This window comes from Frigoribacterium sp. ACAM 257, from assembly GCF_007954365.1.
GTDB lineage: Bacteria > Actinomycetota > Actinomycetes > Actinomycetales > Microbacteriaceae > Frigoribacterium.
Genome location: NZ_VOLO01000008.1, coordinates 1 through 57429, shown reverse-complemented (window position 1 = coordinate 57429; position 57429 = coordinate 1). Strand labels below are relative to the sequence as shown.

Below are 57429 nucleotides of genomic sequence, written 5' to 3'. Positions count from 1 at the left end.
GCCGTGACGTCGACGGCCTCGTCGACGAGCCGCTGTGCCTCTTCGAGCTCGGCGAGCTGCCCCTCACGAGCGGCCACCGCCTGGCCGACACGGCCGCGGGCGCCGCCGACGAGCTTGCCCGCCGCGGCTTTCTGGTCATTCGGCAGGTCGCGCAGACCGGCGTTCATGCGTGCCAGCACCGACGTCTCGCCGGTGTGCTGAGCACGGGCCGCCTTGAGCTCGGCGACGGAGGCGGCGGTCGCGACGGCGGCGAGGGCCGCGTCGACCGCGGCCGAGACGGCCTCTTCGGAGATGGGGACGGAGTCTGACACGAGAACCAAGCTTAGCGATCGTTGGGGACGCGACCCGCGCCTCCTCGTGCCCTGGGGACGAGGAGGCGCCGATCACGGATCCGGGGAGGAGCGGTCGGTGCCGCGCGGTGACCTGTCAGCGACCGCCTCCCCCGCCTCCCCCGGCCGCGCCGGTGGTCGCGGGGATGTTCGGACGGCCGGCGCGGGCGAGCAGACCAGGACCGCCGAGACCGCCGCCGCCCTTGGTGCGGACGACGCCGCGACGGCCTGTGCGTCGGTCGACGACGCGCACGACGTAGGAGAAGAGGAGGTTCGTGATCAGGTAGACCACGAGGACCACGGCGAACAAGGTGAACGTGTACGTGCTGCCGTAGGAGGTGCCGAGCCGGTTGAGCCCCTGCCTCGTGAGCTCGACGTAGCCGACGATGTAGCCGAGCGAGGTGTCCTTCAGCAGGACGACGAGCTGCGCCAGGATGATCGGCAGCATCTGACGGAACGCCTGCGGGAACTCGATCGCGAAGCGCGTCTGCACCGGCGAGAGGCCGATGGCCAGCCCCGCCTCGCGCTGGCCCCTCGGCAAGGAGGCGATGCCCGAGCGCAGGGCCTCGCCGATGAGGGCGCCGTTGTAGACGGCCAGCGCGGCCACGACGGCCCAGAAGGCGCCCGTCGAGAAGACCAGCAGGATGAACAGCATCATGAGCAGCACGGGCATGCCGCGGAAGAACTCGAGCACGATCGTGGTCGGCACGCGGACCCAGGCTGTGCGTGCCGTGCGGAGGAACGAGAACAGCACGCCGATGGCAACGGCGAGCACCGACGCGACCGCGGCGGCCTGCACCGTGGCCAGCCAGCCTCGGCCGATGTTCCGCCACAGGTTGCGGTCGAGCAGGATGTCCCACCGGGAAGGGTCGAGCACGCTGGCGGTGACGGCGCCGTTCGCGCTGACGCGCGGTCGACCGAGCAGGTAGGCGACGTAGGCGACGAGCGCGAGCACCAGGACCACGCCCACCACGGAGATGATGCGCGAGGTGCGGCGGGACTTGGGGCCAGGGGCGTCGTAGAGGACGTTCGTGCTCATCGCAGGACCGCGACCTTCTTCTCGACCAGGGCCGCGACGCGACCCAGGGTGATGGTGACGACCAGGTAGAAGACAGCCACCGACAGCAGCGTCGTGATGACCGCGTCGCCACGGGAGTTGGCGATGAAGCGCCCGGCGGCGAACAGCTCGGCGACGAAGAACCCGCCCGCGACCGACGTGTTCTTCGTCAGGGCGATGATCACGTTGATGAGGGGCGGGATGACCATGCGGATCGCCTGCGGCATGATCACGAGCGTCAGGGTCTGGCCGAAGCCCAGGCCGATGCTGCGCGCTGCCTCGGCCTGCCCGACGGGGACGCCGTTGACGCCTGACCGGACGGCCTCGGCCACGAAGGGCGAGGTGTACAGCGTCAGGCCGATCACCGCCAACGGGAAGTAGCCGATGCCGACGCCGAGGTACGGGAGCACGAAGGCACAGAAGAAGAGCACGAGCGTCAACGGCACGTTTCGGATCGCCTCGGTGTAGACCGTCGCGAAGACCCGGAACGACCCGACGGGCGAGATCCTCATCGCCGCGACGACGAAGCCGATGACGATCGCGCCGACGCCGGAGAGGACCAGGAGCTGCAGCGTCGTGACGAAGCCGCCCCAGAAGCGGGGCCAGTTGTCGATCACGGCGTCGAAGCCGGGGATGACGTCCAGGGGGTTCACAAGGGTGTCCTCAGGTCAGGGCGGCGGCGGCCCGTCGAGGGGCCGGAGGCGGTGGCGGGCACCGAGCGCAGGACGCGACACGGTGCCCGCCGGTGTCGCTAGTAGCGGTCGATCGCCGGGGGCTCGGGGGTCTCGAGCACCGTGCGGGCCGTCGCCTCCCACAGCTCGTCCCAGGTTCCGTCGTCCTCGGCGTCCTGGAGCGTGTCGTTGACGAACATGCGGAAGTCCGTGTCGTCCAGCGCCAGGCCGATGCCGTAGGGCTCCTCGGTGAAGGGCTCTCCGACGACCTCGAACTCGCCCTCGTTCTGGTCGGCGAGGCCGGCCAGGATGACGTTGTCGGTCGTGACGGCCTGGACCGCACCGGTGCGGAGCGGCTCGAGGCAGTTCGAGTAGGTGTCGGTCGCGATGATGTCGGTCGGCGCGCTGACGTACTCGGCGATGTTGGCCTCGCTGGTGGAGCCGCTCACGGTGCAGACCTTCTTGCCCACGAGGTCGTCGACGCTCTCGATGCCGTCGGGGTTGCCCTCGAGCACCAGCAGGTCCTGACCGGCCTGGTAGTACGGGCCGGCGAACGAGACGACCTCCTTGCGGGCGTCGTTGATCGTGTAGGTGGCGATGACGAGGTCGACGTCGCCGTTCTGGATGAACGGCTCGCGGTTGGCGGAGACCGTCTCGACCCACGTGATGCCGCTGGCGGGGATGCCCAGCTTGGCGGCCACGAGCTTGCCGATCTCGGCGTCGAAGCCCTGGGGGGTGCCCGAGCCGTCGTCCAGGCCGAAGAGCGGCTGGTCGAACTTGGTGCCGATGGTGATCTCGCCGGCCTCGGCCAGGCGCGCCATGGTCGTGCCGTCCTGGAAGTCCGCGACCTCCTCGACGTCCACCGAGCTCTCGGGGGCGGCCGAGTCCGTGCAGGCCGAGAGGCCGAGCACCGTCACGGCCGCTGCGGCTACGGCGACGAATCCCTTGCTGAGTCGCATGTCGTTCTCCTTGCTGGGTGACCCGGCCGACGGTCGACGTCCGGGAGTCTGTGGGCGCCTCCTCGTCCGGGCGGGAAGCCGGGACGGGGGCACGAGGAGGCGCGTCGCGAACGAGGCGCCCGGGCTCAGTGCGTGAGGATCTTCGAGAGGAAGTCGCGGGCGCGGTCGGACTTCGGCGCCGTGAAGAACTCCTCCGGCGTCGATTCCTCGACGATCTGGCCGTCGGCCATGAACACGACCCGGTCGGCGGCCTTGCGCGCAAAGCCCATCTCGTGGGTGACGACGACCATCGTCATGCCGTCCTTCGCGAGCTGCACCATGACGTCGAGCACCTCGGTGATCATCTCGGGGTCGAGCGCGCTCGTCGGCTCGTCGAGGAGCATCACCTTCGGATCCATCGCGAGGGCGCGGGCGATGGCCACGCGCTGCTGCTGGCCGCCGGAGAGCTGGGACGGCATCTTCGACGCCTGATCGCCCACCCCGACGCGGTCGAGGAGCTCCATGGCGCGCTTCTCGGCCTCGGTCTTGGAGCGGCCGCGCACCTTGATCTGGCCGAGGGTCACGTTCTCGAGCACCGTCTTGTGGGCGAAGAGGTTGAAGCTCTGGAACACCATGCCGACGTCGGCACGCAGCTTCGCCAGCGCGGCGCCCTCGTCGGGCAGCTGCGTGCCGTCGATCGAGATGACACCGTCGTCGATCGTCTCGAGGCGGTTGATCGCCCGACAGAGAGTCGACTTGCCCGAGCCGCTCGGGCCGATCACCACGACGACCTCGCCCCGCCCGACCGTGGTCGTGACGTCCTTCAGGACGTGCAGCTGACCGAAGTGCTTGTTGACGTGGTCGACCACGACGAGGGGTTCCATGGGTCCACACAAACAGACGCCCGGAAGGGGGTCAAACTCACAGCTGATTCGTAACGCAACCGAAACGAGCTGTCCGGTCGACCTACGAGCGCTGGGCGAACGCACTCTCGTAGAGGCAGACGGAGGCGGCGGTCGCCAGGTTCATCGACTCGGCGTGCCCGTAGATGGGCACCACGACGGCACGGTCTGCCCGGGCGAGGTCGTCATCGGTGAGCCCGCGCGCCTCGTTCCCGAAGAGCCAGGCCGTCGGCGCGTCGAGGACGCCGTCCCGGCGCGCCTGCAGCAGGTCGTCGCCCTTGACGTCGGCGGCGATCACCTGGATGCCGGCCTCGGCGCACCGCGCCACGACGCTCGCGAGGTCGATGCCGACGGCGACGGGCACGTGGAAGAGGGAGCCGGTCGTGGCCCGGACGACCTTCGGGTTGTAGAGGTCGACGCTGCGACCGGTCATCACGACGGCGTCCGCTCCGGCCGCGTCGGCGGCACGGATGATCGTGCCGGCGTTGCCCGGGTCGCGCACCTCCTCGAGGATGGCGATGAGCTTCGGCCCGCCGTCGTCGCCCTCGGCGAAGATGTCCTTGACCGACGTCGGGAACTGGCGGCAGACCGCCACGACGCCCTGCGGGGTCACGGTGTCGGCCATCGCGTCGAGCACGGCCTCCGTGACGAACTCGGCCTCGAGGCCCGCCTCGTCGGCCGCGTCGGCCAGCCTGGGGTGCCGCTCGAGCGCGGTCGGGGTGACGTAGAGCTCGAGCACCAGCTCGGGGCGGAACGCGAGCGCCTCGGACACCGCCTGCGGCCCCTCCAGCAGGAACAGCCCCGTCTCGGTGCGGGCGTCCCGCTTGGAGAGCTTCGCCACCGCCCGGACTCGCGGCGAACGGGGGTTGTCGATCAGAGGGGTGCGCACGCGACCACTATGCCGCACCGGTGCCGCGCCTCCCCGACGGACTCACCCGCCCGGGACGATGCGGACTGCGAGGGGCTCCCTCACGCCCGCACGAACGCCGAAGGGCCCGGACAGCTGACGCTGTCCGGGCCCTCCGGGAGGTGGTGCTGACGCAGTGCGGGCTACGCGGCGGCCTTGGCCTTGGGAGCCGAGGTGTCGGCGGGCAGCGCGGCCTTCGCCGTCGCGACGATCGACGCGAACGTGGCGGGCTCGTGCACGGCCAGCTCGGCGAGGATGCGGCGGTCGACCTCGATGCCGGCCAGGGACAGACCCTGGATCAGGCGGTTGTAGGTCAGGCCGTTCTGGCGCGACGCGGCGTTGATGCGCTGGATCCACAGGCGGCGGAACTCGCCCTTGCGCGCACGGCGGTCACGGTACGAGTAGACGAGCGAGTGGGTGACCTGCTCCTTGGCCTTGCGGTACAGGCGCGAACGCTGACCGCGGTAGCCCTCGGCGCGCTCGAGGATGACGCGACGCTTCTTGGCGGCGTTGACCGCTCTCTTGACTCTTGCCATTTTCTTGTTCCTCTACGTTCGTGTCAGCGGTCAGTGACCGAGAAGCTTCTTGGCGACCTTGGCGTCGGCCGGGGCCAACAGCTGGTCCTGGTTGAGGCGCGCCTTGCGGCTGGCGCTCTTCACCTCGAGGTTGTGGCGCATGCCGGCCTGCTGCTTCATGATCTTGCCGGAACCGGTGACCTTGAAACGCTTCTTGGCACCGGAGTGGGTCTTCTGCTTGGGCATGTGTTACTTGCTCTCTTCTGTCGGCTCGGCCGGTGCATCGGCCGTCGCCTTGTCGGACGTGGGGTGCTTCGGGGGCTTGTTCGCCGCCTTGCGAGCTTCGGCCTCGGCCTTCGCCTCGGACTTGTTCTTGTGGGGCCCGATCACCATGACCATGTTGCGGCCGTCGATGGTGGGGGTGGACTCGACACTGCCCAGCTCGGACACGTCCTCCGCGAAGCGCTGGAGCAGACGCACGCCCTGGTCGGGACGCGACTGCTCACGACCGCGGAACAGGATCATGGCCTTGACCTTGTCGCCGCCCTCGAGGAAGCCCTCGGCGCGCTTGCGCTTGGTCTCGTAGTCGTGCTTGTCGATCTTCAGGCGGAACCGGACCTCTTTGAGGATGGTGTTCGCCTGGTTACGCCGGGCCTCTTTCGCCTTCTGCGCAGCCTCGTACTTGAACTTCCCGTGATCCATGATCTTGGCCACGGGAGGCTTCGAGTTGGGGGCCACCTCGACCAGGTCGAGCTCGGCCTCTGCGGCGAGACGCAGCGCCATGGCGATGGGAACGACGCCGATCTGCTCACCTGCAGGACCCACGAGGCGGACCTCGGGGACGCGGATACGGTCGTTCGTACGGGGATCGCTGATGCGGAACTCCTCTGTCGTTGCTTCGTCACCTGCCGCCCCGGAGGGGCGGAAGGGAAAGAGGAGGTTCGCGCACCGGTCGCTCTCGCGGCCCGTACCGTCTCTCGACGGCCGTGCACTGCACCCTGGCTGCTCAGCCTGCTCCGCCTCGAGGATCGCTCTTCGGGGTGGTGCGGATCGAACGGGGTGCCAACAACCCGGTAACCTCGTGTAACGGTCAAGCGCGGGTGGGAGAATCTCCACTTTCGCACGCAGCAGACGCTGCGAGCCTGAAGAAGCCTAGCAGAGGATCAGCACGTGAGCCACACCCCGCACACCCACCCCGCAGACCGCTCCGACGACGCCTCCGTCGGCATCCCGGTCGAGCACCCGTCCGACGCCGTCCGCGACATCGCCGACGTCAACGCCGTCGAGGTCATCAACACCGTCGCGGTGCACCTCATGAGCGCCGCAGCCGTCAAGGTCGGCCTCGCCGACGATCCCGCGGCGCAGACCGACCTCGACGAGGCACGCAAGCTCATCTCGTCCCTCGCCGGCCTCGTCGTGGCGAGTGCGCCCGAGATCGGCGACCAGCACGCCCGCGCACTGCGCGACGGCCTCCGTTCGCTGCAGCTCGCCTTCCGCGAGGCCAGCTCGATCCCCGACGCGGTCGGCAAGGGCCCCGGCGAGAAGCTCACCGGCCCGGTCACCTGACCCGCGACCAGCTGGGCTGACCCGATCATCAGACCCGTCGATCTGACCCGCGTCAGGCGGGGACGACGCTGACGGACATGCTGTCGACGCGGTCGACGATCAGCGGGTCTGCCTGCCACGACGCCTGGAGGCGCTGCAGCAGCTCGCTCAGCTGCAGCTGGTCGAGGCCGGCCCGCACGGCGAGCCGGACGATGATCTCGGGCGTGCCGAGGCGGGCGCCTCGATAGCCGGGCGAGATCGCCAGCCCGACCAGCGCCTCCTCGTCGGTCGACGCGGCAAGGAACGCCTGCAGGACCGCGTCGTCCGCGTGGGCGGGCACCCAGGGAAGGTCCTGGGCGACGGCCCAGAGCGCCGGCCGCCGGACGCCGAACTCGGTGGGCGAGCCCGGGTCGAGCACGAGGTGCTCGGTCGACTCGGCGACGGCCGCCAACGCGACCCGCCGCGCGTCGACGGGGACCGGACGCGCCACGGCGTCCCAGCGACCCAGGGCCTCGACGCTCGTGAACGCCGGCAGCACCGCGCGGCCGTCGGGGCCGGCCACCGTCACGATGGACAGCTCCTGCGTCTTGTCGACGCGGCGACCGTGGTCGTCGAGCCCCTCCTCGCCCGCGACCGCGACGAGCGGGATCAGCAGACGGGCCGAGCGCAGGGCGTCGACGACCTGGTGCTCGGGCAGCCCGCCCGTGCCGAAGCGCTCGAGAGCCTCGAGGAGGCGCGGGTCGGCCGAGCCGTCGTCGCCCGCGTGGGCCGTGTCGTGGTGCGCGAAGGTGCGGCCGGCGAACGGCTGCCCGGCGCTGTCGGCCGCGTGGGAGGGGTCGCGCTCCAGGCTCACGACACCGATGCGACGTCGAGGGCTGCCGCGAGGGTGAATGCGCCGGAGTAGAGGGCCTTCCCGACGATGGCGCCCTCGAGGCCGAGGGGGACGAGCTCGCGGAGGGCTGCGATGTCGTCGAGGCTCGAGATGCCGCCCGAGGCGATGACCGGACGGTCGGTGCGCTCCATGACCTGGCGGAGGAGATCGGTGTTCGGTCCCGTCAGGGTGCCGTCCTTGGTCACGTCGGTGACGACGTAGCGCGCGCACCCCGCGTCCTCGAGCCGGGCGAGGACGGTCCAGAGGTCGCCGCCGTCCTCCGTCCAGCCGCGCGCGGCCAGGGTCGTGCCGCGCACATCGAGGCCGACCGCGACGGCCTCGCCGTACTCGGCGATGACGTGCGCGGCCCACTCGGGGTTCTCGAGCGCGGCGGTGCCCAGGTTGATGCGCTTGACGCCCGTGCTCAGGGCATCGTCGAGCGAGCGGTCGTCGCGGATGCCGCCGCTGAGCTCGACGTCGATGCCCTTGACCTGCTTGATGACCTTCTTGATGATCGACCGGTTGTCGCCCCGACCGAACGCCGCGTCGAGGTCGACGAGGTGCAGCCACTCGGCGCCCTGCGACTTCCAGTCGTCGGCCGCCGCCACGGGATCGCCGTAGCCGGTCTCGGTGCCGGCCTCGCCCTGCGTCAGGCGGACGGCCTGCCCGCCCGCGACGTCGACGGCAGGGAACAGGGTGAGGCCGGGGGTCGTGCAGAAGTCGCTCATGGTGTCTCTCTCGCGGACGTGCCGCGTGCTGTCGCCGACGGGGGCCGGTGATCGCGGTCGGGTCAGAGGATGCGGGTCACAGGGTGCGGAGCCAGTTCGAGAGCAGGCGGATGCCCGGCTGCCCCGATTTCTCCGGGTGGAACTGCGTCGCCCAGAGCGGCCCGTTCTCGACGGCGGCGACGAAGCGCCCGCCGTGGTCGGCCCACGTGACGTGGGGCTCGGGGAACGGCCGGATCACGTCGAGCGTCCAGGCCTGCGCCGCGAACGAGTGCACGAAGTAGAAGCGCTCGTCGCGCACGCCGTCGAAGAGCACGCTGCCCTCGGGGACGTCGACGAGGTTCCAGCCCATGTGGGGCAGCACGTCCGCCTTCAGCTCGTCGACGACGCCGGGCCACTCGCCGAGGCCGCCGGTCGTCGCGCCGCGCTCGACCCCGCCCTCGAAGAACACCTGCATGCCGACGCAGATGCCCATCACGGGACGGCCGCCCGCGAGTCGGCGGTCGATCATCTCGCCGCCGCGGACGGACTGCAGCTGGCTCATCACGGCGCCGAACGCCCCGACGCCGGGGACGAAGAGGCCGTCCGCCGCCTGGACCCGGCCGCGGTCGCGGGTGAGCTCGACGTCGGCGCCGGCGAGCTCGAGGGCCTTGACGGCCGAGTGGACGTTGCCGCTGCCGTAGTCGAGGACGGCCACCGTGGGACGCGTCGTCACAGGGCGCCCTTCGTTGACGGCACCCCGGTCACCCTGGGGTCGGGCTCGACCGCTCGGCGCAGGGCACGGGCGAACGCCTTGAACTCCGCCTCGGCGATGTGGTGCGGGTCGCGGCCGCCGAGCACCCGGACGTGCACCGTGATGCCGGCGTGGAACGTGATCGCCTCGAAGACGTGGCGCACCATCGAGCCCGTGAAGTGCCCGCCGATCAGGTGGTACTCGAAGCCCTCGGGCTCGCCCGTGTGGACGAGGTACGGACGACCCGACACGTCGACGACGGCCTGGACCAGGGCCTCGTCGAGGGGCACGAGCGCGTCCCCGTAACGGGAGATGCCGACCTTGTCGCCCAGCGCCTCCTTGATCGCGGCCCCGAGCACGATGCCGACGTCTTCCACCGTGTGGTGGACGTCGATGTGGGTGTCGCCCGCCGCCGACACGTCGAGGTCGATGAGCGAGTGCTTCGAGAGGGCCGTCAGGAGGTGGTCGAAGAACGGCACGGACGTGTCGATCGACGAGCGCCCCGTCCCGTCCAAGTCGAGGGACAGCTGGATGCGCGACTCGCTCGTCTCGCGGGACGAGGCGGCGGTGCGGGCGCGAGGCTGATCGGTCACGAGGAGAGCCTAATGTCGCGCAGCGCGTCGAGGAACGCGGTCGTCTCGGCCTCGGTGCCGGCGCTCACCCGGAGGTGCCCCTCGATGCCGAGGTCGCGGACGATCACGCCCCGGGCGAGGAGGCGACGGAAGACGTCGGCCGGGTCGTCGACGCCCCCGAACAGCACGAAGTTCGACCAGGTCGGCCACGGGCTGTAGCCGAGCTCGGTCAGGACACGGACGATGCGATCGCGCTGTGCCTTGATGTCGTCGACCATCGCGAGCATCTCGTCGGCGTGCGCGAGGGCTGCCACGGCCGCCGCCTGCGTGAGGGAGGAGAGGTGGTACGGCAGCCGCACCAGACGGAGCGCGTCGACGACGGCAGGGTGGGCCGCCATGTAGCCGACCCGGGCACCGGCGAACGCGAAGGCCTTGCTCATGGTGCGCGAGACGATGAGGCGTTCCCGGCCCTCGAGCAGGGTGAGTGCCGTGGGCTGGCCGGCCGGCATGAACTCGGCGTAGGCCTCGTCGACGAAGACCATGCCGTCCGTCGCGTCGTAGGCGGCCCGCACGGTCTCGAGGTCGAGCGGGGTGCCCGTGGGGTTGTTCGGACCGCAGAAGAAGACGACGTCGGGACGGAGACGCTCGATCTCGGCGACCGCCGTCTCTGGCGAGATGGTGAACCCGTCGTCGCGCGCGCCCTCGAGCCACGTGCTGCCGGTGCCCGCCGCGATGATCGAGTGCATCGAGTACGTGGGCGGGAACCCGAGGACCGATCGACCGGGGCCGCCGAAGGCCTGCAGGATCTGCTGGATGACCTCGTTCGAGCCGTTCGCCGCCCAGATGTGGTCACGGCTGAGACCGTGGCCGAGGTAGCCCGCGAGGGAGTCGCGGAGGAGCGAGAACTCGCGGTCCGGGTAGCGGTTCACGTCGACGAGGGCCGCGCCGACGGCCTCGAGGATGTCGGCGGCGACGTCGGCGGGGACGGGGTGGGTGTTCTCGTTGACGTTGAGGGCGACGGGCACCCGCTCTTGAGGAGCGCCGTACGGCGTCAGCCCCTTGAGGTCGTCGCGGATGGGCAGGTCGGCGAGGCTGAAGGACACGGCACCATGGTAAGCGGCGGGCGGAGCCGCGACCTCACCATGACCATGACCTGCCAGGCGGGACGGACCGGGCCGGGCAGGGCGACTCAGGTCAGCGGCTGTACTTCTCGGGGACGGCGAGCGTCTGGCCCGCGGCCACCTCGGCGCTCGGCAGGTTGTTCAGGCGCACCAGGTCGCTCACGACGTCGCGCGGGTCTTTGGTCGGGGCGATCTCGCTCGCGACCTGCCAGAGCGACTCGCCGCCCTCGACGGTGACCTGGGCGAACGACACGTCCGCAGCCCGGTCGGACGCCACGGCGCCCGGGCCGAGTAGGAGGCCCGTGGCGACGATGCCCGCTGCGCCGAGCGCGACCGCCGCGCCCACGACCCGCCGGCCTCGACGCGTGATGCGGAGGCGCGTGCGCGGGACGCCGGTGCCGGGGGTCGTGCCGAGGGTGCTGCTGCTGATGCTGCTCATGAGGTGGGTCCTTTCACCGCGAGAGTCGGTCATACGAGTTCGTGCCCGGCACTCGGCCGGGAATGCCGGACACGAAGACGTGTACCGAACATATCTTCGATCAGGCCCGTTGGCAACCGCGTTCTTCGAACATCCACTGCAGGAATGCGCGACACACTCGAACATGTGTTTCGCCACGCAGCTGTGATCCGATAGGTTCCAGTCGGTGGGACGAGTACACCAGCGACCACCGACATCGACGGCAGGAGAGACATGACCGACCGGCACAGCGCCACGGCGACCGCCCCGGCGACGCCCCCGCGCAAGGCGCTCACCGCCAAGCAGGAGTCGATCCTGGCCGCCATCCAGGCGAGCATCGCCCAAAGCGGCTACCCGCCGAGCATGCGCGAGATCGGCGACGCCGTCGGCCTCAAGTCGTTGTCGAGCGTGACCCACCAGCTGAACCAGCTCGAGCTCGCCGGCCGCATCCGTCGCGACCCGAACCGCCCCCGCGCCCTCGAGGTGCTGGGCGATCCGGCCCCCGTCGCCGCGGTGACGAGCATCCTGTCGACGAGCGACGACGGCGACACTGCCCACGTGCCCATGGTCGGCCGCATCGCCGCCGGCATCCCCATCACGGCCGAGCAGCAGGTCGAGGACGTCATGCCGCTCCCCCGCCAGCTGGTGGGCAAGGGCGAGCTCTTCATGCTGCGGGTCGTCGGCGACTCGATGATCGACGCCGCGATCTGCGACGGCGACTGGGTCGTCGTCCGACAGCAGCAGAACGCCGAGAACGGCGACATCGTCGCAGCCATGCTCGACGAGGAGGCGACGGTGAAGGTCTTCCGTCAGCGTGACGGCCACACCTGGCTGCTCCCCCGGAACAGCGCGTTCGAGCCCATCGTTGGCGACCACGCACAGATCCTCGGCAAGGTCGTGGCGGTGCTCCGCTCGGTCTGACGCCGTCCCGACGACGACGAAGCGCCTCCTGCCCTGACCGGGACGGAGGCGCTTCGTCGTGCGGGGAGCGAACGACTCAGGAGGCGGCTGGCTCCGCACTCTCGACTGCGTCGGCAATGTCCGTGCGCACGAACGGCGAGAGCGCCGCGACGTCGCTCGGGTAGACGCGGGCGTGCACCCGGGTGCCCTGCTCGTCGTAGTCGGTCGTCAGGACGCGGCCCGAGTCGTGCAGGTGCGACACCACGTCGCCGCGGTCGTAGGGCACGAGGAGGTCGAGCTCGACCTCGGGCTCGGGCAGCAGCCCGGCGAGCTTGGCGAGCAGCTCGTCGACGCCCTCGCCCGTGCGCGCCGAGACGAAGACGGCCGTCGGCTCGAGCCCCTGGAGCACCAGCCGCTGGTCGGCGTCGACGAGGTCGCTCTTGTTGAAGACGACGACCTCGGGGATGTCCCGGCCGTCGACCTCGCCGATGACCTCGCGCACCGTCGCCAGCTGCGCGGCGGGGTCGGGGTGCGACCCGTCGACGACGTGGACGATGACGTCGGAGCCCGCGACCTCCTCCAGAGTAGAGCGGAAGGCCTCGACGAGCTGGTGCGGCAGGTTGCGGACGAAGCCCACCGTGTCCGCGTAGGTGAAGGGACGGCCGTCGGTCGTCGCGCTCTTGCGGACGGTCGCGTCCAGAGTCGCGAACAGCGCGTTCTCGACCAGGACGCCGGCGCTCGTGAGCCGGTTCAGCAGGCTCGACTTGCCCGCGTTCGTGTAGCCGGCGATGGCCACGGAGGGGACCTCGTTGCGGTCGCGGTTCGCGCGCTTGGCGTCACGCGCCGGCTTCATCTCCTTGATCTGGCGTCGGAGACGGGCCATGCGCGTGTGGATCCGGCGCCGGTCGAGCTCGATCTTCGTCTCGCCGGGGCCCCTGCTGCCCATGCCCGCGCCAGCGCCGCCGACCTGGCCGCCGGCCTGGCGGGACATCGAGTCGCCCCAGCCACGGAGACGGGGCAGAAGGTACTCGAGCTGCGCGAGCTCGACCTGCGCCTTGCCCTCACGGCTCTTGGCGTGCTGGCTGAAGATGTCGAGGATGACGGCCGTGCGGTCGATCACCTTGACCTTGACGACGTCCTCCAGCGCACGCCGCTGGCTCGGTGCGAGCTCGGTGTCGGCGATGACCGTGTCCGCGCCGAGGGCGGCCACGGTCTGGCGCAGCTCTTCGGCCTTGCCCTTGCCGAGGTAGGTGCTCGGGTCGGGGTTCGGCCGGCGCTGCAGCAGGCCGTCGAGCACCGAGGCGCCTGCGGTCTCGGCCAGTGCGGCGAGCTCGCGGAGCGAGTTCTCGGCGTCGGAGAGCGAGCCCTGCGACCAGACACCGATCAGGACGACGTTCTCGAGGCGGAGCTGTCGGTACTCGACCTCGGTGACGTCCTCGAGCTCGGTCGAGAGGCCCGCCACGCGACGGAGCGCGGCCCGGTCTTCGCGGTCGTACTGGTCGCCGTCGCCCGAGCCGTCGAGGGAACGGGTCTGGATCGCCTGGGCAGGCGAGAAGATCGTGTAGGCGGACGCCCGCGACGCCGCACGCTCGAGGACCCGAGCCACGACGTCGTCGCCGGCCTGCCCGTCGCGCTCGTCGTCGAGCGGGGTCGTGGGGGTGTCTGTCATCGAAGTGATACTAGCCCTCCGGAGGGGGTCGAGCCTGGCCCGTCACGGGCCGGGCAGCTGATGTTCGGTAGGTTGTCTCGCGTGACCAACGACCACTACTTCTCCCCGAAGCCGGAGAGCGAGCTGCGTCGGCGGACGATCACGGCGACCCTCGCAGGGCGAGAGCTGACGCTCACGACGGCGTCGGGCGTCTTCAGCCCCGAGCGGGTCGACCCGGGCACGGCCGTCCTGCTGGCCGGTGCACCGCAGCCGCCCGCGACGGGCGACCTGTTGGACGTCGGGTGCGGATGGGGCCCCATCACACTGAGCCTCGCGTTGTCGTCACCCGACGCGACGGTGTGGGCCGTCGACGTGAACGAGAGGGTCCTCGACCTCGTCCGTGAGAACGCACAGGCCGCGGGCCTCGTCAACGTCAACGCCGTGACGCCCGACGGTGTTCCCGACGACGTCGTCTTCGCGTCGATCTGGTCGAATCCGCCCATCCGGGTCGGCAAGGAGGTGCTCCACGGCCTCCTGGAGACCTGGCTGCCCCGCCTGGAGCCGGGCTCCGACGCGTGGCTCGTCGTGCAGAAGAACCTCGGCGCCGACTCGCTGCAGGCGTGGATGAACGCGACGATGGCAGACACCGTCCGTGTCGAGAGGACGTCGACGAGCAAGGGCTACCGCGTCCTGCGGGCCCGACGTCGTCCTCCCGCTCTCGGCTAGAGCGTCAACGCCCCGCTGAAGACGAGCTCGGCAGGCCCGCTGAGCGACACGTGGTCGCCGTCCGCCTCCGCCGTGACGTGGACTCCGAGCACCCCGCCGGGGACCTCGACGGCCCAGTCGTCCGGAGCGCCTGCGCCGGCCCAGTGCCGCACGGCCAGGGCGGCGGCGGCGGCGCCCGTGCCGCAGGAGAGCGTCTCACCGCTGCCGCGCTCGTGCACGCGCATGCGGATGCGACCGGTGCCGTCGACCACGAGCGGGTCGGACGGGACCACGAACTCGACGTTGGCGCCCTCCGCGGGCGCAGGGTCGAGAACGGGCACCCACGAGAGGTCGAGCCCGTCGAGCTCGTCGTCGGAGGCGAGGGCGACGACCACGTGCGGGTTGCCGACCGAGAGGGACAGGCCGGGCCTCGCGGCGTGCAACTCGCGAGCGCGGACCGTCGGCTCGTCGTCGCCCAGCGTCCAGGTGCCGAGGTCGACCCGGAAGCCCGAGCCCTCGCGCCGTACCGTCCGCACCCCGGCGCGGGTGCCGATCGTCAGGGCCTCCCCGACGGGCAGGTCGACGAGGCCGCGCTCGACGAGGTAGCGCGCGAAGACGCGGACGCCGTTGCCGCACATCTCGGCCAGGCTGCCGTCGGCGTTGTGGTAGTCCATGAACCACTCGGCCGCGGGGTCACTCGCCAGGGCCGCGGCGCCGGCAGGGAGGGCCGCGGAGCGGACGGCTCGGATCACGCCGTCGGCCCCCACGCCGAAACGACGGTCGGTCAGGGCGCGGATGGCCACCCCGTCGAGATCGGTCTCGCCGTCGGCGTCGGTGAACAACACGAAGTCGTTCCCGGTGCCCTGTCCCTTGGTGAACTGGAGCGTCGTGGTCACGCGAGGAGTCTAGCGAGGGCCCGCTCGACGGCCGCCGGGTCGCCGGTGGTCGACCAGTCGACGTCCGGGTACCGTCGGAACCAGCTCACCTGGCGCCGGGCGTAGCGACGGGTGAGCGCCTGTGTCTCGTCGATCGCCGCCTCCTCGTCCGCGTCGCCCCGCAGCTGCGCTGCAGCCTGGGCGTAGCCGATGGCCCGGGAGGCGGTGATCCCGTCCGCGAGGCCGAGCGGCAGCAGGCCCCGCACCTCGTCGACCAGGCCCTCGGCCCACATGCCACGGACGCGCGCGTCCAGGCGCTCGACGAGCACCGACCGCTCCTCGGCGATGCCGACGATCGAGGAAGGGCGCCACCGCTCAGCCTCGTCGGGCAGGGCCGCGGAGAACGGCTCGCCCGTGATCTCGCCGACCTCGAGGGCGCGGACCAGGCGCCGGGCGTTGTGCGGCCCGATCCGCTCGGCCGCGACGGGGTCGGTCCGGGCCAGCAGCTCGTGCAGCGCGCCAGGGCCCCCGCTCTCGGCCAGGTGCTCGAAGCGCTGCCGCACGACGGCGTCCGTGCCCGGGAACCGGAAATCGAAGAGGACGCTCGAGACGTACAGCCCCGACCCGCCCACGAGCAGGGGGACAGCCCCGCGAGCCAGGACGTCGTCGACTACGGCCCGGGCGCGCGACTGGTACCACTCGACGCTGGCCTCGGCCGTGACCTCGAGCTCGTCGAAGAGGTGGTGCGGCACGCCACGTCGCTCGGACACCGGCACCTTGGCGGTGCCGATGTCCATGCCGCGGTAGAGCTGCATCGCGTCGGCGTTGACGATCTCGGCCGGTCGACCGGCGTCACGGAGGCGCTCGGCCAGGTCGAGGGCGAAGGCGGACTTGCCCGTCCCGGTCGAGCCCACGACGGCGGTCAGGCCGCCGCGCACCACTTCACCGACCGTCGACATGGTGCCCCAGTGTAGGGCGGGACGTCACTCGAAGCGGACGCCGCCCCGGCTGCTGCCGCCCCGCGGCAGCGCCTTCTCGACGGCACGACGGACCGTGTCGGATCGGTAGCCGCGACGCATCAGGTAACCGTTGAGCCGACGTTCGGCCGTGGCCCTGTCGAGCCCGCGCAGCGAGCCCGCGCGCTTCTCAGCCCACTCATCGGCCCTGGCCTGCTCGTCGGCGTCGTCGGTCTCGGCGAGGACTCCTTCGATCACGGAGGCGTCGATCCCGCGCGAGCGCAGCTCGGACGTCACTGCCCCGCGACCGAGGCCCTTGCGGCCCTGCTTCGTCTGGAGGAGGTTCTCCGCGAGCTCGCGGTCGTTGAGCAGACCGACGCCCTCGAGCCGGGACACCTCGTCAGCCACGACCTCGGGATCGAGGTCGCGCGCCTCGAGCAGGGCGGCCATCTCGGACGACGAGACGCCCCGACGGCTGAGCGCGTGGAGGCTGACGTTCTCGGCCCTGGTCCGTTGAGCGTCGAGGTCCTCACGAGGCTCCTCAGCCTCGTCGCCGTAGGCGGGGACCGCAGCCACCCCGTCCGACCAGTGCTCGCTGACGGCCGCCAGGGCAGCTGCCGCGTCACGCACCGGATCGCGCCGGGGGCCGTCGTCGGGAGCCTCGACCCGCTCGTCGTCGACGACAGGCACGAGGCCCTCGGCGGGTGCGATGCCCCTGGCCGGGTGCCCGGACGGCTCTGGGTCAGCCCTGCCGGACCTGGCCCCGCGGACGCCGAACAGCGGCGTCACGGGAGCCAGGTCGTCAGAGGACTCGTCGTCGTGAGAGGTCATGCGCCCTTCCGGGCGGCGATCTTGGCCTCGATCGACTCGACGGGCGCCTCGACCGGCTTCGCCCCGCCGACGCCGAGCTTCGCGAGGATCTTCTGCTCGATCTCCTGTGCGACGGAGGCGTTCTTGAGGAGGAAGTTGCGCGAGTTCTCCTTGCCCTGGCCGAGCTGGTCGCCCTCGTAGGTGTACCAGGCGCCGGACTTGCGGACGATGCCGTGCTCGACGCCGAAGTCGATCAAGCTGCCCTCGCGTGAGATGCCCACGCCGTAGAGGATGTCGAACTCGGCCTGCTTGAAGGGCGGCGCCATCTTGTTCTTGACGACCTTGACGCGGGTGCGGTTGCCCACTGCGTCCGTTCCGTCTTTCAGGGTCTCGATCCGGCGGATGTCGAGTCGCACCGAGGCGTAGAACTTGAGCGCCTTGCCGCCGGCTGTGGTCTCGGGGCTCCCGAAGAAGACGCCGATCTTCTCGCGCAGCTGGTTGATGAAGATCATCGTCGTGCCGGTCTGGCTGAGACCACCGGTCAGCTTGCGGAGGGCCTGCGACATGAGTCGCGCCTGCAGGCCGACGTGGGAGTCGCCCATCTCGCCCTCGATCTCGGCACGCGGCACGAGCGCCGCGACGGAGTCGATGACGACGAGGTCGATGGAGCCGGAGCGGACGAGCATGTCGGCGATCTCGAGCGCCTGCTCACCCGTGTCGGGCTGCGAGACGAGCAGCGCGTCGATGTCGACGCCCAGCTTCTTCGCGTACTCGGGGTCGAGGGCGTGCTCGGCGTCGATGAAGGCCGCGATGCCGCCGCCGCGCTGGGCGTTGGCGATGGCGTGGAGGGTTAGCGTCGTCTTTCCCGAGGACTCGGGGCCGTAGATCTCGACGATGCGGCCTCGAGGGAGCCCGCCGATGCCGAGCGCGACGTCGAGCGCGATGGAGCCGGTGGGGATGACGGCGACCGGTGCCCGCTCGTCACTGCCCAGGCGCATGACCGCGCCCTTGCCGAACTGACGATCGATCTGCGCGAGCGCCGTCTCGAGCGCCTTCTCGCGGTTCTCTGCTGAGGGCATTGTGACTCCTTCGTGGTTGCTGTCCGTGCGCCTGTAGGCTGTCGCGTCGCGCTCGGCCCGGGGGCGGCGGTCTCGACGACAAGGCAGGTGCCCCCGCGGATGCAGGAGCGGTGGAACGTCGATGTGGGAACGCTACGGCCGACCACCGACATCGCTCACACGACGTCGACGAGAGGTGGAGCACTCGGGCGTCGACGCCCTTGTGGAGGAAGCTACACCGTCCCGAACGCACGTTCGAACCCGGACCCCGGCGTGTCGAACACCTGATCGCCGACGACGCCAGGGCACCGGCCGGTCGCGCGGCTCGGCATCGCAGATCAGCGACGCGGCTCGGGCAGCCCGGCTCCGTGCCTGCGGGCGACGGGCACACCCTCCGCCTCGCAGAGGGCCAGCCACACGTCACGCGGCGGCACGCCTCGGCGGAGCGCCTCGTCGGCGGTCTCGTCGCCGAGCGACGAGAGGACGAGGTCGCGGGTGACGACCCGCCCGTACGCCTCGCCGAACTCGTCGTCGACCGCCCTGCGGAACTCGCTCTTGCGCATCAGTCGAGGGTACCCGCACGCCGAGACGCCCCCGACCCGGGTCGGGGGCGTCTCGGGATGTGCGGCACGACGGGCCGTGAGGTGACGGGCGTCAGCGCACGACCAGGTCGGTGTCGAACTCGGCGACCATGTCGTCGGGGAGCGTGTCGGGGATCGGGTTGAGGCCCTCGATGACGGCCATCCGGTCGCCCACCTCACGCATGATGACGGAGATCGGGGTCTCGAGCGCGTCTGCGACGGACGCGAGGATCTCGGAGCTCGCCTCCTTCTGCCCACGCTCGACCTCGCTGAGGTAACCGAGGGCGACGCTCGCCTTGCTGGCGACCTGTCGCAGCGTGCGGCCCTTCTGGAGGCGGAAGTCGCGGAGGACGTCGCCGATCTCTTGACGGACCAGAACCATGGGACCCCTCCTTGCGACGTAGGACCCACCGTGACGGGATTCAGGGGGTGGGTGATGAACACTGCTGTCGAACTGGGTGCAACTGTAGCCAGCCAGCTCTGTGTGACGCTTGTGAACTCGCCAGATGTAACGAGACCGAAACCCCGGCTATTCCCGGGGCCCCGTGAGCCAGTCGTGCAGCATCGACAGTGATTCGGAGACGGTCGCCGATCGGATGGTCTCGCGGTCGCCCTCGAGGGCGAGCCTCGTGACGCGGGCCTCGCCTCCTGCGCTCAGGGCGACGTAGACCGTGCCCGGCGCGTGGCCGTCCTGAGGGTCGGGACCGGCCACCCCCGTCGTCGCGAGACCGACGTCGGCTGCCTTCCCGTCGACCGCGAGAGCCCGTCGGACGCCGGACGCCATGGCGACGGCGACGTCGGGGTCGACGGCGCCCCTCGTCGCGAGCAGGTCGGCGGGCACGTGGAGCAGCGAGTTCTTCACCGGTGTCTGGTAGGCGACCACTCCCCCGACGACGACCGAGGAGGCGCCAGGGACGGAGACGAGCTCGGCCGCGAGCAGCCCCCCGGTCAGGGACTCGGCGACGGCGATGGTCAGGCCCTGACGGTCGAGCTCGTGCACGACCTGGGCCGCGGTGATCACGGCGTCCGGGAGTGCTTCACGGCGACCCGCACGTAGTCGGCGCCCGACACGAGCGTCGCGACCACGGCAGCCGTCATCACCACGGTGTTGAGGCCGTGCACCCAGTCGCCGAGGGGCACCCACAGCGGGAAGAGCGCCAGCGTCACCGCGACGGCCTGCAGCACGGTCTTGAGCTTGCCGCCGCGAGACGCGGGGATCACCCGGTCGCGGATCACCACGAAGCGGTACACGGTGATGCCGATCTCGCGGACGAGGATCAGCCCGGTCACCCACCAGGGCAGCTCGCCGAGGATCGAGAGCCCGACCAGCGCGCCGCCGACGAGGACCTTGTCGGCGATGGGGTCGACGATCTTGCCGAAGTCGGTGACGAGGTCGAGGCCGCGGGCGAGCATGCCGTCGAGGCTGTCGGTGAGGATGGCCACGACGAAGAGCACGGCGGCGGCGATCCGCAACGGGCCGTCGGCACCGTCGTCGACCAGCAGCCACGCGATGAAGAGGGGCGCCATCAGGATGCGGACGACCGTGATCACGTTGGCGATGTTCGCCGTGCTGGCGGGGCCCGCGCCACGGCTCGCGAAGCGTCCCCGCCAGGGGAAGGTCGCGGCCCGGGGCGCGTCGGGGGTTCTCTCGTCGGTCACGTCAGTCCCTGCCGGTCAGGCCCCAGGCGTCTTCCGACTCCTCGTCGCCGTCGACCTCGTCGTAGCCCCGTGTCATCTCGGCGACGGGGTCGTCGCCGTAGTCGCCCGCGCCGAGCGCTGCCGGCGCCGAGGAGGCGGCCGCGCCGCCCCGGGGCACGTCGTCGCCCTGCCCGCGCAGCTTGGCCAGCACGCCGGGAAGCTGTTCGTTGGTCACGAGCACGTCGCGCGCCTTCGACCCCTCGGAGGGGCCCACGATGTCCCGGGACTCCATCAGGTCCATCAGGCGCCCGGCCTTGGCGAAGCCGACGCGCAGCTTGCGCTGGAGCATCGACGTCGACCCGAACTGGGTGCTGACGACGAGCTCCGCCGCCGCGAGGAGCAGCTCGAGGTCGTCGCCGATGTCGCCGTCGATCTCTTTCTTCTCGACGACGGCGGCCACGTCGGGCCGGTAGTCGGGGCGCGCCTGGCGCGTGACGTGCGCCACGACCTCGGCGATCTCGGCCTCCTGCACCCAGGCGCCCTGGACGCGCATGGCCTTCGAGGCTCCCATGGGGAGGAAGAGCCCGTCGCCCTGGCCGATCAGCTTGTCGGCGCCCGGCTGGTCGAGGATGACCCGCGAGTCGGTGACGCTCGACACGGCGAAGGCGAACCGCGACGGCACGTTGGCCTTGATCAGGCCGGTCACCACGTCGACCGACGGACGCTGCGTCGCGAGCACCAGGTGGATCCCCGAGGCACGCGCCAGCTGGGTGATGCGGACGATGCTGTCCTCGACGTCGCGCGGGGCGACCATCATCAGGTCGGCCAGCTCGTCGACGACGACGAGCAGGTACGGGTAGGGCTTCAGCGAGCGGGCGCTGCCGGCGGGCAGGACGATCTCGTTCGCGACGACGGCGCGGTTGAAGTCGTCGATGTGGCGGAATCCGAAGCTGGCGAGGTCGTCGTACCTCATGTCCATCTCCTTCACCACCCACTGCAGCGCCTCGGCCGCCTTCTTGGGGTTGGTGATGATGGGCGTGATCAGGTGCGGGACGCCGGCGTAGATCGAGAGCTCGACCCGCTTCGGGTCGATCAGCACCATGCGGACGTCCGTGGGCTTGGCCCGCATGAGGAGGGACGTGATCATCGAGTTGACGAAGCTCGACTTGCCCGAGCCGGTGGCACCGGCGACCAGGAGGTGCGGCATCTTGGCGAGGTTGGCCACGACGTAGCCGCCCTCGACGTCTTTCCCGACGCCGATCGTCATGGGGTGGACGCTCTTGGCGGCAGCCCCGGAGCGGAGCACGTCGCCGAGCGACACGATCTCGCGGTCGGTGTTCGGGATCTCGACGCCGATGGCGCTCTTGCCCGGGATGGGCGAGAGGATGCGCACCTCGTTCGAGGCCACGGCGTAGGAGAGGTTCTTGCTGAGGGCCGTCACCTTCTCGACCTTGACGCCCGGGCCCAGCTCGATCTCGTAGCGCGTGACCGTCGGGCCGCGGCTGAAGCCGACGACCCTGGCGTCGACCGAGAACTGGCGGAGCACCTCGGTGATGGAGCGCACGATCTCGTCGTTGGCCTCGCTGCGCGCCTTGGCGGGCGGGCCGACGCTCAGCGTCGAGGCCGCGGGCAGGCGGTAGGGCGCGACGGGCGAGTCGTCCTCGACGTCGAGCGAGGCGGGCGCGGGCTCGTCGTCGTCGACGGCGAGGAAGTCGGCGGCGACGTCGCTCTCGCCGGGAGCGGCGGCGGAGGTGCTGGCCGGGACCGTGGAGGCCGGCACGGACGGCAGGACGCTCGTCGCCGCCGCTGAGGGGACGCCCCCGGCGCCATCGGCTGCTGACGTCGTCGGCGCGGGCTCGCCGTCGTGGAACGGGACGTCGATGCCGAAGGACCGCACCGCGTCCTCCGCCGCGTCGAGGTCGTGCAGCAGGTCGGCCTGGTAGACGTCGGTCTGAGCCTCGGCGGCTGACGCGCCGGCGTTCAGCGAGCCCGCGGCCGGGGCGTCGCCTCCGATCGTCGCACCGTGGTCGACGAAGACCGGGCCGGCAGCGCCGCGACGACGGGAGCCCCGTCCCCGGCGGTCCGCTCCGTCGTCGGCGGCGCTCTGGGTGAGGACTGGCGTGTCGTACGCAGGGTCTTCTTCGCGGCCGCTCTTGTTGCGGCGCCACCACGGCAGGGCGTCGGGCTCGCCGCCGTCGCCCTCGGCGGAGCCGTCGCCGGCCGTGGCCGCCCCGCCGTCGGCCGTCGTCTCGCCGAAGAGCCATCGGTAGAGGTCGCCGAGACGGTGGCCGATGCGGTTCGGCGGGGTCTTGGTCATGATGAGGAGGGAGAGCGCGAGCAGGACGATCACGACCGGCACCGCGACCCACTCGGTCGCCAGCATGACCAGCCACGACGCGACGAGCCAACCGAGGACGCCGCCGCCGGTCGCCAGGGCGCGCATGCCCTCGACGGCCTGCGGCTGGCCGCCGTAGATGTGGCAGAGCGCGCTGATCGACACGATCATCAGGCCGAGCCCGATGCCGATGCGCGTGTTGTCGTGGACGGAGGCCGGGTGCCGGAAGAGCCAGCCCGCGAAGAGGACCATGATGACCGGCAGGGCGTACGCGACCCGCCCGACGAGACCGCCGAACGTGTAGGCGTCGAAGCCGACGGCGATCGGGCTCGTGGGGTTCAACCACTCGACCACGGCCCCCGCGATCGCCAGCAGGACGAGGAGGAACGGGACGCCGTCGCGGCGCTCCGACTTGTCGAGCGACTCGCTGCCGAAGAGCCGGAAGGCGCCTCCGGTGACGTGTGCCAGGCCCATCCAGGCGGACGCGAGGACGCCGGGCCCTTCGTCGACGGGCGCGGGAGCCTTGGCGGCGGGCAGTTTCTTGGTCGCCGCGGTCGCGCCGCGGGCCGTCGAGGTGCCGGCGGACGCGCCGCGCCCCGAGCGCGAGCGCGCGGTCGACTTGGTGGGCGTGGCCATGCCCCGAGGCTACCGCCAGCCGCCGACGCCGACCGGAAGCGGTCGGCGCGGCGGGCCGGGCGCGGGACGAGGGGCTCAGTAGCGGATGGCGTCGATGACCTTGACCCGGACGGCCACCAGGGCGGGCAGGACGCCCGCCACGGCGCCGATCAGCGTCGCGGAGCCCAGGCCGATCAGCGCGGCGGTGATGGGGAACGGCGGCAGGTCGTCGACCGAGCCCTGGGCGATGAAGCCCTGCACTGTCGGGTTCTGCACCACGAGGACGGCGACCATGACGCCGACGGCGCCCGCGACCACGGTGCCGGCGACGCTCTCGAGCATGACGGAGAAGAACACCCGGGGCGCCGTGGCGCCGAACGACCGGCGTACGCCGATCTCGCGGATGCGCTGCCGGACCGTGACCAGCGCGATGTTGACGAGCCCGAGCCCGCCGAGCAGCAGCACGAGCACGCCGACGCCCGTGATGATCAGCTTGATGGGCTTGAACGGGTCGGAGTCGCCCGCGTACGCCGCGTAGTCGGAGCGGCTGACGTCGACCTGCACCTCGTCGCCGAGCGCCGCGGCGAGGTTGCCCTGCACCATCGTGCTCAGCTCGTCGCCCGACGACGGCGGCAGCCACATCTCGTACTGCGGGGTCTCGGCGTACCCGCCCTGCGAGAGGGGCACGAGGTCGAGGTCGGCCGACGGCAGCATGAACAGCCCCGGCGCCTCCTCGGCGTACTGCGCCGTCGTGACGCCCACGACGACTCCCGTCACCGAGTCCGTGCCGCTCAGCAGGAGGGTGGGGTGGGACGTGACCGGTGGGCGGCCGAGCGTGTCCCAGAGGGCCTCGTTCACCACCACGGCCGGTGCCATCCGCTGGTCGTCGCCCTCGACGAACCACGAGCCGTCCGCCATCGACACGCGGTGCATCTCGCCGTACTCGGGGTCGACGACCTGCGCCGAGACGTCGGTGAGGCCGCCGGGCAGCTGGACCGACCGCGTCGTGAAGAGGTTCTCCGACGCCCACGAGATGTCGTAGCGCGCCATCGTCGAGCGGAACTCGTCGTCGAACAGCACCGGGTCGAGCTCGGTCGCCCCCTGGCTGTAGGCCGACACCGTGTAGGTGGCGGGTCGCCCGCCCGACTTCTCGGACGACTCGCGCGTGGACTGCTCGGCGAGGCTGCCGAGCCCGACGACCGCGGTCAGTGCGGCCACCGCGACCGCGACCCCGATCAAGCTGAGCAGGACCCGGAGCTTGTTCACCCTCAGCTCTGACCAGGCCTCGACGAACGCGCCGACCACGCCGGAGAGCAGACCGCTCACGACGCGACCTCGGCGGGGGAAGGTGCCGGTGCCGACGAAGGGGCAGGAGCGTTCGAGGGGACGGGGACGGGCGACTCCGCCGGCACCAGGGCCGACGCTCCTGCGAGCCCGTTGCCCAGGCGAGCGGCGGACAGCACGCCCGAGTCGAGCGAGTAGTGCCGAGCGGCGAGGCCCGCCACGGCCAGGTCGTGCGTGATGGTGACGAGGGCGGCGCCGGTGTCGGACGAGATGTCGTCGAGGAGGCGCATGACCGTCGCCCCCGTCTCGATGTCGAGCGCTCCCGTCGGCTCGTCGGCGAGGATGACGCGAGGGTCGCGCACCAGCGAGCGCGCGATCGCCACCCGCTGCTGCTCACCGCCGGAGAGGCGGTGCGGCATGGAGTCGACGCGGTGCCCGAGCCCGACCTTCTCGAGCATCTCGGCCGCGATCGCCCGTCGGCGCCAGAAGCGACGTCCGCGGGCGTAGAGCAGCGGCGTCATGACGTTCTCGAGAGCCGTGCGCCCCTGCAGCAGGTTGAACTGCTGGAAGATGAAGCCCACCTGCTCGCCGCGGAGGCGGTCACGGGCCCCCGAGCGCATGCTGCTGACGTCGACGTCGTCGAACCAGTGCGTGCCCGTGGTCGGCGCGTCGATGAGACCGAGGATGTTGAGCAGGGTCGACTTGCCCGAGCCGGAGCGTCCGACGATGCTCACGTGCTCGCCCGCCTCGACGACGAGGTCGACCCCGCGCAGGATGTCGAGCGTCGCGTCGTCGGCGAGGGGGACCGTCTTCGTGACGGCCTCGAGCCGGATCAACGACATCAGCAGTAGACCTCTCCGGTCGTCGGGTCCACGCAGCCCTCCTGCGGGGCCACGGCGCCGGGGACGAACTGGAGGACCATGTCGCCCTCGACGAGACCGCCCGTCACCTCGACGGTCGTGCCGTCGTTGATGCCGAGCGTGATCTCCCGCTCCTCCTCGGCGCCGTCCGCGCCGACCACGGTCACGACGCCCTTGCCCGCGGCCCCCTCGACCGCGGTGAGCGGCACCGTGAGCACGTCCGTCGCGACGCCTGCCGGGATGGTCAGCTTCGTGGCCAGGCCCGCGAACACCGTGACGTCGCCCGGGACGGCGCACGTCACCGACTGCCCCGAGCTGCCCCCGGCCGTTCCGTCGCCGCCGTCGCCGGCCGTCGGGGCGCCCGACGCCGCGTCCGCGCCGCCGATCGAGAGGCCGGTGCAGGCGAACGGCGCCGGGCCGCCCTGGATGGACGCCGTGCCCTCGGCCGGGCGGCTGACCAGGCGGTACAGCTGATCAGCCGCCAGCGAGCCGGTGACGTGGAACGTCGGAGGCGCGACCTTCGCCACGGGATCGCCCACGGCGACCTCCTGGTCCTTGATGACGGGGAGCTCGGTGACGGTGCCCGCGACGGGCGACGTCACCTCCGCGGTCTTGACGATCGGGGCGCGCTCGGTGACCGTGCCGTCGGCCGCGACCAGCGCCTCCTGCGGGGTCTCGGAGCGCAGCGTGGCGACCTTGTCGCCCGCGGCGACGACCTGGCCCCTCTCGACGACCACGGTCACGACGGTGCCCGCGAGGGTCGCGGGCACCGTCGACGCGGCGTCGGCCTCGACCGCGGCGTCGACGGTCACGTCGTTCGTCACGGTGCCGACAGCCACGGCCACCTGGGGCTCGACGACCTCGCCGGTCGGGGCCGCGACGGAGCCGGTGGCCGCGTCGGGTGCCGCGAAGAAGGCGAGCTTGACCAGGGCGACGGCGATCGCGAGGAAGATCAGGATGCGGAGGATCGGGAAGATCCAGGTCTTGGCGACGCGCACGGGCGACTCCCCCTTCGGAGCAACGGACGGAACGTGCTCACCCTAGGAGCCCGACGACGACGGGGGCCTCAGCCGCACGGATGACATATCGGACAGGCTGAGGCCTCGCGCCGAACCGGTCAGGCGCCGATGACCACCGGCACGATCATCGGGCGACGACGGTGCTGCGTGTTCACCCACCGCCCCACGGTCCGACGGACGACCTGGCTGAACTGATGGGTGTCCCGGGTGCCGTTCTCGGCAGCCTCGGCCAGCGCCGCGAGGATCTTGGGCATCACGTCGTCGAAGACCCGTTCGTCCTCGGCGAAGCCGCGCGACTGGATCTCGGGCCCGACGACCACACGGCCCGTCGTGGCGTCGATCGCGAGGAAGACGGAGATGAAGCCCTCCTCGCTGAGGATGCGTCTGTCTTTCAGGTCGGCGTCGGTGATCTCGCCGACGGTCGAGCCGTCGACGTAGACGTAGCCGAGGTCGAGCTGGCCGACCACCTCGGCGACGCCGTCGCGCAGGTCGACGACGACGCCGTCCTCGCCGAGGATCGTGTTCTCGCGCGGCACGCCCGTGCGCTCGGCCAGGGCGGCGTTCGCGTAGAGGTGCCGGTGCTCGCCGTGCACCGGCATGACGTTCTTCGGGCGGAGCACGTTGTAGCAGTAGAGGAGCTCGCCGGCCGAGGCGTGGCCCGACACGTGCACCTTCGCGTTGCCCTTGTGCACGACCTTCGCACCGAGCTTGGTGAGACCGTCGATGACCCGGTAGACGGCGTTCTCGTTGCCGGGGATGAGGCTCGAGGCGAGGATGACCGTGTCGTCCTGCCCGATCTCGATCTGGTGCTCGAGGTTCGCCATGCGGGCGAGGACGGCCATCGGCTCGCCCTGCGAGCCCGTGCTCATGTAGACGATGCGGTCGTCAGGGAGGTCCTTCGCCTTCTTCGCGTCGATGAGGACGCCCTCGGGCACCACGAGGTATCCGAGGTCGGCCGCGATGCCCATGTTGCGGATCATCGACCGGCCCATGAAGGCGACCCGGCGGCCGTTCGCGTGCGCGGCGTCGAGCACTTGCTGCACGCGGTGCACGTGGCTGGAGAAGCTCGCCACGACAACCCGGCGAGGAGCACGACGGATGACGTCGTCGAGGACCGGGCCGATGTCGCGCTCGAGGGCCGTGAAGCCCGGCACGTCGGCGTTGGTCGAGTCGGGGAGGAACAGGTCGACCCCCTCCTCGCCCAGGCGGGCGAAGGCGCGCAGGTCGGTGATGCGGTCGTCGAGCGGCAGCTGGTCCATCTTGAAGTCGCCGGTGTGCAGCACGAGGCCCGCGGAGGTGCGGATCGCGACGGCGAGGGCGTCGGGGATGGAGTGGTTGACCGCGACGAACTCGAGGTCGAACGGGCCGAGCGTCTCGCGCCCGCCCTCTCTCACCGTCAGCGTGTACGGCTTGATGCGGTGCTCCTTGAGCTTCGCCTCGATCAGGGCGAGCGTCAGCTGCGAGCCGAGCAGCGGGATGTCCGCGCGGAGGCGGAGGAGGTAGGGCACCGCGCCGATGTGGTCCTCGTGACCGTGCGTCAGCACCACGGCGAGGACGTCGTCGAGCCGGTCGCGGAGGGGCGAGAAGTCGGGGAGGATCAGGTCGACGCCCGGCTGGTGCTCCTCGGGGAACAGGACGCCGCAGTCGACGACGAGCAGCTTGCCGTCGATCTCGTAGACGGTCATGTTGCGCCCGATCTCGCCGAGACCGCCGACCGGGATGACCCGGAGCGTGCCGTCCTCGAGCTTGCGCGGGGTCTTGATGGTCGTGGGCATCGTGTCCTTCGGGTCGAGGTGGGGCTCGTGCCCCGGGTGTCGAGGCCTCTGCCGGCCCGCGCGCGACGCCGTCAGCGCGTCGTGCCGTGCACCTTGGGCAGGGCACCGCCGGCCGCCGCGTTGCGGTCGGGGCGGAAGCGGCTGAGGTCGAGCCCGGGGATGTCGCCGACGTGCGAGAGCTCGTCCTCGATGAGTGCGGCCTCGCTGTCCTCCGGACCGACGAGCGGCAGGCGGACGCGGGGGCTCGAGATGCGGCCGAGGCCGTGCAGGATGTACTTCGCCGCGACCGTCCCCGGCACGTGCGTCATCACGGCGCGCACCAGCGGCTCGAGCATCTTGTGAGCTGCCGTGGCCGTGTGCAGGTCGCCTGCGTTCACGGCGTCGATCATGGTGCGGTACGGCGCGGAGACGATGTTCGCCGTCACGCCGATGAGGCCTGAGGCGCCGATCGACAGGTGCGGCAGCACGTTCGCGTCGTCGCCGGAGAAGTAGAGCAGGTCGGTCTGGTTGATGACGCGGCTGACCTCGGCGAAGTCGCCCTTCGCGTCCTTCACGGCGACGATGTTCGGGTGCTTCGCCGCTCGCAGCAGGGTCTCGTACTTGATCGGGATGCCGGTGCGGCCGGGGATGTCGTAGAGGATGACCGGCAGATCGGTCGCGTCGGCGATCATGCGGAAGTGCGTGAGCACGCCGGCCTGCGTGGGCTTGTTGTAGTACGGCGTGACGATCATGACGCCGTCGGCGCCGGCCTTCTCGCTTGCCTTGTAGAGCTGTATCGCGTGCGCGGTCTCGTTCGAGCCGCCGCCCGTGATGATCTTGGCGCGCCCCGCCGCGACCGACTTGCCGACCTCGACGAGCTTGAGCTTCTCGGGGTCGGTCAGGGTGCTGGTCTCGCCCGTGGTGCCGGTGACGACGATGCCGTCGGCACCCGCCGAGACGCAGTCGTCGATGTGCTTCTCGACCGCCGGCCAGTCGACCTCGCCGTCGGCGGTGAAGGGGGTGACGAGAGCGACGAGGACCTGCCCGAAGGGGTTGCTGATGTTCGACACGTCGACCAGCGTACTGTCTCGCCCCCGCACCGAACGCGTCGCCTCGCGCCGGCCGTCGTCGACGCCCGCCCGGTCAGGGGGCGACGCGGCCGTTCGTTCCGAAGGCGGCGTAGGTCAGCGGCATGAGCTCGGCCCAGAGGTCTTCCATCTTCTCGGCGCACATCTCGATCTCGCGCTGCGGGAAGGACGGGAAGTGCGTGCCCTCGCGCTTCGTGCGGAGGCTGAGGAAGTTCATCAGCGACCGGGCGTTCACGGTGACGTACATCGACGAGTAGATGTTGAGCGGCAGGACGATGCGGGCGACCTCACGGGCGACGCCCGCGTCGAGCATGCGCTTGTAGGCCGCGTAGGCCTCGCGGGAGGTGCGCTCGGTCTCGGCCCGGACGAGCTCGCTCTGCTCGGGCGTGCCGGGCAGGAAGTCGTAGGCGCCGGGCTTTCCCACCTGCTGCAGGTTGCGGGTCGCGGCGGGGACGTAGAAGACGGGGTTCAGCTCGCGGTAGCGACCGCTCTCTTCGTTGTAGCTCGCCATGCGGTGCCGCATGAACTCGCGGAACACAAAGATCGGCGCCTGCACGTAGAACGTCATCGAGTTGTGCTCGAACGGCGAGCCGTGCCGGTCGCTTCTGTCGACGGTTGGGTAGGTATAACTCAGAGCACCGGGCGACTTGGCACACGGACGCCGCTTTCGCGGCCGCTCACGGAGGTTGTCAGACGGGTCAGACGGGCTGAACTCTTCTTACCAACGCCGCTAGCTGAATCACCCGAGTGGGATTGGGCCGACGGAACGCAGCAACTTTGCCGGCTCTCGACTACTTCGTTTCGTCGCGATTCGCCGCATCGATCGGAATCTCGTAGAGCGATTTAGACAGCCTTGGCAAGTCAATGCCCACGGCATTCGCCAAATGGAACCAAGTCTTGATGTTCCCCTCCCGCTCACCATTCTCGAGACGCTGAACCGTACGCCGGGCGATTCCCGACCGTTCCGCGACCACGTCGTAGGTGAGCCCCTCCGACTTCCGCCTCGTTGAGAACGCAAGTCTCATGGCGGTCAGGTTCGGCTCTTGGGGAGTTGGCACTGCATTGACACTGGTGGCGCTACCGCTGTAGCACGACGACCAAATTGACGCTATTTTGCTTTCATGCCTGACGCCCTCGGCCCCTCGGGCCACTTCCACGATCTAGAGCAAGCCATCGTCGACCTCGGCCTTCCTGTCAGAGGCACCATCGCCGATCTGACATTTCTCTATCAGGCACTCGCGCGACCGTCTCGTCTGAATGCGGCTCTTCGCCACCTCGAACTCGAATGGCTCGGGGCGACTGACACACCGCGGGCCGCAGTGCCGTTTTTGTCCCGCGCAGAATTGATGCACGTCCTGGGACGCTCTCTGGGCATCGACGCCGTTGAAGCGTTCGAGACGAACGACGTCACGCTGGGCCTCGGTTTTGATCATGCTCAAGTGCACAAGTTCGTGCGCGACGGGCACCTCTGGGCGTACGGCACCCCTGATCTCCGTTTCCCGAGATGGCAGTTCACCTACGGTCGAGACGGTCTTCCAAGTGCATTCATTAGCGATCGCCTGCAGGTTGTTGTGGCTGCCATCCCGAGCAACGCGAACCCGGGCTTAGTCCGTTCCCTAATGACGCTCAGCTCTCCAGCCTTGCCATCCGTTCGCGGCCGTGAAGTGAGCCCGAGAGAGTTTCTCCTAGGGGGCGGCGCTCCGAGCTCAGTAGCAGCCCTGTTGCTTCGCTACCTCGATGCCCCGGCCGATCAGGTTCGGGAAGTAGCAATTCGGGTCAGTGAATGGGCCTGAACGACCAAGGCTTGGCTCTACCGACGGAAGCTCCGCCCAGTCCGCTGATCGAACCCGCCGAGCAACTCGTAGCTGTCGCTGGCGACTGGCATAGTAGCCGGAGCGCCGCCCGCAAGGCGATGCGACTCGTACGGGAGTATTCGCCAGAGATCAGGACGATGCTGCACGTTGGCGATTTCAACCTCGGGTCAGAGACGCCCTGGGTTGCATACCGCCAAGCTCTGAGAGATGTGATGCGCGAGTCCGGCGTGCGACGCATCCTTGTCACTCCGGGCAACCACGACAACTGGGGCCGTCTAGTCCCCTACTTTGCCACCCACCCGAACACGCCCTACTTGGTCCCTCGCCTAGAAAGCATTTCTTTCTTGCCCCGGGGCTACCGCTTCGAAATTTCGGGACGGACTTTTCTGTCGTTCGGTGGAGCGGCATCTCCCGACCAAGAAAAGAGGACGCCAGGGAAGGACTGGTGGCCCGAGGAAGAACCTACTCAAGGCGACGCTGACCTTGCCGCGCAAGCGGGAACAGTAGACATCATGCTGGCCCATGAGGCCGTTGACAACGGGACGGGGAAGGTTGATCGCCTCCTTCAGATCCCGAATTCCCGATTCTTCACCGAACACGGCCTCGAGGCCTCCCAAAGGTCGCGAGCCATAGTCACGGACGTTTGGACTCGCACTTCGCCCCGCGTCCTCTGCCACGGACACATGCATGTGAAGGATGAACGCCGCCTACCTGACGGTCGCCGGGTCTTCTCGATGGCCGCCGAGGAGATGCCGGGCAATGTTGGCGTGATTGATCTCACCGATTTGTCCTGGACGTGGCTCGCGTAGGGCCAGGCCTGTTAGTAGGCAGCCATAGCCAGGGCGCGGCCTTCTGGCTGCAGCAAGGGGTAATGCCCCGAGCAGACTCGGCCGATAGGCCTTGCGAACAGATCTATAAATCTATAGTTCTCAGGCCTGATCCCGACTTGGCGATCCTCAACCCGTCACTGATTGTGCACGCAGGTCGCGAGTGTCCCTGCGCCGGCAATGGCGTCTCCCTTGACTTCGATCACATGCCGCCTCATCGGGGCAAATTCCTGCCGATTCAGCAATCTAGGCTCGCAAGAACGCTGGGACGCAGCTTTTTCTTTGAGGCGAAGCACCCTAAGGACGTCCGCCACCTCGGAGCAACTCGCCACTTGACGGCTTTCAACAACCTTTCTAGACTTTTCCCCGGCTCGGGAATTAACCAACAGCTCAGTATGGGGCTCGAATCCATCATTGGCCGTTCTGCCCGAAGCCCCGGCCGGTGTCCCGTCGCTGTCTAAAGCCACCGCGAAAGGACATTCATGCTGAGCGCCGAAAATGATACTTCTGGTAATTCCGCCACCGCCACGGCCGACGACGAGAAGCCGCTCTCAGCCAGGGCCAAGTTGATCATCGGCCTCCTGCTCGCCTCGGCATTCGTCGTGATTCTCAACGAGACGATCATGGGCGTGGCATTGCCGAGTCTCATGCGAGATCTTGATATCAGCGCCGCCACGGCCCAGTGGCTTACGACGGCCTATCTGTTGACGATGGCGATCATAATTCCGACAACCGGGCAGGTCCTGCAACGGTTCGGGACAAGATCGGTGTTCATCGCGGCGATGACGCTCTTCACGCTTGGTACCGCCCTGGCCGCCGCCGCCCCAGGGTTCGAGGTTCTGCTTGCCGGTCGTGTTGTCCAAGCCAGCGGTACCGCCCTGATGCTTCCTCTGCTCATGACGACAGTCCTCACCTTCGTCCCCCGCTTCACGTCGGGGTCGAATGATGGGCTTGATCTCGATTGTCATTGCAGTGGCTCCGGCCGTCGGCCCCACAATCTCGGGCTTGATCCTCAACGCCCTGTCCTGGCGCTGGCTGTTCCTCGTCGTTCTGCCGATCGCTCTCGTCGCCCTCGTGATCGGTTCGCGCCTCATCACCGACGTCGCGGAGACCCGTAGAACCCGTTTCGATATCTTGTCCGTGCTTTTCGCCGCCGTCGGTTTCGGCGGTCTGATCTACGGGCTCAGCAGCATGGGCGAAGCGGCTGGCGGAGGTACTCACATTCCGCCCCTCATCCCCATACTGGTCGGCGCCCTCGCGCTCGGGGCATTCGTGTTCCGCTCCGTGTCTTTGCAGAACCAGGATCGCGCCCTGATGGACCTTCGTCCCTTCCGCAACCGTGCGTTCACAATCTCTACTCTTTTGGTCATTGTGAGCATGGCGACACTCTTCGGCTCGCTCATTCTCCTTCCCCTTTACCTGCAGAACGTCCTCGGCATGAACACGTTGGAGACGGGGCTCGCTCTGCTTCCGGGAGGCGTGGCGATGGGAGTCACAGCTCCCATCGTCGGACGCATCTTCGATCGTTTCGGACCGCGGCCGCTGGTCATTCCCGGCTCGATCTTGCTCAGCGCCTCCCTGTGGGGACTGACCACGGTGGACGAGCAGAGCAGTGTCGTCCTGGTCATCGCGATCCATGTGGCGCTGAGCATTGGGCTCGGCTTCATGCTGACTCCCCTGCTCACGTCCGCCCTCGGTTCCCTGCCGAAGAACCTCTACTCGCACGGGTCCGCAATCGTGAACACCCTTCAGCAGGTTGCAGGCGCCGCCGGCACGGCGCTATTCATTACCCTCATGACTACCGGGACTGCCTCGGCACTTGCCGCCGGATCCACCGAGATCGCGGCACGAGCAGGAGGCGTTCACACCGCCTTCGTGTGGGGCGCCTTCATCTCACTGCTACCTATCCTGCTGTCCTTCTTCGTCGGGCGAGCACCCGACTCGTCGAAGGAGTAATTAGCGGCAGAGACGTCAGCTCGGCAGGTCCAACCACGCCCAGACATTGACCCCGATAGTGCGCCAGGCGGCAGTCCCCGCCTGGATTGAATCGCTCTCGAACCAGCGGGGGCATCCTTGCGCGATCGCACTAGGGCACCATGGCCGTTCTGACTTTCCAAACCGCACCCGCGCGGGCCATCGTCGCGCCAAGACTTACTCGCAGTTGGGGCGGCATGCACCGCCAGCACTTCGACAGCGAACCCGCTGCTGAGCGCGAAGCGGCACTAACCAAGGTCCCATGGTCTAGGCACGCGAAAGCGCGAGACCCTGCAGCAGTAATTCCGCTCAGGGACTCGCGCTCGCGACTTCCAGCCGTGTTGTCCTGTCACAAAGGTTGGTGTGCGGGCGGTTGCCATCTAGCCTCTGAGCCAAGCCAATTCGTCCAGTGCCATTCGAGCGACGACGCGCCATGGCGTCCGGCCGAGGACGCTCGGCTAACCACCATTCGACTGCTGCACTCCTTCGGCTAGAGCTTCGAAGGAGTAGATGTAGCCGCCAGCCGGCCCGCTGATGGTCGCGTAGGCCTCATTGGTTCCAGGCCTGATAGCGAGGTTGGTAGCGGAACTGAGTCCTTGCTCGGCCACGGTGATGGTCTGCAGAAGAGATCCGGAGGTGTCGTAGACGAGGATCTCCGGTCGGCTGTGCAGCCCTACGTACAGGTTGCCCGCGGCGTCCACCGCGATCGAGTCCAGCTGCCCAACGCCGGGCGAGGCGTGGACCGCGGGAAAAGCCGAAACGACTTCGGTTCCGGCCTCGTTCAGGGTGAGACGATCGATCCTGTTCCCGGTGTTCAAGCTCACCCAGAGTTCGCCGTAATTGGGCGAGAAGCTAATGCCGTTCGGAGAGGGGAGCCGGCTAGCGAGGACGGTTGCTTCTCCGGTCGCTGGATCCACTCGAATCACGCGACCTGAGGCCTCCCAGTACGGGTCCTGCGCGCCGGACGCGTCGGTCACGTAGAGGGCCCCGTCGGCGCCGAACGCGATGTCGTCGGGCTGCATCGGTACGCCCTCGACAGGTCCGGTGAACACATCACGCACGTCCTCGCCAAGGGCGGTCATGCTCTGGATCGTCCCGGTGAGGAAATCTGTGACGTAAAGCCGACCGTCTTCCGGTCCGAACTGCGCTGAGGTCAATGTGGACGTGCCATTCGTCCAGACCGGCTCAACATTCTTCTTGTCGAGATCGACGCGCAGGACGTTGCCAGCTTCTGGCGCGGCTGTCACGTCGACAACAAAGAGGCTTCCGTCTGGGGCGAAGGTCGGCCCCTCCAGCAAGGTCGAACCAGTCGCGTCGTGCACCTCAGTCACTTGCAGCACTTGTTCGGCAGTGATGACCGGGGAGGTCGTCGTCGACGGAGCGGCCCTACCGTCTGCTTGGATAGTTTCTGCTTGCGTGCAAGCCGTGAGTGCGCCGACGAGCAGAACCGGTACCGCGATAGCAGTTTTCTTCATCGGACAACCTCCGCGTCGGCGCCGACGAGCATGTCGTTCATGCCCTCTTCGCGCCAGGCGCGGAGAAGGCGGTGGAACGATATGGGTCCTGGGCTGTACGAGTTACCCCCGGCTTGGCGGGTACCCTCGCCGTTGTAGTACCCGGGGGTGCATTCCGTTAGGAAGGCCTTCGTATCTGCGGCGGTCTCGCGCACGGTCCGCACCCACGCCTCTTGTGCGTCCTCACTGGGCTCGAGGTAGCGGGCTCCGGCCTCACGGCCGCGGGCGATGACAGCAGCAATGTGTTCTGCTTGCTCCAAGAGAATGTGCGCGAAGTTCACCGAGTTTGCGTTCTGAATGGCGCTGAGGTGGAACAGGTTGGGAAAGCCGTGAGACGAGAACCCGTGGAGCGTTCGCGGACCTTCCGCCCACGCCTCGAGTAACGTCCAACCACCCCTCCCGACGACCGGCAGGGCGCCAGACATCACTCCGGAGATGCCGACCTCGAAGCCGGTTGCGAAGATCACACAGTCGACCTCATACGCCGTGTCGCCGACCCAGACCTCCGTCTCGGTCATGCGTGTGATTCCACCCGCGTCAGCTGTGTCGACCAGGTGCACGTTGGGCCGGTTGAAGGTCGGTAGATAGGTGTCACTGAAGCCTGGGCGTTTGCACATGTACCGGTACCAGGGCTTGAGAGCAGCAGCCGTTGCGCTGTCCTGGACGACGTGGTCGATGCGAGCCCGCAGCCGGTCCATGGTCTCAAGGTCGGCGCGTTCGTCGCGCAGCTCGCGTTCCTCAGCCGGGAGAGACGTGTCGACCGCCCCACTCAAGAATTGACGCTGGAGATCAATCGTCTTGGTCCAGCCGTCATGAACCAGAACCTCCTCGACCGGTTCACCGGCGAGGACTGCGAGGAAGTTCTCCATACGCTCCCGCTGCCATCCGTGAGACAGCGACGCGACCCACGCCGGGTCCGTCGGGCGGTTGTCGCGGACGTCAACCGTCGAGGGTGTTCGCTGGAACACAAGCAGCTCTCGGGCGTCCTCTCCAACATGCGGAATCACCTGAAGGCCGGTAGCGCCCGTACCTACGACGGCCACGCGCTTGTCCGCGAGTCTAATCAGGCCCCCGCTGGCCGTGCCGCCGGTGTAGCCGTAGTCCCAGCGCGATGTGTGGAAGGTGTGGCCGCGGAACTTCTCGATACCCGGGATGCCCGGAAGCTTGGGCTGGGTGAGGGTCCCGGAGGAGGTAATGACGAACTTCGCGCGGAACTGGTCGTCTCGATCTGTCTGGACGACCCACTCGTCCTCCTCCTCGTCCCACCGGAGCCCGGTGGCTCGCGTGTGAAAGACGGCGTCACGGTACAAGTTGTAGTGTTCAGCGATGGCGACTGCGTGTTGGCGGATCTCCTCACCCGGTGCGTAGCGCTCTGATGGGATCGTGCCGACTTCCTCAAGTAGTGGCATGTAGACATACGACTCGATGTCGCACCGCACCCCGGGATAGCGGTTCCAATACCAGGTGCCGCCTACGTCACCCGCTTCGTCCATCAGGCGGAGTGATGTCACGCCCGCCTCGCGAAGCCTGGACGAGGTGAGCAGTCCACCGAAGCCCGCTCCGATGACGAGTACCTCGACCTGGTCAGTCAGCGGCTCGCGATCCACCCAAGCGGTGTACGGATCTTTTGCGTAGTAGCCAAATTCACCCGTCGCTGGGTGGTACTGGGTTGCGGCGTCGGGCCGGGCCCGCCGGTCACGTTCGGCGCGGTATCTCTCTCTGGCTAGCTCGAGTCGGTGGTTCTCAGAATCAGTGGCGTCAGCCATGGGTGTCTCACTCTCGTCACGCGAACCGGCGAGGTGAGAACGTCCTTGAACAGGGGCGTCGGCATGTGCTCCACCGCGCCGATACGACTGCGGGTCGGCTATCAGTGCTTACGAATAGGTTAGCCTCGATCTAACCATTTGCCCTGGGTGTCCCCTGAGTTCTACGGTGTCTGGATGAACTCCCGCACGCGCTCCCTCTCGGCGATTGAGGCACTGTCAGTCGGCATCACGGTGCGCTCGATCCCCCGTGTACTCGCCCCACTGCTCACTACAGATCTGACAATTCAGCAGCTGAAGGCCCTCTCGGTCATAGTGACGACCGATGAAGGAGGAACTGGCGCGGGGCTCGCAAAGGCCTTCTCCGTATCCATGCCCTCGATGTCGAAGCTCATAGACCGTCTCGAGACAAGCGGGCTGGTCGTGCGAACAACCGATCCGGAGGACCAGCGGGTGCGCCGCGTTCATGCCACCGATCTCGGTCGGGCTGTGGTCCGTGAGTTGATGGCGACCCGGCCCGAGCTAGGTGCGGACGTGCTGTCAGGCTTGTCGCTGGACGAACTAGAGGCGTTGGAAATCGGACTTCGGGCCATCAGCCGCGAGCTTCGACCCGATCGCGAGTGAAGATGCGAACTGCGGCCAACCTGCTGATGGCGACCAGCCAGAGCACAACTGACTGGTTTAGGCCCGGGAGGGGCGCGCTGCCAACCCCGCTCGAAAGTACAGCGCGTCGATGGTTTCGATTTGAGCGACGCTGTCGGCAGCACTGGTCAAGGGGCGAGCGCCGGTGAGAATGGCGTCGCGGAAGGCCTCGAGTTGATAGATGTAACTCGACCGGCGCTTGATTGGTCTGACGCGTCGAACACCCCCCGCCCGCACCGTGAGGCGGGCGCCCATTTGTGGGTGGTAGGGCCAGCTGACAGTCAGGGCCCCGTTGTCACCCGTCACCTCGAGTCGAGAAGCGAGAAGGGTGCGTGACCATATGGATGAGACGATGCTGCCCTGAATGTTCTTTGCGAACAGCATGCGGCTTTCAAAACGCCGGTCGACCTCTCCTTTAGACCAAGCTCGCGCGTCGAGTATCGACTGGGGCTCGCCGAAAAGTTCCCTGAGTTGCCGGACCGGGTAGTAGCCGGCGTCGAGCAATCCGCCCCCGCCCAATTCTCTTTTCCATGGATCTGCCGCCCTCGAGATGACGGGCACAGCATGCACAGCCCGAGCCGCTGTGATTTGGCCTAGCTGTCCTGATTTGAGCACGTTACGGATCAGCTGCTGAAGAGGGTGGTAGGCAGGGTGGTACGCCTCCATAACGACCACGCCGGGTGAGGCTGCCGCCACCCTGAGGACCTCCCGGGCCGCGCCAGCGTTGCTCGTGAACGGCTTCTCGCAGAGCACATGCTTTCCCGCACGCACCGCCGCCGTCACCAGATGTTCATGGTGTGACGCGGCCGCTGCAATGTAGACGGCATCGACACCGGGGTTCTCGAGCAACTCCTCGAAAGTGCGATCGACGTGAGGAATTCCATGCCGCGACGCGAAGGCTCGAGCCCTCCCCGGCTCGCGATCAGCGATCGCCACGACGTCGACCCCACTGACTTTCTGGGCAGGCGCAATGAGGGCGATCGGGGCCACGGCTGCCGTTCCGATCATCCCGACGCGGATAGGCCGCAAACTGGGCATCTATTTCCTTTTCCTATCGGCACGTGGTGACTTTGCAACCTTGCTGCCTGTTCTTCGATGAATTGTCGGAGCTACCGTGAGCCGGTTCGTCCGTGAGTGAGACGGGAGGGGCGGGCGACGACGCCCGTCCCTCCCGTCGCACAACCTTGTCGCGGCAGGCGACAACTGTTAGTTCATCGACTGACCGCCGGCGACGTCGATCGTCTGACCACACATGTAGTCGGCGGCTTCCGTACTGAGGTAGGCCACCATGTTGGCGACCTCTTCAGGCAAAGACGCCCGGCCGACCTGGATGTAGCGATCAATCGCTTCGAGCATGGATCCGCGTGCGGCGAAACCCTGCTCGTCAGAGGCATTGGCCAGAACGTCTCGCAAGACCGGATTGATCATGAGACCTGGTGCAACGCCAAGGACGTTGATGCCCCGCGGCATGAACTCGTGGGCGAGGTTGCGGGTAAAGCCGATGACTCCGGACTTGGCCGCGTTGTAGACGGTGAGGCCGCGGTGCTGAATGCGCCCGCCGACAGAGGCGATGTTGATGATCCGCCCGTGGCCCTGGGGCAAGAATTGCTCGACAGCGGCGTGGGCGCCGTACATGAGCATGGTCAGGCTGCCATGCACCGTGTAGTCGATGTCGGCTTTCGTGTGGTTCTCGAAGCTGTCTGAAACGACTTGCACCGGGTTGTTGATCATGATGTCTAGCCCTCCGAGAGCGTCCGCGCTCTGAGCCACGACTTCGTGGACCTGGTCCCAGTCCGAGAGGTCCGCCTGAAACGGAATCGCGCGGGTGCCCCAACGCTCCTCGACGATGGCTGCGTTGCGCACGGCGCCTTCGTGATTGATGTCGATCACGGCGACGTCCGCGCCGAGCCCGGCAAGGCGATTGGCGATTGCCTGACCGAGTCCGCCCCCTCCAGCGCCTGTGACGATTGCCTTGCGGCCCGACAGGTCCATGAGGTCTGTGACGCGCTTCTCGATGATGTGCGTAGGGAGCCTGTCGAAGCCCATGGTCTTGGCGAATTCGGTTGGGTCGCTGTTCATCTTTTCCTCCTAGGAGTGATCGCTGCCCAGCGATCATCTGAATGGCAACGCCATGTTGCCATAGAAGGTTGGGTACTGTCTGAGGTGTGGACGGAGATAAGCGAAGAACTCGGGGGGTGCAGCAGGGACCCCGGAGCACTGAGGTCGTTGAGCGTGTGCTTAGGGCGACGGTGAGTGAACTTGGTCGCGTCGGCTTCGCTGACTTCTCGATGGAAGCCGTGGCCCGCGAAGCGGGAGTGAACCGCACGACCGTCTATAGGCGTTGGCCGACCCGCAGCGCACTCCTCGGTGCCGTTGTCCAGCCCCTTATGGACCGGTACGACGCCGCCCCCGACACGGGGTCCACACAACACGACCTTGAGTTGTTGATGCGTCAAATTCGCTCAAGCTCAGACACGCCTGAGGGACGAGCCTTGACCGCAGCCACCCGCGCAGCGTCGGAAGAGCTTCATGAGCTGGTCGCCGCCATCGTGCTCCGTGCCTCGACACCTTTTCGGACCGTCTTGCAGCGGGCGGCGGATGCAGGCCTCTTGGACCAAGAGGACGTGGACCCCGCGACTCAGCTTGCCTTCTTCGGCATTGTCATGTGGGAGCAGTCGCATTCTGGGCCTGCGACCGACAGCGATTGCGCTCGCCTGGCCCGGTTGATCGTGCCTGGTGAGCAGACGGTCAGCTAGGCGATGGGAGCTGTTTGTTCTAGAAGGTAGGTGATCCCAGTTTCGATGAGCCGCAGTTCGAAGTCGAACTGCTCGTCACTACCCAGAGACGGCCCCCCCGCGCCCAGGAGGCGACGGATCAGACCGAACCGGTCGCTGGGCATCCGATCGATCGCGTCCTTCAGAACTTGCTCCTGCGGGTGCCGATGGTCGGCTGACACGAGCTGGTCGCGCGCAGAAGAGAAAGCAAGGACGGCGATCATGGCGATGGCTCGACCAGCATCTGCCACAGGCAAACCCGCTTCTACGAGCCTCTCGACAGCGATCTCCGCAGGCCGGACTGATTCAAGATCATCTTCGGAGTCGATGGCGACGTATCCAGCCCACGCACCTGCTGCATTCACAGCGTCACGGGTGATGTGCGCGAACGAGCGCACGGCGGTTTGCCAGTCGTCAAAGTCGACGAAGTCGTGAGTCCGCATCGCATCTCGGAACGTGTCCGCCGCGACAAGCTGCAGGAGCGTAGCCCGGCTGTCTACATGGTAATGAAGGGTCTTTCGATCCACCCCGATCTCGTCTGCTAGTGCCTGCATCGTCAACGTCGATGGATCAAGCGCCTTCGCAGCCTGAATGATCTGTTCGCGGCTGACCCGCCTCGGTCGTCCACGTCGGCTCGTTACAGCGTCACTTGCCACCGTTCACTTCCCTTCCATCAGACCATCCTCCTGCACCTGGGGACATTTGGCGCTACCGACAACCCAGTCGGGGCCGTCGCTTATTTCGCCCAGGTCACCCGGCGTCCTGGACCGTCACCTCGATCGTGACCGTGTCTTCTCCGGGCGAGGAGATCGAGACGGTCGCGACGCCGGCCCGGGTCGGACGGAGGACGGCGAGTGCGCGGCCGTCGAACGTGTTCCATACGTCAGCGTCGAAGCGTTCGGTAGTCTTCGGGTTGGCGCTGCACAGGCCCGCAAGAACAACTGCGTCGCCATCGACGGTCACCGTCACAGGGTGCTCTTCTGAAGTGACCAATGTGTCGTCTTCGGCGCGAAACTCGATAGCTACGAACGCGAGTGACTGGTCGTCCGCGATGAGCGATGCACTGTCGGACACGGCGGTGAGTCGTGCCCGGCCGGGTGCCGTGTTGAGCGTGGTCTGTCCGCATTCCTTGCCGTCGCGAAGAGCGACAGCAGTGAGACGTCCGGGGCGGTACGCCGTTTGGAGAACAGCCATGAACGGCCGCTCGGTACCCACCTCGGCTCGACCAATCTCCGCTTCATCGAGCATGAGGATGACCTCATCGGCGTCGGCGTAGACCTCCACAGTGACGGGGTCCCCCTCGCTTGCCGGCCACGTCCACGACGAAACTGAGTCGCTCCATGCCCAGGTCGACTGTGAGGCGATAGGAACACCGTGCCGTTCCGGACGTCGGACAGCGATATAGGGCTCTGCGCGCATGCCGAAAACTATCTCTCGGTAGAACGACAGAGGCCGGCGCCAACCCGTGATGTCGATGTCCCCGCACCAAGCCGTGAGGAACGGGAACTCACGTTCTAGCCCGCCGCTTCCGCCTTCACCCTCATAGGCAAGCGCACCCAATCCCACCTCACCTAGGTAGTCCCAACCTGTCCACGTGAAGTCGCCGATGACGTTCGGATTCCGTTGCACGGCTTCCCAGTTCTTGCCGATGGCCCCGGGGAACGTTTCGGACCCCACGATGACTCGGTGGGGGAAGAGATCGCGGTCTACTGCGTATCGGGCTTCGGAATAGTTCAATCCGAGAACGTCCAGGGCCGCACTGGATTCCGCGGTGCGTCTTGTCGCAGTTTCTCCGGTGCCGACAAAATCGAATCCGCCCTCGACAGACATCGCCTCGTTTAGGCCGCCAGCAGCCTCGAGGATCGCTGGAAGTTCATCCATCACAGCAAGGAAGGGGTTGACCCCGTTCGTGACGGGACGTGATGGGTCTAAGGCGCGGACGTGTTCGGCCATGCGACGAGCCCAGCGTGCACCGTGGGGTGTTCCGACCTCGGCGATTTCGTTACCGATCGAGTACATGATCACGCTGGGGTGGTTCCGGTCCTTCGCGATCATGGATTCGAGGTCCATCGCCCACCATTGCGGAAAATCAAAGGCGTAGTCGTCGGTCGTCTTAAACCTCGTCCAAACGTCGAAGGCCTCATCCATGACCAACATCCCCAGACGGTCACAGGCGTCCAGAAGTGCTGGTGATGCCGGGTTATGAGCAGCTCGAATGGCGTTGAAGCCGGCGGACTTCAGCAGCTCGATGCGCCGTTCGTCAGCTCGGCCAATGGCTGCGGCGCCAAGGGGCCCGTTGTCCGAGTGAATGCAGGCACCGCGCAGGAGGACCGGCTCCCCATTGATGCGCAGCCCCTTCCGAGGATCAACCGTGATGTCGCGAATTCCGAAGGTGGTGAGCACCTCGTCGCCTTGGCCCGACAACTGCGTCCGTGCCGTGTAGAGATGAGGAGAGTCGGGACCCCACAGGGCGGGATCTTGGACATAGAACCGCTGACGAATGAGAGTGCTCTCACCTGGCGCGAGCGTGACGGGAGTCTCGTCTTTCTCGACGATGTCGCCCTGAGGAGACAGCATGATCGTGTCAACGCTCAGTTGCCCTGTGACGAGCCCGGCATTGGTGAGGGCAGTGTCGACATCGATCACGGCTTGGTCCGGTTCGATCCGAACCGTTCGAATCGTCACTCCGTCAGGGGCTATGTGGATTGCGTTGTCGACATGCAGGACTACGGGGCGGTGCAGACCGGCCCCGCTGTACCAACGGGAGTCCTGACCGGACCGGACCTCGATGCGAATCGTGTTCGCCGCGTCGAACTTCAGGTAGGGGGTGAGGTCAACGAAGAATCGGGCATAGCCATCTGCCCGTGTCCCTGCAAGCTCATCATTGAGAAACACCTGGGCTCGGCGGTAAGCGCCTTGCACTTCGAGGCGAACCACCTTTCCTGACCAGGAGTCGGGGGCGTGGAAAGTCTTTGCGTAGGAGTACGCCGCGTTGGGGAAGTAGGCACCCGCCCCCTTGCCCGGGGCGTTCGGGTCCCGGGTAGCGTCTCGGAGCGCGTCATGGGGCAGGTGCACTGCGACTGCTTCGTCTGCGCCGTTGCCGAGACCCCCAAACATCCCGCTGGGAGACCCGCAGATCCATTCCGTGTTGAAAGGCAGGGCGGTCAAGTCGTTGTCCTCGTGTTGGTGGTGCTCATTGTGAGAAGGGGTGCGCCCGTCGCTCCGAGCGAGCGACGGGCGCACGAGGTTCCGCTATTCGACGGTGCTGGTAGCGAAGAAGCCGCGACGGGCGCCGTGGACTACAGCGGTGTTCTCGATACGGAACGAGCCGGTCTGCTTGATGTCCGCGGAGGAGGATCCCACGAAAACAGTCATGGTTCCCTCCTCAACGAGCCACCGCATGTCAACGTCCAGGAACGCGAACTGGTTCGCCCGGATCTCGAAATGGATCGTCTTTGTCGCCCCGGCGGGAATGGCGACCCGTCGGAAGCCAGCAAGCTCCTGTACGGGGCGGACCATGCTGGCGTAGTCATCCTTGACGTAGACCTGAACGACCTCGTCGCCGTCCCGCGAGCCGGTGTTCGAGACGTCGACGGAGACCTGAACGTTGCCGTCCGCGTGGACGCTCGGCGAGACGGACAGGTTCGAGTACTCGAACGTCGTGTAACTCTGTCCTGCGCCGAAGGGGAAAAGCGGTTCTTTCGTGTCGTCGACGTACCGGTTCATGATCATGGTCCCGGCGCTGCTGACACTGTTGCTGCGACGGTGGGCGGCATAGATGGGAATCTGCCCTGCATGTCGCACAGCTGTCATGGGGAGGCGGCCGGCGGGGTTGTAGTCGCCGAAGAGAACCTCAGCGAGTGCCTGACCACCAGTCTCGCCCGGGAACCAGTACTCGATCACAGCGGGGAAGAGATCAGCGACGGCGGCACTTCCCAGCGGCTTGCTGTCCATGTGCACCAACACGGTGGGGGTGCCCGTCTCGGCAATGCGCGCCGCGAATTCCTCTTGGATGCCCGGCAGCCCCACGTGGGCGGTGTCGATTCCTTCGCCCGATGTGCTGCCGCTTCCCCAGCCGTACTTTCCGCCCAGGGCGAGGACGACGACATCTGCCTCAGCTGCTGCGGCAATGGCGGCGTCGAACCGGCTGCGATCGGTGCCCGCGATGTCGCAGCCCTTCTCGTAGACGACGTCGGCGTTCGGGCTGGCTGCTCGGATAGCCGAGACGATCGTGGGCGTCTTGTGCCCGTAGATGCCGCGCAGAGCGGACTCAACGGCCTCGGGTTCCGATCGAACGTCGCTGCCCTCAAAGAACGGAGCAAGCGGAGGCAGGTCGTAGTTCTCCATCAGTTCGGGAAGGTCGAGCATGCCTGCCATCTCGGACATCGTGCCGCTCATGGCGAGGTCGATGGATGCGGGGCCCGTGTAGCAACCGAAGAACAACCGGATGGAGTCCCCGTGAGGGCCAACGACGGCGATCTTCGTGGCCTCTTTCGAGAGAGGCAGAATGCCGTCGTTCTTCAGTAGCACGGTCGCCTCACGAGCAACGGTGAGGCTGTGCCCGAGAGCCATCTCGGGCTCGTATGCCGTTTCGAGCAGCTCAGTTCGTGCTCCTTCCCGCTCGAACAAGCCCAGCTCGACCTTGGTGGTGAGCCAGCGCGTCACCGCCCGATCGAGGACGGCCTGATCGAGTGACCCGTCACGAACTGCCTTGACGAGCCCGTCGCCGAACCCGAATGGCGTGGGCAGTTCGACATCGAGTCCGGCGACGAGGGCGGCGATGCCGCCGGCAACTGCGTCCTCAACGACGTTGAGGTCGACCGCGAGATTGATGGACATGTAGTCGGAGACAACCACTCCCCCGAATTCCATCTCCTCCCGAAGAAGGTCCGTCAGGATGTGCTTGGAGGTAAGGAGCAGTTCACCGTCGATCGTGCCGTACGAGTTCATGATCGCCGCCAGGCCTGCTTCGGTGATCGCGGCCTGGAAGGGCTTCGCGTATACCTCGCGGAGTTCACGTGGCGAGATGGGATTCGAGGTCATGTTCAGCCCCCCCTCGGAGAAACCAAATCCAAGGAAGTGCTTTCCCGTTGCGGCGACGCCGTTCCGGAGATCCGGACCCTGAAGACCACGCACGAACGCGACGCTCATGGCCGCGCACAAGGTGGGGTCTTCCCCGTACGTCTCACCAACTCGGCCCCACCGGGGGTCGCGAGCGACGTCCATGACGGGCGACAGTGCCTGACGCACGCCCACGGCCATCATCTGGTCACGGACGATCTCAGTCATCCGCTCAACTGCGCTTGGATTCCAGGTCGCACCGAGACCGATGGCCGATGGGAACACCGTGCCTCCAGGGCCAGTCCATCCTGAGACCGCCTCCCCGTGCATCAGCGGAGGAATTCCGACGCCCGTACGGGAACTCACGTCCGCCTGCAGCTCGGTGTAGAACTTCGCGTCGGCGGCCACGTCGCCCCCGGAACTGATGCTGCCGAGGGCACCTACCCCATTTGGGAATTTCGCCAGAGCCGCTTCCTGATGTCCTGCAACCAGGATGGTGCACTGCAGCTGCGCCACCTTCTGCTCGAGCGTCATGCTCTCCAGCAGGCCCTGCACGATCTGCGCCGTCGACCTCGACGTCGCCACTTCTGTCGGTTCGTTACTCACCGGTTCTCCTCTTCGAGCCGCAGCTGCCGTCACGCCAAAGACCGTTGGACGCACGCCTGCCGCGGTCACCGTTCGTCGTTCTCAGCCCACGTCGGACCGCCGACGTCGGCACTCGTTTTTCCCGAGGTGGGGAAAACGCTAGAGGGTTTGGCCGCTCTCGTCAATCGACATCGGATTGGCACTGTCAGAGACAAGAAGCGTCGGAGTCCGTTGCGTGACCTACCGCTTGCCGGGGGGACTTGACTAATGCAACCGTTCGGGCGTACTTTTCCCCCGCCCGGGAATTAACTCCGGTCGTCGATACACCAGCCCCCTTCAAGGAAGAAGCGCCATGGCCGACATCTCATCCGAGACCGCCCCGAAGACGGTCTCCAACGCAGTGGTTTACGAGTTTAAAACCCCGGCCATGCGTCGCTACACGACTTTCTACGCCCTGGCAAACCTCGGCGTGGCGTTGCTCTGGGGGTCGTTGCTGGCCATCATCATCCCGCTGCACGTCCAGGGTCTCGAATTTGCGCGCGTCTTCGGCCCCGACTCGGGGGTTGATTTGCAGGCGCTCACTACCCTGCAAACCGAGGTTGCCTCCGGAGCCGCGACGGCGACACCCGACCAGACTCGTCAGCTCGAGCTGCTGTCGACGTTCAACGCGTCACGCGCAACGAGCCTGTCGATAGTGACATCTGCCGGCGTAGTTCTAGCCATGCTGTTCTCTCCGCTCCTCGGAATGCTGTCCGATCGGACTCGATCGAGGTTCGGTCGCAGGGCGCCGTGGATCGCCGCTGGCAGCATCGCCGGTACAGCCCTCATCTGCCTACTTCCCGTCGTGCCGTCCGTAGCGGTCCTCGTGGTCGTCTGGTCGCTCATTCAGGTGTGCATGGGACTCATCCAGGGGCCCCTCGCTGCCACAGTGGCCGACCGCGTTCCGGAGGAGCGAATTGGCGGCCTGTCGGCCATGGCCGGCCTGTCCTCCTACTTCGGCGCGATCGTTGGAGCCGTCGCGGCGGGAGCGTTGTTCAATGCAATCGGCCTGGGAACCTACATACCGATCGCAATCGTTCTGTTCCTCCTGACGATGGCCTTCGTCCTGTTCGCTCGCGATAACTCCTCACGGGACATGGTGACCAAGCGACTTCGCTTCGGGTTGGTGCTCAAGTCCTATGGAGTGGCTCTGACAGATCGTGACTACCGTTGGGCTTGGATCTCGAAGGTACTGCTCTACCTGGGTTATGGAATCAGCTCGACGTACTCGCTGTACATGCTTCAGAGCTACATCAGGCCCGCTTTGTCGGTGAGCGAGGCCGCGCAGACGGCGCCGCTCCTGCAGTTCGCGGCCCTCCCGACGACCCTGCTCGCCATGTACTTCAGCGGGCGCTGGAGCGACAAGGTCAAGCGCCGTAAGCCCTTCGTCATGGCGGCGGGTTTCATCATGGCGGGTAGCTTCCTCATCCCGTTCTTCTTCCCCACTCTTGCTTCGATGTTCATCCAGGTAGCCATCACTGGCATCGGCTACGGCATGTTTGTGGTCGTCGACCAAGCTCTCTTCATTGAGGTCCTCCCTGACAAGGAGGCCGCTGGCCGCGACCTCGGATTGTCGTCGCTCGGGCAGAACTTGGGCAATGCTCTTGGCCCGATCGTGGCGGGAATTGCAGTCACCCTTGCCGCCGGAAACTACGGTCCCGTTTGGCCCGTGGGTTTCGTGCTCGTTCTCGCCGCGGGCCTCGCGATCACGCGCATCCGACGAGCGCGGTGATCGATTTGGTCGTAGTTCGTCCGGTGGATTAGCACGGCATCGGCGACACGACACCCTGCAACAGCGGAATGGCAGACGTCCGCCAGCTTCAGAAGCTGGCGGACGTTTGCCTTTGCCCTTCTTGACCGCCTCGCGAGGCGGCGCGAGCACTTTGACTACTGAACGGACCATCCTCCGTCCGAGGCGAGGATGACTCCGTTGACGTTGGCGGAGTCCTCGCTGAGCAACCAGGTGATGGATGCTGCTATCTGCTCTGCGCCAGCCACTGGTGGCGTGAGACCAGAGAACGGGCTGAGGCGTTCGCGGGCGAAGTCGCTCGCCAATGTTCCCTCGATTGCGGTGGCAGTTGGACCAGGCGCGACGGCGTTAACGCGAATTCCTGACGGACCATACAGGAACGCTGAACTCTTCGTGATGCCGACCACCGCATGCTTGGAGGCAGTGTAGGCGGTCCCTGCTGCGTTGCCACGCAGGGAGGCTTCGGACGCTACATTGACTATCGCCCCGCGGCCAGCCGAAAGCATCACTGGCAGTACGGCGCGGCTGAGCGCAAAGGTGCCGTCAACGTTCACGGAGAAGACCCGCCGCCAGAGGCCATCGTCTGTCTCGTGCAAGGGCGTCATTCCGTCCATGACTCCGGCGACGTTGGCCAAACCGTCGATGTTCGCTCCTGCGGCATCCATGATGGCGCTGATGCCGTCCGGTGAGGTGATGTCGGCGGTCACGGTCACGATCAGTTCGTCCGGAGAGTCCGCTTCGAGAGCTGCAATGCCGCCCGGTACGACATCCACAGCGATCACTCGCCCTCCTTCGCGGATGATTCGTCGGGCCGTCGCGCGCCCGATACCGGAGCCGGCACCGGTCACGACGAGCGTCTGTCCTGAGAAGCGCCCCGACGACTCCGCTGAGTCCTGCAACTCTTCGGGAGGAATCACGCCCCCATTTGCCTGCTTGACGAGTGTGTCGACCAGTTCCTGGGGAAAGGAATTTCCGCCGAGGTCGATCATCGCTCGGAGCGTGAGCTGGCGTGCCGGGTAGAGCGCTTCCTCCGACTGCCCGGCCTCAGCGAGGAAACGGCGGAAGATCGGCCCGCCGACGGCATCGTCGAGCCATTCCTGCAGAGTGTTTTTCGAGGTGAGGGTCATAGTCGCTCTTTCGTTAGGAGGTGATGTTCGCCTGGCCGCGGACGGGACCACGACCAGAGGGGGACTTGAGGGTGAACCTCGAAAGGCGACGTGCCTCGAGGAGATCAAGACACGTCGCCTGACGGGCACGGTGAGAACTAGGGCAGTCGAAGGGACGCCGTAACGGAGTCAGGGTCGCCTGAATATGACGACGCTTCGATGACCGCGGTCGGTGCGGCCCAGATGAATCCGTCGTCAGTCCAGCGCTGGAGGGGTCGAAGTGATCCCGCCACGTCGACCTTCGCGCTCTCGCCAGGCTCGAGAAGGACGGTCGCAAAGCCGAGGATCACCCGCTGCGGGAAGTCGGCGGCTTGTGTGACTCCGTAGAGCTGGACCACGTGTCGCCCTGCCCTGGACCCGGTGTTGGTCACGCGGGCCGTAGCAGAGAAGGCGTCCCCTGCGGCTGTGGTGATCACGAGGTCGGAGATCATGAACGTCGTGTACGAGAGCCCGTAGCCCAGGGGGAAGGCAGCTTCGACTCCATCGCGGTCAAGTAGGCGCTGACCGAACCAACGGTCGTAGACGATGCTGGTCGCGTCTCGATCGAAGTAGGGCAAGTGAGACTCGCTCGTCGGAACGGAATACGGCAGACGTCCAGATGCATCGACCTGACCGGTGAGAACGTCGGTCAGTGCGTGGCCCCCTTCAACGCCGCTGTACCAGCCGATAAGGACTGCGGGAACATCGTCTCGCCACTCCTCCGTGATGACGGCGCCAGCTGTGACAATGACGACGACTGTGCGGGGGTTCGCAGCTGCCGTCGCTCGAATGATGTCCACGTCAATGGGACGCAGCCTGAGGCTCGCACGGTCCCCACCCACGACGGAACCCATTGCACCGGCGGCGCCCGTCATCGGGGAAGCGGTACCGCCCTCAGGGTCAGCGTCGATGCCACCAGCAGCCGCGTCTGTGTCCTCCTGAGCCGGGTCGCCGCCCATGGACGAAGGATCGACCCCCTCAGGCAGGGGCGGGAACAATGCGAGAACAGCGGGATCAAGCATCATGTCCCCGCCGACGTACTCGCCCTCATCGTCGGCGGTGTAGCCGACGACGACGACCGCGACATCGGCTTCCCGCGCGGCCTCGGCAGCGGCTACTGGGTCGTCGTCAAGCGCGGTTCGCAGAGCGCTATTCGGGAACGCTTCGCGAATTCCGTCCAGGGCCGTTGCGACCTCGGGCGATCGGACCGCCGAGGAACCGTGATCGCCCGTGTTCGGGAGAGCCGCGAGGCGACCGATGAGAGCGACGGAGGCGGTGTTGGCCGGTGAGATCGGCAAGACGGGTCGATCATCGACCCTGTCGTTCTTGACAAGAACCATGGACGTAGCGGCCACCGTTCGCGCCAGGGCTCGATGATCTGCTGAGAACACGACGTCTCCGGATGGCTTGTCTTCCCGGTCAGCAGCGTAGTGCGCTAGTTGCGTGCGAAGGATGCGTCGAGCCGCACGGTCAATGTGCTCCCAACCAACCTTGCCCGACTCGAGATCGCCGGGCAGGTGCGCGGCACGCTGCTGGCGCATTGGTGCCTCGACGTCGAGTCCGGCGCGTACCGACACTCCAGCATCCCTTAGCCCCGAGACGAAGTCAGAGACAGTGACGCCTTCGAATCCCCATAGGTCTCGAAGGATGCCTTCGAGGAGTACCTCATTCTGACCGGCCCATTCACCGTTGACGGAGTTGTAAGACGTCATGATGCCGTCAACTCCCTCCTCGACTACGCGACGGAAGTGCGGGAGGAAGACCTCGTGAAGCGTCGCGTCGTCGGCCTGTACGTCCACTTTGAACCGGGCGTTCTCCATCGAGTTCAGCGCGTAGTGCTTGGCTACCGCCATTGCGTTGCGCCGGACGCCCCGCACAAGTGCTGCTCCAAATTCACCCAGCAGATAGGGGTCCTCGCTGTAGGTCTCCTGCGCTCGTCCCCATGCCGGGTGGCGAGGCAGATTGATGCACACCCCCCCGAAGAAGTTCGCGTCTTGTGCCCGCATCTCACGGCCTATGGCGAGGCCGACTTGTTCTTCCAGGTCTGGGTCCCACGTGGCTCCCCGGGCCATGGACACCGGGAACGCCGTGGAAGCGCCCATGACGACGCCGCGCGGGCCGTCACTGAAGCGGAGACCAGGAATGCCGAGACGCTTGATCTCTCCCATGACGATGGGGTGCAAGTTGTAGCCGATGCTCATCTCGGCGATTCCCACCCAGAAGTCGGCGTCGCCGTCTAACAGCCAGAGCTTCTCGTCGTCGGTAAGTTGCGCCAGAAGGCCGTCGGTCTCGACGGCCAGGTCGTTGCCCTCGCGCACGCGAGCGGCCGCGGTCTCGAAGGCGGTTTGTTCAGTGGATGTAGTCAAGGAGAACTCCTTAGTAGCTGGTGGGCACCCGGGGGTTCGGGCAGGGAAGTGGATTACTCAGCGCGAAGTGCGGTTTCCGCCCTGAGGCCGGAAGAGGACTCGGCGATCACTCGGATCTGACCAGGTCCCGTCGGGCGAACGACGGCTAGCGCACGACCGAGGTAGAGGCGCGTGGTGGCCGAGGTGTAGTCGTCCTCAGACGCCGGCGCAGCGCTACCCAGCCCCTGCAGGGTTCCGCTTCCCTCTACACGGACGGTCACCACGTCGTCTCTCAGGACATGCACGATGTTGTCGCTGTCGGCAATGGTGATGTCCACGTACGCAAGGTCGGTGTCGTCAGCCCGAATGACGTCGCGGTCTGTAACCAGGCTGAGTCCACTGTCCGGTTGCGCAGTGCGGAGCGAGTCAGTCTCCGCGCGTGCCCCGCCGCGGATGGCTACAGCTGTCAGCTCGCCCCGCTCATATGGGACCTCGAAAGTAGCCATCCAACGGTTGTCTCGACCAGCCGGGGCACGCCCCACAGTCTGTCCGTTGAGGAGCAATTCGACTTCGAGTGCGTCCGAGTAGACCTCTACCGTCATCACCTGATTTTCGAAGCCGGGCCACGTCCAGCTTTCCGTGCTGTCGCTCCAGGTGTAGAGCGAGGGCTGCAGATCGGCCCGCGATACCTCCGGACGGTGCACTGCCAGATGGGGGGTTGTGCGCAGGCCCCAAACGATTTCGCGCCAGTACGAGATGGTGCGCCGTTGACCGGTGATGCCGATGTCTCCGGTCATGGACAAGCGCCATGGGTAGTTCCCGAAGAACGGCTCACTTGCGGGCTTGTCAGCGCCGAGACCGGCCTCCCCGATGTACTCCCACGCCGTCCAAGCGAAGTCGCCGATGATCTGTGGGAATTGCTCGACGAGGGGCCAGATCTCGTGCAGCTTGTTCGGCGTCCCCTCGGTTCCGAGAAGAAGGCGCTGAGAGTGTCGCTTGATGTCAAGTTCATACCGGGCTGAGGCGTAGTTGTAACCAGCGATGTCGAGTTGCGACATAGCGTCTTCGAGGCGGTCCGTCGCCATGTCGGAGGTCACTACATTCCCAAGGAGATCGCCGAGGTCACGCATGAGCGAGTTCACGCCTCCCTCGCGGCCCATCTCGGCTTTCAGATCATGAAGGGACGTCATCATCGGGTTCACACCGTTAGTGATGGGGCGCGAGTCGTCAATAGACTTAACGAGGTCGACCATGTCGCGACCGAGAGTCGCTCCCCAGTCGTTTCCTGTGTCTGCAACCTCGTTGCCGATGGAGTACATGATCACGCTGGGGTGGTTGTAGTCGCGGGCCAACATCTCTGGAAGGTCACGTCGCCACCAATCGGCGAGATCGTGACCATAACCAAAGCCGGCGGTCGTAGATGTCCAGCCGTCGGTGAATTCGTCCATGACCATGAGACCGAGTCGGTCGCAAGCGTCGAGGAGTGCCTCGCTGATCGGGTTGTGCGCAGAGCGGATGGCGTTGTACCCGGCTGCCTTGAGCAACTCGACCCGACGTTCTTCGGCCCGCGCAATTGTGGCTGCACCGATGACGCCATTGTCGTGGTGCACGCATCCACCTCGAAGCTTGACTGGGCTGCCGTTGATACGCAGCCCTCGTCGCGCGTCCCACTCGAGCGCCCGGATGCCCAAGCGTTCCTCGTGCACCTCGACGACCTCTTCTCCAATTTTCACGGTTGTGCGGCACGTGTGCAGATGAGGCGTCTCGGCACTCCACAGCTGCGGACTGGCGATCGTGAAGCGCTGTCGTAGCGTCGAGGTGTCGCGAGGACGCACTGCGAAAGTGGCGGTATCGACGGCCACTACTTGGCCTGAAGCATCGACAATCTCCGTGGTCACGAGCGCGGTGCGAAGTACTCGGTCGTCACTCTCGAGAGTGGTGTCGATGGCAACGACGGCGACTTCGCTGTCGGCACTGAGGGTGCGCGTGCGCACCCCGTTGCGGGCAATGTGCACCTGTTCGCCAAGCAGCATCCATACGTCACGGTAGATCCCGAGTCCCGTGTACCAACGAGCGTCTGAATGGCTCCGGCATTCGACACGAATTTCGTTCGCACCCTCCACAAGGTGGTCGTCAATGCGAACCGAGAAAGGGATGTAACCGTACGGTCGTTGACCGACAAGGGCGTCATTGACGAACACCATCGCGCCGCGGTAAACACCGTCGAACTGTAGCTCGACTCGGCGGTTCTGCCACTGATGAGGGACTGTGATCGTCTTGACGTACTCGACAACACCGTCGCCGTAATAACCCGTCAGAGCGCCAGGCTGGTTTTCAGCAGAACGCGGACGCCCGAGGAGAGCGTCGTGTGGAAGTGTCACGGGTTTCGGCGTCTCGGCCTGCCCAAGAATTTCGAGAAAGGGACTGGTCGAAGGGCGGATCGCCCATCCGTCGTTAAATGATGTGCGTTCCACTGAGCTTCCTTACTCGTTGGTAAAACTCGACGGCACATGGCCCACGTGCTGACCAGGGCGGAACGAGCGAACCTGCCGCAACCGGCCCGATGGCTCGCTCCACGCTTTTTCCCGGTCCGGGAAAAAGCGTACAAGTCGGAGGATTGCGGGTCAAGCCGAAAGGAAGCGAATGCCTTTCGGCCAGAAGGGGGCAGATGGGCCGGCATCTGAATCCGTCGCCACCAGAGGGCGCATGGACCCCGTTTTCATGACGCCACCAGGATGAAATTGCCCGCGCCCGCGGCTCGAGGGGCTCAGGAACCCCAGTGCATACGGATGCTTTCAGCAATCGGTTCGCCAATTCGCGTCGACATCAATTGCGCCTTCTCGCGTGCGACTCGAGGTGCTTGTAGAAGATCAATCGCCGCGAAAGCTGGGTCCGCGGTAAGCGCCCAGGAGAGACAACTTGCTTTTTCCCCGGCCGGGGAATTATGCTCGAGAACGACACTTGTTGGGCGCCCCACTGGAGCTTCAGCCGGCACCGTAATTCTTTACTTGTCCTTCCAGTGGCCCAACTGCGGCGCCACTCGACGGCGCCGAGCGCGCCTCCACCACGAGGCTCTAGAGACCGATCACAAGGACCGTTGGAGATGGCGAAAGACTTGATAGACCGATTGAGCCGGAACAAAAGTATTTTTTTGGGCCTTCTAGTAAGTCTCGTGTTGGCGGGCGTGATGGCAGTAACAGGCGTTGCAGCCCTCTGGGCCGCAACGCTGATGCAATTGGGAGAGTTTTCCTGACCGGTCTCGTGCCGTTATGGCGCGGGACCTGACCGCACACAACATGGAAAGGTAAGTAATGAGCTGGGTAGCATTTCTTCTTCTGGGACTGATCGCGGGAGCCATCGCGAAGTTGATCTTGCCGGGAAAGCAGGGTGGCGGATGGTTCGTGACCCTGATTCTGGGTGTCGTCGGCGCCCTCCTCGGTGGTTGGCTTGGGGGCATCATCTTCGACATCAATCTTGAAGGGTTCTTCGATCTTCAGACCTGGCTGATCGCCATCGCCGGCTCGATTGTTGTGCTTCTCATTTACGGCCTCATTTTTGGGCGCCGTCGCGCGTAGGAAGAACAGACCAAGCAGGCGACCCGTCTCCCTCGGAGGCGCGTCGCCTGCTTTTCTTTTCCGCGTGGATCAACCTCGGGACCGGTCGATCGAACCAAGCGAGCCAGTCGGCAACATTCGAGCCCCTTCGCTTCTGCCACAACGCCACTGGACCCCGATTGAACTTGGCTGGAGGAACGACCTTGACCAGCACATACGGCCGCCTAGCGCCCGGCGAGTCAAGCCATGACCTGACTACAACCCAACCATTCTTCCGACACGCATGGTCGGGGAGGGACGTAGGTGAGGCCCGAGCACAGCTCGAGTTGGAGTTCGGTGGCTGCCGGTTCCAGGCTCACGCGGACGCGGGAACATTCTCAGGTCGGTACGTCAGGGCTGGTGATCAATCTCTAAGCCTTCAAGCTGGCACTTTCACTGGTCACTTGCGAGGAGTCGTTCCTTGGTCGCGTAACTACGTGGTTACTTGGCTTTCTTCGGGGTCGGTGACGATTCGCCACCCGGAGGGCGCCTTCACGAGCACTGACGCAGTTCCATTCTTGGCGCCTGCGGAGGCGTCCTACTCTTTCGCCGTCACCCCGCACCGCCACAACATCGTCAAGCTTGAGTCGGCTTTTCTTGAGAACATCGCTGCGGAACGACACGGCGGCCCTTCGCAACGTCTCGTCTTTGATCGCGCCGCTATCCCCACTGCTAACTCTGTCACTGCTTGGCGGCGCGTGCTTGGTGAAGCGCTCCCGAGTATCGTGAGCCCCCATTTCAGCCGATTAGACCGCTTGCACGCGCAACGCTCAGTGGCCCACGCTCTTCTCGATCTCTTCCAGTGGCAAGCGGTCGACGTTCCGACGGAGTTGCGAACCGAGCGCACCCGTCGACTTCGGCTCGCCGTCGAATACGTCCACGCAACCGCCCATCTGCCTGTTAGTCCAGCTGAAATCGCGGTAGCGGCTGGATTGCACCCACGGACCCTTCAGAAGCAGATGCGAGATCATCTTGGGCTGACTCCGACGAAATTTCTGCGCAATGTTCGCCTCGACAGGGTTCGGAACGAGCTTGCTGTTAAATGCGTGCCCGGCACTTTGGTGTCCGACGTGGCTACACGCTGGGGGTTCAATAACCTTGGGCGTTTTTCTGCGGTCTACAACGAAAGATTCGCTGAGTACCCCCGCGAGACCCTCGAACGCCCCGCAACATGTCATCCGGCTGTAGGCACGCGAGCGTTTTCAACGCGGGGCGAGCGCTAATAGCTCACTCAAGCTGAGCCGCGATCTCCTCGTTGCCAGCGCGACTCAACGCCACAACTTGACGAAGTCGTCCAAAATGCGTGTGGGCGTGTTCGGATGCAAGTCAACGGCTTGCCGGAACAGATGCCCGTGGAGCCCATCGAGCAGGGTCAGCGCCGCGATCTCAGCGTCGACACCGTCTCGAAGCGGGAGGCTTCTTAGGCATTGAGCTATGTATGACCTCTGCCTGTCCCAACCCACACGCACCGACGCCGCAACAGCGGCGGACCCCAAGCCCTGCACCAACGTACGAAGCCCTGATAGGGCGTTAATGGACGACGAAACGGAGAAGTGGGTCTCAAGGTAGTGACGCAACTCGGTCATCCCTGCCCCGGGGTCTAGCGGCGCTTCGGGAATACGTGCCACCCACCGCTGCGTCAAGGCCAACGCCAACTCTTCTTTCGAGCCGAATCTCTTGATCAGACCTCCAGGACTCATGCCGGCTGCAGGCGACACGTCGTGCAGGGCCCATGGTGTCCCGTCCAGTCGCTGAGCCAGGGCATCATCTATGGCGTCGAGTAGCTCGTCGTTGGATCTGATCTTCCACCTCGGCATACCGCAGTAGACCACGCTTTCGTGCTGGCACTGAGCAGATGCCGCAAGTCGCTTCCACGGCCCATGTGGTCAGTTGTCTGGGGCTCGATCATGTCCTGATCTTTGAGCTTGACGTTTGCTTCTGTCGACAGCTCAACCCCGGCCCTGAAGGTGTGACCGGGGTTGAGTGTCGTCGGCTGCGCGCTAGTTCCTTGCGCCCATCAGGTGCTCGAGCGCGAGCTGCTGCAGGCGGACGAACCCGTACCCGTGGCCGCCGAAGTGCTGCCCCGCGTCGTAGTCCTCGTACGAGGCGCGGTCGGCGAGCAGCTGCTCGTAGC

Annotated in this window: 53 protein-coding genes and 4 pseudogenes (1 of these 57 only partly in view); 12 read left to right on the top strand and 45 right to left on the bottom strand. The window is 66.8% G+C overall.

Translation table 11 applies throughout. The features are described 5' to 3' along the window. The 9 genes from pheS to infC form a co-directional block, all read right to left on the bottom strand. A protein-coding gene (pheS, locus tag ES689_RS15090) for a phenylalanine--tRNA ligase subunit alpha (protein ID WP_146906335.1) crosses the window boundary here: on the bottom strand, positions 1 to 311 show its beginning. 730 nt of this gene lie to the left of the window's left edge; 311 of the gene's 1041 nt are visible here — the first part of the coding sequence; its start codon is at positions 309 to 311; its stop codon lies beyond the left edge, outside the window. Between the two features lie 115 nt (positions 312 to 426). Continuing rightward, a complete protein-coding gene (locus ES689_RS15085) occupies positions 427 to 1368 on the bottom strand; it encodes an amino acid ABC transporter permease (protein WP_146906333.1) in 942 nt (313 codons plus the stop codon). Next, positions 1365 to 2030 (bottom strand): amino acid ABC transporter permease, encoded by a 666-nt coding sequence (locus ES689_RS15080; RefSeq protein WP_123548746.1) that lies wholly within the window; start codon positions 2028 to 2030, stop codon positions 1365 to 1367. Before ES689_RS15080 ends, ES689_RS15085 begins: the two co-directional genes overlap by 4 nt. 107 nt (positions 2031 to 2137) lie before the next feature. Then, positions 2138 to 3016 (bottom strand): glutamate ABC transporter substrate-binding protein, encoded by an 879-nt coding sequence (locus ES689_RS15075; protein WP_146906331.1) that lies wholly within the window; start codon positions 3014 to 3016, stop codon positions 2138 to 2140. A 125-nt stretch (positions 3017 to 3141) separates the two neighbouring features. Further along, positions 3142 to 3879: an amino acid ABC transporter ATP-binding protein gene (locus ES689_RS15070; protein ID WP_146906329.1), complete on the bottom strand. Its 738-nt coding sequence runs from the start codon at positions 3877 to 3879 to the stop codon at positions 3142 to 3144. An 82-nt stretch (positions 3880 to 3961) separates the two neighbouring features. Then, entirely contained in the window at positions 3962 to 4774 is an 813-nt protein-coding gene (locus tag ES689_RS15065) for an RNA methyltransferase (RefSeq protein WP_146906355.1), read from the bottom strand. A gap of 173 nt (positions 4775 to 4947) precedes the next feature. Further along, the gene (rplT, locus tag ES689_RS15060) at positions 4948 to 5340 is read right to left on the bottom strand and encodes a 50S ribosomal protein L20 (protein ID WP_146906327.1); all 393 of its coding nucleotides are present in this window, start codon (positions 5338 to 5340) and stop codon (positions 4948 to 4950) included. Between the two features lie 30 nt (positions 5341 to 5370). Continuing rightward, positions 5371 to 5565 (bottom strand): 50S ribosomal protein L35, encoded by a 195-nt coding sequence (rpmI, locus tag ES689_RS15055; RefSeq protein ID WP_123548715.1) that lies wholly within the window; start codon positions 5563 to 5565, stop codon positions 5371 to 5373. Between the two features lie 3 nt (positions 5566 to 5568). Then, the gene (infC, locus tag ES689_RS15050; protein ID WP_223269643.1) at positions 5569 to 6195 is read right to left on the bottom strand and encodes a translation initiation factor IF-3; all 627 of its coding nucleotides are present in this window, start codon (positions 6193 to 6195) and stop codon (positions 5569 to 5571) included. 351 nt (positions 6196 to 6546) lie between these two features. Between infC and ES689_RS15045 the strand changes: the two genes are divergently transcribed. Beyond that, positions 6547 to 6885 (top strand): DUF1844 domain-containing protein, encoded by a 339-nt coding sequence (locus ES689_RS15045; RefSeq protein ID WP_123548743.1) that lies wholly within the window; start codon positions 6547 to 6549, stop codon positions 6883 to 6885. Positions 6886 to 6937: 52 nt separating this feature from the next. Here the strand turns inward: ES689_RS15045 and ES689_RS15040 are convergent, their stop codons facing one another. From ES689_RS15040 to ES689_RS15015, 6 genes are all read right to left on the bottom strand, one after another. Beyond that, positions 6938 to 7717 (bottom strand): SseB family protein, encoded by a 780-nt coding sequence (locus ES689_RS15040; RefSeq protein ID WP_146906325.1) that lies wholly within the window; start codon positions 7715 to 7717, stop codon positions 6938 to 6940. After that, positions 7714 to 8463, bottom strand: a complete 750-nt coding sequence (priA, locus tag ES689_RS15035; RefSeq protein ID WP_123548713.1) for a bifunctional 1-(5-phosphoribosyl)-5-((5-phosphoribosylamino)methylideneamino)imidazole-4-carboxamide isomerase/phosphoribosylanthranilate isomerase PriA — start codon at positions 8461 to 8463, stop codon at positions 7714 to 7716. The genes ES689_RS15040 and priA overlap by 4 nt, the downstream gene beginning before the upstream one ends. A gap of 76 nt (positions 8464 to 8539) precedes the next feature. Next, positions 8540 to 9175: an imidazole glycerol phosphate synthase subunit HisH gene (gene hisH / locus ES689_RS15030; protein WP_146906323.1), complete on the bottom strand. Its 636-nt coding sequence runs from the start codon at positions 9173 to 9175 to the stop codon at positions 8540 to 8542. Then, positions 9172 to 9786, bottom strand: a complete 615-nt coding sequence (gene hisB, locus ES689_RS15025; RefSeq protein WP_146906321.1) for an imidazoleglycerol-phosphate dehydratase HisB — start codon at positions 9784 to 9786, stop codon at positions 9172 to 9174. Before hisB ends, hisH begins: the two co-directional genes overlap by 4 nt. Beyond that, complete coding sequence (locus ES689_RS15020; RefSeq protein WP_146906319.1) at positions 9783 to 10868, bottom strand: histidinol-phosphate transaminase; 1086 nt, start codon at positions 10866 to 10868, stop codon at positions 9783 to 9785. The genes hisB and ES689_RS15020 overlap by 4 nt, the downstream gene beginning before the upstream one ends. 91 nt (positions 10869 to 10959) lie before the next feature. Continuing rightward, complete coding sequence (locus ES689_RS15015) at positions 10960 to 11325, bottom strand: LysM peptidoglycan-binding domain-containing protein (protein WP_146906317.1); 366 nt, start codon at positions 11323 to 11325, stop codon at positions 10960 to 10962. 252 nt (positions 11326 to 11577) lie between these two features. Between ES689_RS15015 and lexA the strand changes: the two genes are divergently transcribed. After that, on the top strand, positions 11578 to 12264 hold the full coding sequence (gene lexA / locus ES689_RS15010) for a transcriptional repressor LexA (protein WP_146906315.1): 687 nt from the start codon (positions 11578 to 11580) through the stop codon (positions 12262 to 12264). Between the two features lie 76 nt (positions 12265 to 12340). On the opposite strand, the gene hflX is transcribed toward lexA, so the two are convergent. Beyond that, positions 12341 to 13912 carry a GTPase HflX gene (gene hflX / locus ES689_RS15005; protein ID WP_146906313.1) on the bottom strand — a complete coding sequence of 524 codons (1572 nt, stop codon included), beginning with the start codon at positions 13910 to 13912 and terminating at the stop codon, positions 12341 to 12343. An 81-nt stretch (positions 13913 to 13993) separates the two neighbouring features. Here hflX and ES689_RS15000 point away from each other — a divergent pair, with 81 nt between their 5' ends. After that, the gene (locus tag ES689_RS15000) at positions 13994 to 14617 is read left to right on the top strand and encodes a class I SAM-dependent methyltransferase (protein WP_146906311.1); all 624 of its coding nucleotides are present in this window, start codon (positions 13994 to 13996) and stop codon (positions 14615 to 14617) included. Here the strand turns inward: ES689_RS15000 and dapF are convergent. From dapF to ES689_RS16165, 16 genes and pseudogenes are all read right to left on the bottom strand, one after another. Continuing rightward, positions 14614 to 15492 (bottom strand): diaminopimelate epimerase, encoded by an 879-nt coding sequence (dapF, locus tag ES689_RS14995; RefSeq protein WP_146906309.1) that lies wholly within the window; start codon positions 15490 to 15492, stop codon positions 14614 to 14616. The genes ES689_RS15000 and dapF overlap by 4 nt on opposite strands. Next, the gene (miaA, locus tag ES689_RS14990) at positions 15489 to 16430 is read right to left on the bottom strand and encodes a tRNA (adenosine(37)-N6)-dimethylallyltransferase MiaA (protein ID WP_146906307.1); all 942 of its coding nucleotides are present in this window, start codon (positions 16428 to 16430) and stop codon (positions 15489 to 15491) included. The genes dapF and miaA overlap by 4 nt, the downstream gene beginning before the upstream one ends. Before the next feature lie 24 nt (positions 16431 to 16454). Next, positions 16455 to 17258 carry a regulatory protein RecX gene (locus ES689_RS14985; RefSeq protein ID WP_146906305.1) on the bottom strand — a complete coding sequence of 268 codons (804 nt, stop codon included), beginning with the start codon at positions 17256 to 17258 and terminating at the stop codon, positions 16455 to 16457. Beyond that, on the bottom strand, positions 17255 to 18316 hold the full coding sequence (recA, locus tag ES689_RS14980; RefSeq protein WP_123548702.1) for a recombinase RecA: 1062 nt from the start codon (positions 18314 to 18316) through the stop codon (positions 17255 to 17257). Before recA ends, ES689_RS14985 begins: the two co-directional genes overlap by 4 nt. 317 nt (positions 18317 to 18633) lie before the next feature. Next, entirely contained in the window at positions 18634 to 18858 is a 225-nt protein-coding gene (locus ES689_RS14975; RefSeq protein ID WP_146906303.1) for a DUF3046 domain-containing protein, read from the bottom strand. Positions 18859 to 18949: 91 nt separating this feature from the next. Further along, positions 18950 to 19258 carry a helix-turn-helix domain-containing protein gene (locus ES689_RS14970; RefSeq protein ID WP_123548700.1) on the bottom strand — a complete coding sequence of 103 codons (309 nt, stop codon included), beginning with the start codon at positions 19256 to 19258 and terminating at the stop codon, positions 18950 to 18952. 147 nt (positions 19259 to 19405) lie between these two features. After that, a complete protein-coding gene (locus ES689_RS14965; protein ID WP_146906301.1) occupies positions 19406 to 19897 on the bottom strand; it encodes a CinA family protein in 492 nt (163 codons plus the stop codon). Continuing rightward, positions 19894 to 20535, bottom strand: a complete 642-nt coding sequence (gene pgsA / locus ES689_RS14960; RefSeq protein ID WP_146906299.1) for a CDP-diacylglycerol--glycerol-3-phosphate 3-phosphatidyltransferase — start codon at positions 20533 to 20535, stop codon at positions 19894 to 19896. The genes ES689_RS14965 and pgsA overlap by 4 nt, the downstream gene beginning before the upstream one ends. A gap of 1 nt (position 20536) precedes the next feature. Next, on the bottom strand, positions 20537 to 23485 hold the full coding sequence (locus ES689_RS14955; protein WP_146906297.1) for a DNA translocase FtsK: 2949 nt from the start codon (positions 23483 to 23485) through the stop codon (positions 20537 to 20539). A gap of 75 nt (positions 23486 to 23560) precedes the next feature. Next, entirely contained in the window at positions 23561 to 24790 is a 1230-nt protein-coding gene (locus tag ES689_RS14950) for an ABC transporter permease (protein ID WP_146906294.1), read from the bottom strand. Next, positions 24787 to 25590 carry an ABC transporter ATP-binding protein gene (locus ES689_RS14945; RefSeq protein ID WP_146906292.1) on the bottom strand — a complete coding sequence of 268 codons (804 nt, stop codon included), beginning with the start codon at positions 25588 to 25590 and terminating at the stop codon, positions 24787 to 24789. The genes ES689_RS14950 and ES689_RS14945 overlap by 4 nt, the downstream gene beginning before the upstream one ends. Beyond that, the gene (locus tag ES689_RS14940; RefSeq protein WP_146906290.1) at positions 25590 to 26606 is read right to left on the bottom strand and encodes a biotin/lipoyl-binding protein; all 1017 of its coding nucleotides are present in this window, start codon (positions 26604 to 26606) and stop codon (positions 25590 to 25592) included. The genes ES689_RS14945 and ES689_RS14940 overlap by 1 nt, the downstream gene beginning before the upstream one ends. Before the next feature lie 119 nt (positions 26607 to 26725). Next, on the bottom strand, positions 26726 to 28402 hold the full coding sequence (locus ES689_RS14935; protein WP_146906288.1) for a ribonuclease J: 1677 nt from the start codon (positions 28400 to 28402) through the stop codon (positions 26726 to 26728). A 71-nt stretch (positions 28403 to 28473) separates the two neighbouring features. Next, complete coding sequence (dapA, locus tag ES689_RS14930; RefSeq protein ID WP_146906286.1) at positions 28474 to 29451, bottom strand: 4-hydroxy-tetrahydrodipicolinate synthase; 978 nt, start codon at positions 29449 to 29451, stop codon at positions 28474 to 28476. A gap of 73 nt (positions 29452 to 29524) precedes the next feature. Next, positions 29525 to 30070 (bottom strand): annotated as a pseudogene (gene thyX / locus ES689_RS14925) (FAD-dependent thymidylate synthase); the annotation flags it as partial. Positions 30071 to 30260: 190 nt separating this feature from the next. Then, positions 30261 to 30494, bottom strand: a complete 234-nt coding sequence (locus ES689_RS16165; RefSeq protein WP_146906282.1) for a helix-turn-helix transcriptional regulator — start codon at positions 30492 to 30494, stop codon at positions 30261 to 30263. 96 nt (positions 30495 to 30590) lie between these two features. Here ES689_RS16165 and ES689_RS14915 point away from each other — a divergent pair, with 96 nt between their 5' ends. The 4 genes and pseudogenes from ES689_RS14915 (at position 30591) to ES689_RS14905 (ending at position 34066) form a co-directional block, all read left to right on the top strand. Then, complete coding sequence (locus tag ES689_RS14915; protein WP_146906280.1) at positions 30591 to 31262, top strand: hypothetical protein; 672 nt, start codon at positions 30591 to 30593, stop codon at positions 31260 to 31262. Then, on the top strand, positions 31253 to 32092 hold the full coding sequence (locus ES689_RS14910) for a metallophosphoesterase (RefSeq protein WP_146906278.1): 840 nt from the start codon (positions 31253 to 31255) through the stop codon (positions 32090 to 32092). Before ES689_RS14915 ends, ES689_RS14910 begins: the two co-directional genes overlap by 10 nt. A gap of 500 nt (positions 32093 to 32592) precedes the next feature. After that, positions 32593 to 32976, top strand: a pseudogene (locus tag ES689_RS16160) (MFS transporter); the annotation flags it as partial. A 76-nt stretch (positions 32977 to 33052) separates the two neighbouring features. Then, a complete protein-coding gene (locus tag ES689_RS14905) occupies positions 33053 to 34066 on the top strand; it encodes an MFS transporter (protein WP_370512386.1) in 1014 nt (337 codons plus the stop codon). A gap of 476 nt (positions 34067 to 34542) precedes the next feature. Here the strand turns inward: ES689_RS14905 and ES689_RS14900 are convergent, their stop codons facing one another. Together ES689_RS14900 and ES689_RS14895 are read right to left on the bottom strand one after the other, a co-directional pair. Next, positions 34543 to 35559, bottom strand: a complete 1017-nt coding sequence (locus tag ES689_RS14900) for an SMP-30/gluconolactonase/LRE family protein (protein WP_146906276.1) — start codon at positions 35557 to 35559, stop codon at positions 34543 to 34545. After that, on the bottom strand, positions 35556 to 37364 hold the full coding sequence (locus tag ES689_RS14895) for an NAD(P)/FAD-dependent oxidoreductase (protein ID WP_146906273.1): 1809 nt from the start codon (positions 37362 to 37364) through the stop codon (positions 35556 to 35558). The genes ES689_RS14900 and ES689_RS14895 overlap by 4 nt, the downstream gene beginning before the upstream one ends. A gap of 174 nt (positions 37365 to 37538) precedes the next feature. Between ES689_RS14895 and ES689_RS14890 the strand changes: the two genes are divergently transcribed. Next, complete coding sequence (locus ES689_RS14890; protein ID WP_146906271.1) at positions 37539 to 37985, top strand: MarR family winged helix-turn-helix transcriptional regulator; 447 nt, start codon at positions 37539 to 37541, stop codon at positions 37983 to 37985. Positions 37986 to 38042: 57 nt separating this feature from the next. Here ES689_RS14890 and ES689_RS14885 read toward each other — a convergent pair whose 3' ends face one another. Continuing rightward, positions 38043 to 39041, bottom strand: coding sequence for a Gfo/Idh/MocA family protein (locus ES689_RS14885; protein WP_146906269.1), 999 nt, complete (start codon positions 39039 to 39041; stop codon positions 38043 to 38045). Between the two features lie 168 nt (positions 39042 to 39209). Next, on the bottom strand, positions 39210 to 40082 hold the full coding sequence (locus tag ES689_RS14880) for an SDR family NAD(P)-dependent oxidoreductase (RefSeq protein WP_146906267.1): 873 nt from the start codon (positions 40080 to 40082) through the stop codon (positions 39210 to 39212). Positions 40083 to 40168: 86 nt separating this feature from the next. Between ES689_RS14880 and ES689_RS14875 the strand changes: the two genes are divergently transcribed. Next, entirely contained in the window at positions 40169 to 40759 is a 591-nt protein-coding gene (locus ES689_RS14875; RefSeq protein WP_146906265.1) for a TetR/AcrR family transcriptional regulator, read from the top strand. Here ES689_RS14875 and ES689_RS14870 read toward each other — a convergent pair. The 4 genes and pseudogenes from ES689_RS14870 to ES689_RS14860 all read right to left on the bottom strand — a co-directional run bounded on the left by ES689_RS14870 (position 40756) and on the right by ES689_RS14860 (position 46444). Beyond that, positions 40756 to 41304, bottom strand: a complete 549-nt coding sequence (locus ES689_RS14870) for a TetR/AcrR family transcriptional regulator C-terminal domain-containing protein (RefSeq protein ID WP_223269639.1) — start codon at positions 41302 to 41304, stop codon at positions 40756 to 40758. The two genes, ES689_RS14875 and ES689_RS14870, sit on opposite strands and share 4 nt — an antisense overlap. Before the next feature lie 223 nt (positions 41305 to 41527). Continuing rightward, the gene (locus ES689_RS14865; protein ID WP_370512388.1) at positions 41528 to 43423 is read right to left on the bottom strand and encodes a glycoside hydrolase family 2 TIM barrel-domain containing protein; all 1896 of its coding nucleotides are present in this window, start codon (positions 43421 to 43423) and stop codon (positions 41528 to 41530) included. Positions 43424 to 43555: 132 nt separating this feature from the next. Beyond that, a pseudogene (locus ES689_RS16155) lies at positions 43556 to 43894 on the bottom strand (sugar-binding domain-containing protein); the annotation flags it as partial. 135 nt (positions 43895 to 44029) lie between these two features. Continuing rightward, the gene (locus tag ES689_RS14860) at positions 44030 to 46444 is read right to left on the bottom strand and encodes a glycoside hydrolase family 3 N-terminal domain-containing protein (RefSeq protein ID WP_223269638.1); all 2415 of its coding nucleotides are present in this window, start codon (positions 46442 to 46444) and stop codon (positions 44030 to 44032) included. A gap of 331 nt (positions 46445 to 46775) precedes the next feature. Here ES689_RS14860 and ES689_RS14855 point away from each other — a divergent pair, with 331 nt between their 5' ends. Then, positions 46776 to 48194, top strand: coding sequence for an MFS transporter (locus tag ES689_RS14855; RefSeq protein WP_146906261.1), 1419 nt, complete (start codon positions 46776 to 46778; stop codon positions 48192 to 48194). A 155-nt stretch (positions 48195 to 48349) separates the two neighbouring features. Here the strand turns inward: ES689_RS14855 and ES689_RS14850 are convergent, their stop codons facing one another. From ES689_RS14850 to ES689_RS14840, 3 genes are all read right to left on the bottom strand, one after another. Next, positions 48350 to 49339 carry an SDR family NAD(P)-dependent oxidoreductase gene (locus tag ES689_RS14850; RefSeq protein ID WP_146906259.1) on the bottom strand — a complete coding sequence of 330 codons (990 nt, stop codon included), beginning with the start codon at positions 49337 to 49339 and terminating at the stop codon, positions 48350 to 48352. 137 nt (positions 49340 to 49476) lie between these two features. Beyond that, positions 49477 to 51723, bottom strand: coding sequence for a glycoside hydrolase family 3 C-terminal domain-containing protein (locus ES689_RS14845; RefSeq protein WP_146906257.1), 2247 nt, complete (start codon positions 51721 to 51723; stop codon positions 49477 to 49479). 53 nt (positions 51724 to 51776) lie between these two features. Then, complete coding sequence (locus ES689_RS14840; RefSeq protein ID WP_146906255.1) at positions 51777 to 54176, bottom strand: glycoside hydrolase family 2 TIM barrel-domain containing protein; 2400 nt, start codon at positions 54174 to 54176, stop codon at positions 51777 to 51779. Between the two features lie 837 nt (positions 54177 to 55013). Here ES689_RS14840 and ES689_RS14835 point away from each other — a divergent pair. Continuing rightward, entirely contained in the window at positions 55014 to 55277 is a 264-nt protein-coding gene (locus tag ES689_RS14835; protein WP_146906253.1) for a GlsB/YeaQ/YmgE family stress response membrane protein, read from the top strand. A 788-nt stretch (positions 55278 to 56065) separates the two neighbouring features. Here ES689_RS14835 and ES689_RS15965 read toward each other — a convergent pair. Then, entirely contained in the window at positions 56066 to 56233 is a 168-nt protein-coding gene (locus tag ES689_RS15965; protein ID WP_223269644.1) for a hypothetical protein, read from the bottom strand. 21 nt (positions 56234 to 56254) lie between these two features. On the opposite strand from ES689_RS15965, the gene ES689_RS16150 reads away from it, so the two are divergent. Then, positions 56255 to 56518: a helix-turn-helix domain-containing protein gene (locus ES689_RS16150; RefSeq protein ID WP_370512387.1), complete on the top strand. Its 264-nt coding sequence runs from the start codon at positions 56255 to 56257 to the stop codon at positions 56516 to 56518. Between the two features lie 777 nt (positions 56519 to 57295). Here ES689_RS16150 and ES689_RS14820 read toward each other — a convergent pair. Next, positions 57296 to 57429: pseudogene (locus ES689_RS14820) on the bottom strand (xylose isomerase); the annotation flags it as partial.

Coding starts and splice junctions, on each gene's coding strand:
- ES689_RS15085 (WP_146906333.1), bottom strand. CDS start 1,368: ATGAGCACGAACGTCCTCTACGACGCCCCTGGCCCCAAGTCCCGCCGC.
- ES689_RS15075 (WP_146906331.1), bottom strand. CDS start 3,016: ATGCGACTCAGCAAGGGATTCGTCGCCGTAGCCGCAGCGGCCGTGACG.
- ES689_RS15070 (WP_146906329.1), bottom strand. CDS start 3,879: ATGGAACCCCTCGTCGTGGTCGACCACGTCAACAAGCACTTCGGTCAG.
- rplT (WP_146906327.1), bottom strand. CDS start 5,340: ATGGCAAGAGTCAAGAGAGCGGTCAACGCCGCCAAGAAGCGTCGCGTC.
- rpmI (WP_123548715.1), bottom strand. CDS start 5,565: ATGCCCAAGCAGAAGACCCACTCCGGTGCCAAGAAGCGTTTCAAGGTC.
- priA (WP_123548713.1), bottom strand. CDS start 8,463: ATGAGCGACTTCTGCACGACCCCCGGCCTCACCCTGTTCCCTGCCGTC.
- ES689_RS15015 (WP_146906317.1), bottom strand. CDS start 11,325: ATGAGCAGCATCAGCAGCAGCACCCTCGGCACGACCCCCGGCACCGGC.
- lexA (WP_146906315.1), top strand. CDS start 11,578: ATGACCGACCGGCACAGCGCCACGGCGACCGCCCCGGCGACGCCCCCG.
- hflX (WP_146906313.1), bottom strand. CDS start 13,912: ATGACAGACACCCCCACGACCCCGCTCGACGACGAGCGCGACGGGCAG.
- miaA (WP_146906307.1), bottom strand. CDS start 16,430: ATGTCGACGGTCGGTGAAGTGGTGCGCGGCGGCCTGACCGCCGTCGTG.
- ES689_RS14985 (WP_146906305.1), bottom strand. CDS start 17,258: ATGACCTCTCACGACGACGAGTCCTCTGACGACCTGGCTCCCGTGACG.
- recA (WP_123548702.1), bottom strand. CDS start 18,316: ATGCCCTCAGCAGAGAACCGCGAGAAGGCGCTCGAGACGGCGCTCGCG.
- ES689_RS14975 (WP_146906303.1), bottom strand. CDS start 18,858: ATGCGCAAGAGCGAGTTCCGCAGGGCGGTCGACGACGAGTTCGGCGAG.
- ES689_RS14970 (WP_123548700.1), bottom strand. CDS start 19,258: ATGGTTCTGGTCCGTCAAGAGATCGGCGACGTCCTCCGCGACTTCCGC.
- ES689_RS14955 (WP_146906297.1), bottom strand. CDS start 23,485: ATGGCCACGCCCACCAAGTCGACCGCGCGCTCGCGCTCGGGGCGCGGC.
- ES689_RS14945 (WP_146906292.1), bottom strand. CDS start 25,590: ATGTCGTTGATCCGGCTCGAGGCCGTCACGAAGACGGTCCCCCTCGCC.
- ES689_RS14935 (WP_146906288.1), bottom strand. CDS start 28,402: ATGCCCACGACCATCAAGACCCCGCGCAAGCTCGAGGACGGCACGCTC.
- ES689_RS16165 (WP_146906282.1), bottom strand. CDS start 30,494: ATGAGACTTGCGTTCTCAACGAGGCGGAAGTCGGAGGGGCTCACCTAC.
- ES689_RS14915 (WP_146906280.1), top strand. CDS start 30,591: ATGCCTGACGCCCTCGGCCCCTCGGGCCACTTCCACGATCTAGAGCAA.
- ES689_RS14910 (WP_146906278.1), top strand. CDS start 31,253: ATGGGCCTGAACGACCAAGGCTTGGCTCTACCGACGGAAGCTCCGCCC.
- ES689_RS14905 (WP_370512386.1), top strand. CDS start 33,053: ATGATGGGCTTGATCTCGATTGTCATTGCAGTGGCTCCGGCCGTCGGC.
- ES689_RS14900 (WP_146906276.1), bottom strand. CDS start 35,559: ATGAAGAAAACTGCTATCGCGGTACCGGTTCTGCTCGTCGGCGCACTC.
- ES689_RS14895 (WP_146906273.1), bottom strand. CDS start 37,364: ATGGCTGACGCCACTGATTCTGAGAACCACCGACTCGAGCTAGCCAGA.
- ES689_RS14890 (WP_146906271.1), top strand. CDS start 37,539: ATGAACTCCCGCACGCGCTCCCTCTCGGCGATTGAGGCACTGTCAGTC.
- ES689_RS14885 (WP_146906269.1), bottom strand. CDS start 39,041: ATGCCCAGTTTGCGGCCTATCCGCGTCGGGATGATCGGAACGGCAGCC.
- ES689_RS14880 (WP_146906267.1), bottom strand. CDS start 40,082: ATGAACAGCGACCCAACCGAATTCGCCAAGACCATGGGCTTCGACAGG.
- ES689_RS14855 (WP_146906261.1), top strand. CDS start 46,776: ATGGCCGACATCTCATCCGAGACCGCCCCGAAGACGGTCTCCAACGCA.
- ES689_RS14850 (WP_146906259.1), bottom strand. CDS start 49,339: ATGACCCTCACCTCGAAAAACACTCTGCAGGAATGGCTCGACGATGCC.
- ES689_RS14835 (WP_146906253.1), top strand. CDS start 55,014: ATGAGCTGGGTAGCATTTCTTCTTCTGGGACTGATCGCGGGAGCCATC.
- ES689_RS16150 (WP_370512387.1), top strand. CDS start 56,255: ATGCGAGATCATCTTGGGCTGACTCCGACGAAATTTCTGCGCAATGTT.